Origin of the sequence: Saccharothrix sp. NRRL B-16348, from assembly GCF_001280085.1 — a bacterium.
In the GTDB taxonomy this organism is placed as follows: Bacteria; Actinomycetota; Actinomycetes; order Mycobacteriales; family Pseudonocardiaceae; genus Actinosynnema.
In genome coordinates this window covers 57525-111729 of record NZ_LGED01000231.1, presented here as the reverse complement: position 1 = coordinate 111729, position 54205 = coordinate 57525, and the positions used below count along the sequence as shown (strand labels likewise).

At 72.1% G+C, this 54205-nt stretch carries 60 protein-coding genes, 2 pseudogenes and 1 riboswitch (1 of these 63 running past the window's edge); of the genes and pseudogenes, 26 read left to right on the top strand and 36 right to left on the bottom strand.

Features of this window, described 5'->3' with window-relative positions:
* Both ADK67_RS35320 and ADK67_RS35315 read right to left on the bottom strand, forming a co-directional pair.
* Positions 1-1163, bottom strand: the 5' portion of a protein-coding gene (locus ADK67_RS35320; RefSeq protein ID WP_053720898.1) for a beta-ketoacyl-[acyl-carrier-protein] synthase family protein. 49 nt of this gene lie to the left of the window's left edge; 1163 of the gene's 1212 nt are visible here — the first part of the coding sequence; the start codon lies at positions 1161-1163; its stop codon lies beyond the left edge, outside the window.
* The gene (locus ADK67_RS35315; protein ID WP_053720897.1) at positions 1150-1383 is read right to left on the bottom strand and encodes an acyl carrier protein; all 234 of its coding nucleotides are present in this window, start codon (positions 1381-1383) and stop codon (positions 1150-1152) included. The genes ADK67_RS35320 and ADK67_RS35315 overlap by 14 nt, the downstream gene beginning before the upstream one ends.
* 110 nt (positions 1384-1493) lie before the next feature.
* Between ADK67_RS35315 and ADK67_RS35310 the strand changes: the two genes are divergently transcribed.
* The gene (locus tag ADK67_RS35310; protein WP_053720896.1) at positions 1494-2174 is read left to right on the top strand and encodes an SDR family NAD(P)-dependent oxidoreductase; all 681 of its coding nucleotides are present in this window, start codon (positions 1494-1496) and stop codon (positions 2172-2174) included.
* Positions 2175-2196: 22 nt separating this feature from the next.
* Entirely contained in the window at positions 2197-2820 is a 624-nt protein-coding gene (locus ADK67_RS35305) for a DUF4230 domain-containing protein (RefSeq protein WP_053720895.1), read from the top strand.
* On the opposite strand, the gene ADK67_RS35300 is transcribed toward ADK67_RS35305, so the two are convergent.
* Entirely contained in the window at positions 2804-3469 is a 666-nt protein-coding gene (locus ADK67_RS35300; protein WP_053720894.1) for a TetR/AcrR family transcriptional regulator, read from the bottom strand. The two genes, ADK67_RS35305 and ADK67_RS35300, sit on opposite strands and share 17 nt — an antisense overlap.
* A gap of 89 nt (positions 3470-3558) precedes the next feature.
* Between ADK67_RS35300 and ADK67_RS35295 the strand changes: the two genes are divergently transcribed.
* Positions 3559-4137 carry a DUF4386 domain-containing protein gene (locus ADK67_RS35295; protein ID WP_063797838.1) on the top strand — a complete coding sequence of 193 codons (579 nt, stop codon included), beginning with the start codon at positions 3559-3561 and terminating at the stop codon, positions 4135-4137.
* Between the two features lie 2 nt (positions 4138-4139).
* Positions 4140-5042 carry a pseudouridine synthase gene (locus ADK67_RS35290; protein ID WP_053720892.1) on the top strand — a complete coding sequence of 301 codons (903 nt, stop codon included), beginning with the start codon at positions 4140-4142 and terminating at the stop codon, positions 5040-5042.
* Here ADK67_RS35290 and ADK67_RS35285 read toward each other — a convergent pair.
* The gene (locus ADK67_RS35285) at positions 5039-5605 is read right to left on the bottom strand and encodes a DUF305 domain-containing protein (RefSeq protein ID WP_053720891.1); all 567 of its coding nucleotides are present in this window, start codon (positions 5603-5605) and stop codon (positions 5039-5041) included. The genes ADK67_RS35290 and ADK67_RS35285 overlap by 4 nt on opposite strands.
* 88 nt (positions 5606-5693) lie before the next feature.
* Positions 5694-6434, bottom strand: coding sequence for a lytic polysaccharide monooxygenase (locus tag ADK67_RS35280; RefSeq protein ID WP_053720890.1), 741 nt, complete (start codon positions 6432-6434; stop codon positions 5694-5696).
* A 134-nt stretch (positions 6435-6568) separates the two neighbouring features.
* Here ADK67_RS35280 and ADK67_RS35275 point away from each other — a divergent pair, with 134 nt between their 5' ends.
* A complete protein-coding gene (locus ADK67_RS35275) occupies positions 6569-7645 on the top strand; it encodes a C40 family peptidase (RefSeq protein ID WP_082404269.1) in 1077 nt (358 codons plus the stop codon).
* A 101-nt stretch (positions 7646-7746) separates the two neighbouring features.
* Positions 7747-7902 (top strand): hypothetical protein, encoded by a 156-nt coding sequence (locus ADK67_RS51555; RefSeq protein WP_157621145.1) that lies wholly within the window; start codon positions 7747-7749, stop codon positions 7900-7902.
* 33 nt (positions 7903-7935) lie between these two features.
* On the opposite strand, the gene ADK67_RS35270 is transcribed toward ADK67_RS51555, so the two are convergent.
* Positions 7936-9003, bottom strand: a complete 1068-nt coding sequence (locus tag ADK67_RS35270; protein WP_053720889.1) for a glycoside hydrolase family 19 protein — start codon at positions 9001-9003, stop codon at positions 7936-7938.
* A gap of 277 nt (positions 9004-9280) precedes the next feature.
* On the opposite strand from ADK67_RS35270, the gene ADK67_RS35265 reads away from it, so the two are divergent.
* Positions 9281-9790: a carboxymuconolactone decarboxylase family protein gene (locus ADK67_RS35265; protein WP_053720888.1), complete on the top strand. Its 510-nt coding sequence runs from the start codon at positions 9281-9283 to the stop codon at positions 9788-9790.
* Here ADK67_RS35265 and ADK67_RS48370 read toward each other — a convergent pair.
* The 4 genes and pseudogenes from ADK67_RS48370 to ADK67_RS54860 all read right to left on the bottom strand — a co-directional run bounded on the left by ADK67_RS48370 (position 9763) and on the right by ADK67_RS54860 (position 12598).
* Positions 9763-11262 (bottom strand): alpha/beta fold hydrolase, encoded by a 1500-nt coding sequence (locus ADK67_RS48370; protein ID WP_063797837.1) that lies wholly within the window; start codon positions 11260-11262, stop codon positions 9763-9765. The genes ADK67_RS35265 and ADK67_RS48370 overlap by 28 nt on opposite strands.
* The gene (locus ADK67_RS54870; RefSeq protein WP_269436102.1) at positions 11259-11666 is read right to left on the bottom strand and encodes an LLM class flavin-dependent oxidoreductase; all 408 of its coding nucleotides are present in this window, start codon (positions 11664-11666) and stop codon (positions 11259-11261) included. The genes ADK67_RS48370 and ADK67_RS54870 overlap by 4 nt, the downstream gene beginning before the upstream one ends.
* Positions 11667-11743: 77 nt before the next feature.
* Positions 11744-12124: pseudogene (locus ADK67_RS54865) on the bottom strand (LLM class flavin-dependent oxidoreductase); the annotation flags it as partial.
* Positions 12125-12472: 348 nt separating this feature from the next.
* Entirely contained in the window at positions 12473-12598 is a 126-nt protein-coding gene (locus ADK67_RS54860) for a hypothetical protein (RefSeq protein WP_269436104.1), read from the bottom strand.
* Here ADK67_RS54860 and ADK67_RS54100 point away from each other — a divergent pair.
* Positions 12540-13364, top strand: a pseudogene (locus ADK67_RS54100) (cellulase N-terminal Ig-like domain-containing protein); the annotation flags it as partial. The gene ADK67_RS54860 and the pseudogene ADK67_RS54100 sit on opposite strands and share 59 nt — an antisense overlap.
* On the top strand, positions 13345-15276 hold the full coding sequence (locus tag ADK67_RS35250) for a glycoside hydrolase family 9 protein (RefSeq protein WP_231648498.1): 1932 nt from the start codon (positions 13345-13347) through the stop codon (positions 15274-15276). The pseudogene ADK67_RS54100 and the gene ADK67_RS35250, both read left to right, overlap by 20 nt.
* A gap of 241 nt (positions 15277-15517) precedes the next feature.
* Here the strand turns inward: ADK67_RS35250 and ADK67_RS35245 are convergent, their stop codons facing one another.
* Positions 15518-16249 (bottom strand): maleylpyruvate isomerase family mycothiol-dependent enzyme, encoded by a 732-nt coding sequence (locus tag ADK67_RS35245; protein WP_053720887.1) that lies wholly within the window; start codon positions 16247-16249, stop codon positions 15518-15520.
* A gap of 9 nt (positions 16250-16258) precedes the next feature.
* Positions 16259-16927, bottom strand: coding sequence for an alpha/beta fold hydrolase (locus ADK67_RS35240; RefSeq protein ID WP_053720886.1), 669 nt, complete (start codon positions 16925-16927; stop codon positions 16259-16261).
* Positions 16928-16969: 42 nt separating this feature from the next.
* Here ADK67_RS35240 and ADK67_RS35235 point away from each other — a divergent pair, with 42 nt between their 5' ends.
* Positions 16970-17926 carry a helix-turn-helix transcriptional regulator gene (locus tag ADK67_RS35235; RefSeq protein WP_053720939.1) on the top strand — a complete coding sequence of 319 codons (957 nt, stop codon included), beginning with the start codon at positions 16970-16972 and terminating at the stop codon, positions 17924-17926.
* Here the strand turns inward: ADK67_RS35235 and ADK67_RS35230 are convergent.
* Positions 17880-18587 carry an SDR family oxidoreductase gene (locus tag ADK67_RS35230; RefSeq protein WP_053720885.1) on the bottom strand — a complete coding sequence of 236 codons (708 nt, stop codon included), beginning with the start codon at positions 18585-18587 and terminating at the stop codon, positions 17880-17882. The genes ADK67_RS35235 and ADK67_RS35230 overlap by 47 nt on opposite strands.
* Positions 18588-18686: 99 nt before the next feature.
* On the opposite strand from ADK67_RS35230, the gene ADK67_RS35225 reads away from it, so the two are divergent.
* The gene (locus tag ADK67_RS35225) at positions 18687-19727 is read left to right on the top strand and encodes a serine hydrolase (RefSeq protein WP_157621142.1); all 1041 of its coding nucleotides are present in this window, start codon (positions 18687-18689) and stop codon (positions 19725-19727) included.
* Positions 19728-19784: 57 nt separating this feature from the next.
* Here the strand turns inward: ADK67_RS35225 and ADK67_RS35220 are convergent, their stop codons facing one another.
* Positions 19785-20207, bottom strand: a complete 423-nt coding sequence (locus tag ADK67_RS35220) for a hypothetical protein (RefSeq protein WP_053720884.1) — start codon at positions 20205-20207, stop codon at positions 19785-19787.
* 120 nt (positions 20208-20327) lie between these two features.
* On the opposite strand from ADK67_RS35220, the gene ADK67_RS35215 reads away from it, so the two are divergent.
* Positions 20328-21032: a helix-turn-helix transcriptional regulator gene (locus ADK67_RS35215; RefSeq protein ID WP_053720883.1), complete on the top strand. Its 705-nt coding sequence runs from the start codon at positions 20328-20330 to the stop codon at positions 21030-21032.
* 9 nt (positions 21033-21041) lie between these two features.
* Here ADK67_RS35215 and ADK67_RS35210 read toward each other — a convergent pair whose 3' ends face one another.
* Positions 21042-21233, bottom strand: coding sequence for a DUF397 domain-containing protein (locus ADK67_RS35210; RefSeq protein WP_053720882.1), 192 nt, complete (start codon positions 21231-21233; stop codon positions 21042-21044).
* Positions 21234-21256: 23 nt separating this feature from the next.
* Positions 21257-22111 carry a helix-turn-helix domain-containing protein gene (locus ADK67_RS35205; RefSeq protein WP_063797835.1) on the bottom strand — a complete coding sequence of 285 codons (855 nt, stop codon included), beginning with the start codon at positions 22109-22111 and terminating at the stop codon, positions 21257-21259.
* A gap of 168 nt (positions 22112-22279) precedes the next feature.
* Here ADK67_RS35205 and ADK67_RS35200 point away from each other — a divergent pair, with 168 nt between their 5' ends.
* Entirely contained in the window at positions 22280-22570 is a 291-nt protein-coding gene (locus tag ADK67_RS35200; RefSeq protein ID WP_053720881.1) for a hypothetical protein, read from the top strand.
* Between the two features lie 36 nt (positions 22571-22606).
* On the opposite strand, the gene ADK67_RS35195 is transcribed toward ADK67_RS35200, so the two are convergent.
* Complete coding sequence (locus ADK67_RS35195; RefSeq protein WP_053720880.1) at positions 22607-23455, bottom strand: PP2C family protein-serine/threonine phosphatase; 849 nt, start codon at positions 23453-23455, stop codon at positions 22607-22609.
* Between the two features lie 302 nt (positions 23456-23757).
* Here ADK67_RS35195 and ADK67_RS35190 point away from each other — a divergent pair, with 302 nt between their 5' ends.
* Positions 23758-24270, top strand: a complete 513-nt coding sequence (locus tag ADK67_RS35190) for an SRPBCC family protein (protein WP_053720879.1) — start codon at positions 23758-23760, stop codon at positions 24268-24270.
* Between the two features lie 85 nt (positions 24271-24355).
* Positions 24356-25687: a Dyp-type peroxidase gene (locus ADK67_RS35185; protein ID WP_053720878.1), complete on the top strand. Its 1332-nt coding sequence runs from the start codon at positions 24356-24358 to the stop codon at positions 25685-25687.
* On the opposite strand, the gene ADK67_RS35180 is transcribed toward ADK67_RS35185, so the two are convergent.
* From ADK67_RS35180 to ADK67_RS35165, 4 genes are all read right to left on the bottom strand, one after another.
* Complete coding sequence (locus tag ADK67_RS35180; protein ID WP_231648497.1) at positions 25684-26517, bottom strand: sugar phosphate isomerase/epimerase family protein; 834 nt, start codon at positions 26515-26517, stop codon at positions 25684-25686. The genes ADK67_RS35185 and ADK67_RS35180 overlap by 4 nt on opposite strands.
* Positions 26514-27632, bottom strand: a complete 1119-nt coding sequence (locus tag ADK67_RS35175; RefSeq protein ID WP_053720877.1) for a dihydrodipicolinate synthase family protein — start codon at positions 27630-27632, stop codon at positions 26514-26516. Before ADK67_RS35175 ends, ADK67_RS35180 begins: the two co-directional genes overlap by 4 nt.
* Positions 27629-28768, bottom strand: coding sequence for a Gfo/Idh/MocA family protein (locus tag ADK67_RS35170; protein ID WP_053720876.1), 1140 nt, complete (start codon positions 28766-28768; stop codon positions 27629-27631). Before ADK67_RS35170 ends, ADK67_RS35175 begins: the two co-directional genes overlap by 4 nt.
* A 114-nt stretch (positions 28769-28882) precedes the next feature.
* On the bottom strand, positions 28883-29641 hold the full coding sequence (locus ADK67_RS35165; protein ID WP_053720875.1) for an SDR family NAD(P)-dependent oxidoreductase: 759 nt from the start codon (positions 29639-29641) through the stop codon (positions 28883-28885).
* A gap of 88 nt (positions 29642-29729) precedes the next feature.
* On the opposite strand from ADK67_RS35165, the gene ADK67_RS35160 reads away from it, so the two are divergent.
* The 5 genes from ADK67_RS35160 to ADK67_RS35140 all read left to right on the top strand — a co-directional run bounded on the left by ADK67_RS35160 (position 29730) and on the right by ADK67_RS35140 (position 34524).
* Positions 29730-30341 carry a TetR/AcrR family transcriptional regulator gene (locus tag ADK67_RS35160; protein WP_053720874.1) on the top strand — a complete coding sequence of 204 codons (612 nt, stop codon included), beginning with the start codon at positions 29730-29732 and terminating at the stop codon, positions 30339-30341.
* 89 nt (positions 30342-30430) lie between these two features.
* The gene (locus ADK67_RS35155) at positions 30431-31471 is read left to right on the top strand and encodes a LacI family DNA-binding transcriptional regulator (protein WP_053720873.1); all 1041 of its coding nucleotides are present in this window, start codon (positions 30431-30433) and stop codon (positions 31469-31471) included.
* A gap of 151 nt (positions 31472-31622) precedes the next feature.
* Positions 31623-32975 (top strand): hemolysin family protein, encoded by a 1353-nt coding sequence (locus ADK67_RS35150; RefSeq protein ID WP_053720872.1) that lies wholly within the window; start codon positions 31623-31625, stop codon positions 32973-32975.
* Positions 32972-34006, top strand: coding sequence for a hemolysin family protein (locus tag ADK67_RS35145; RefSeq protein ID WP_053720871.1), 1035 nt, complete (start codon positions 32972-32974; stop codon positions 34004-34006). The genes ADK67_RS35150 and ADK67_RS35145 overlap by 4 nt, the downstream gene beginning before the upstream one ends.
* Positions 34007-34071: 65 nt before the next feature.
* Positions 34072-34524: a nuclear transport factor 2 family protein gene (locus ADK67_RS35140; RefSeq protein ID WP_197289766.1), complete on the top strand. Its 453-nt coding sequence runs from the start codon at positions 34072-34074 to the stop codon at positions 34522-34524.
* Here the strand turns inward: ADK67_RS35140 and ADK67_RS35135 are convergent.
* A complete protein-coding gene (locus ADK67_RS35135; protein ID WP_231648496.1) occupies positions 34493-35149 on the bottom strand; it encodes an LmbU family transcriptional regulator in 657 nt (218 codons plus the stop codon). The two genes, ADK67_RS35140 and ADK67_RS35135, sit on opposite strands and share 32 nt — an antisense overlap.
* A gap of 166 nt (positions 35150-35315) precedes the next feature.
* Here ADK67_RS35135 and ADK67_RS52900 point away from each other — a divergent pair, with 166 nt between their 5' ends.
* Positions 35316-36473, top strand: coding sequence for a CU044_5270 family protein (locus ADK67_RS52900; protein WP_197289764.1), 1158 nt, complete (start codon positions 35316-35318; stop codon positions 36471-36473).
* Positions 36474-36533: 60 nt separating this feature from the next.
* Entirely contained in the window at positions 36534-36806 is a 273-nt protein-coding gene (locus tag ADK67_RS35125; protein ID WP_053720870.1) for a hypothetical protein, read from the top strand.
* A gap of 30 nt (positions 36807-36836) precedes the next feature.
* On the opposite strand, the gene ADK67_RS35120 is transcribed toward ADK67_RS35125, so the two are convergent.
* A complete protein-coding gene (locus ADK67_RS35120; protein WP_053720869.1) occupies positions 36837-38042 on the bottom strand; it encodes an MFS transporter in 1206 nt (401 codons plus the stop codon).
* 59 nt (positions 38043-38101) lie between these two features.
* Here ADK67_RS35120 and ADK67_RS35115 point away from each other — a divergent pair, with 59 nt between their 5' ends.
* The 3 genes from ADK67_RS35115 to ADK67_RS35105 all read left to right on the top strand — a co-directional run bounded on the left by ADK67_RS35115 (position 38102) and on the right by ADK67_RS35105 (position 41772).
* Positions 38102-39001 (top strand): ArsR/SmtB family transcription factor, encoded by a 900-nt coding sequence (locus ADK67_RS35115; protein WP_053720868.1) that lies wholly within the window; start codon positions 38102-38104, stop codon positions 38999-39001.
* Positions 39002-39067: 66 nt separating this feature from the next.
* Positions 39068-39892 (top strand): 3-methyladenine DNA glycosylase, encoded by an 825-nt coding sequence (locus ADK67_RS35110; protein WP_231648503.1) that lies wholly within the window; start codon positions 39068-39070, stop codon positions 39890-39892.
* A 98-nt stretch (positions 39893-39990) separates the two neighbouring features.
* Positions 39991-41772: a substrate-binding domain-containing protein gene (locus ADK67_RS35105; protein ID WP_053720866.1), complete on the top strand. Its 1782-nt coding sequence runs from the start codon at positions 39991-39993 to the stop codon at positions 41770-41772.
* Positions 41773-41807: 35 nt separating this feature from the next.
* On the opposite strand, the gene ADK67_RS35100 is transcribed toward ADK67_RS35105, so the two are convergent.
* Genes ADK67_RS35100 through ADK67_RS35085 form a run of 4 tightly spaced genes read right to left on the bottom strand, consistent with a single transcriptional unit; the run spans position 41808 to position 44429 of the window.
* Entirely contained in the window at positions 41808-42785 is a 978-nt protein-coding gene (locus ADK67_RS35100) for an NAD(P)-dependent alcohol dehydrogenase (protein ID WP_053720865.1), read from the bottom strand.
* A gap of 2 nt (positions 42786-42787) precedes the next feature.
* A complete protein-coding gene (locus ADK67_RS35095) occupies positions 42788-43063 on the bottom strand; it encodes a hypothetical protein (protein ID WP_197289763.1) in 276 nt (91 codons plus the stop codon).
* On the bottom strand, positions 43060-43419 hold the full coding sequence (locus ADK67_RS35090; RefSeq protein WP_053720864.1) for an ArsR/SmtB family transcription factor: 360 nt from the start codon (positions 43417-43419) through the stop codon (positions 43060-43062). Before ADK67_RS35090 ends, ADK67_RS35095 begins: the two co-directional genes overlap by 4 nt.
* 50 nt (positions 43420-43469) lie before the next feature.
* Positions 43470-44429 (bottom strand): helix-turn-helix transcriptional regulator, encoded by a 960-nt coding sequence (locus ADK67_RS35085; RefSeq protein WP_053720863.1) that lies wholly within the window; start codon positions 44427-44429, stop codon positions 43470-43472.
* A gap of 49 nt (positions 44430-44478) precedes the next feature.
* On the opposite strand from ADK67_RS35085, the gene ADK67_RS35080 reads away from it, so the two are divergent.
* A complete protein-coding gene (locus ADK67_RS35080) occupies positions 44479-44883 on the top strand; it encodes a DUF3224 domain-containing protein (protein WP_063797841.1) in 405 nt (134 codons plus the stop codon).
* Here the strand turns inward: ADK67_RS35080 and ADK67_RS35075 are convergent.
* The 9 genes from ADK67_RS35075 to ADK67_RS35035 all read right to left on the bottom strand — a co-directional run bounded on the left by ADK67_RS35075 (position 44868) and on the right by ADK67_RS35035 (position 53884).
* Positions 44868-45956, bottom strand: coding sequence for a hypothetical protein (locus ADK67_RS35075; protein WP_053720861.1), 1089 nt, complete (start codon positions 45954-45956; stop codon positions 44868-44870). The two genes, ADK67_RS35080 and ADK67_RS35075, sit on opposite strands and share 16 nt — an antisense overlap.
* A 116-nt stretch (positions 45957-46072) precedes the next feature.
* Complete coding sequence (gene gcvP / locus ADK67_RS35070) at positions 46073-48961, bottom strand: aminomethyl-transferring glycine dehydrogenase (RefSeq protein ID WP_053720860.1); 2889 nt, start codon at positions 48959-48961, stop codon at positions 46073-46075.
* Positions 48962-49116: 155 nt separating this feature from the next.
* Positions 49117-49207, bottom strand: a riboswitch (glycine riboswitch).
* 208 nt (positions 49208-49415) lie between these two features.
* Positions 49416-49982, bottom strand: a complete 567-nt coding sequence (locus ADK67_RS35065; RefSeq protein WP_053720859.1) for a MerR family transcriptional regulator — start codon at positions 49980-49982, stop codon at positions 49416-49418.
* Positions 49983-50657: 675 nt separating this feature from the next.
* On the bottom strand, positions 50658-51131 hold the full coding sequence (locus tag ADK67_RS35060; protein WP_053720858.1) for a bifunctional nuclease family protein: 474 nt from the start codon (positions 51129-51131) through the stop codon (positions 50658-50660).
* Positions 51132-51274: 143 nt separating this feature from the next.
* Positions 51275-51949: a transcriptional regulator FtsR gene (gene ftsR / locus ADK67_RS35055; RefSeq protein WP_053720857.1), complete on the bottom strand. Its 675-nt coding sequence runs from the start codon at positions 51947-51949 to the stop codon at positions 51275-51277.
* Positions 51950-51963: 14 nt separating this feature from the next.
* Complete coding sequence (garA, locus tag ADK67_RS35050; protein WP_033427969.1) at positions 51964-52425, bottom strand: glycogen accumulation regulator GarA; 462 nt, start codon at positions 52423-52425, stop codon at positions 51964-51966.
* A 113-nt stretch (positions 52426-52538) separates the two neighbouring features.
* Positions 52539-52922 carry a glycine cleavage system protein GcvH gene (gcvH, locus tag ADK67_RS35045; RefSeq protein ID WP_082404271.1) on the bottom strand — a complete coding sequence of 128 codons (384 nt, stop codon included), beginning with the start codon at positions 52920-52922 and terminating at the stop codon, positions 52539-52541.
* Between the two features lie 61 nt (positions 52923-52983).
* Complete coding sequence (locus ADK67_RS35040; RefSeq protein WP_231648495.1) at positions 52984-53571, bottom strand: CDP-alcohol phosphatidyltransferase family protein; 588 nt, start codon at positions 53569-53571, stop codon at positions 52984-52986.
* 70 nt (positions 53572-53641) lie between these two features.
* Positions 53642-53884, bottom strand: a complete 243-nt coding sequence (locus tag ADK67_RS35035) for a hypothetical protein (RefSeq protein WP_053720855.1) — start codon at positions 53882-53884, stop codon at positions 53642-53644.
* Between the last annotated feature and the right edge of the window lie 321 nt (positions 53885-54205).

Genomic DNA, 54205 nt, shown 5'->3' with positions numbered 1-54205 from the left:
GAGTTGCTCAACGCCAGGTCCACCTCCCGCGGCACGGCGGTGGTCGCCACGTCGAGGTCCAGCCGGGGGTCGAGGGTCGCGAGGTTCGCCGTCGGCGGCACGAGGCCCTGCTCGACCGCCAGCACGGTGAACACCGCCTCCGCCGCGCCGGCCGCGCCCAGCATGTGCCCGGTCACGCCCTTGGTCGACGTCACCAGCGGCCCCGACGGCAGCAGCTCCGCCAGCACCCGGCCCTCCACCAGGTCGTTGAGCTGCGTGGACGTGCCGTGCGCGTTGACGTGCCCGACGTCGGAAGCCGACGCGCCCGCGTCCGCCAACGCCGCCTTCGCCGCCGCGATCACGCCCCGCCCCTCGGGGTCGGGGTTGGTGATGTGGTGCGCGTCGGCGGTCGCGCCGTACCCGACGACCCGCGCCCGGACCCGCCGCCCGTCGGCCCGCGCGTCCTCCGCGCGCCGCAGCACCAGCACCGCCGCGCCCTCGCCCGCCACGAACCCGTCCCGGTCGACGTCGAACGGCCGCGACGCCGTCGCCGGGTCGTCCCGCCGCGACAGCGCTCCCATCCGGGCGAAACCCGCCATGGTCAACGGGTTGAGCAGCGCGTCGACCCCGCCCGCGAGCACCACGTCGCACCGCCGCGCGGCGAGCAGGTCGCACGCGACGCCGATCGCGGTCGCGCCGGACGCGCACGCGGTCGACACGACCAGGTTCGGCCCGCGGAAGCCGAACTCGATCGCGACCTGGCCGGCGACCATGTTCGGCAGGTGCATCGGCAGCACCAGTGGCGACACCCCGGTCGGGCCGTCGGCGAGCAGCACGCCGTGCTGCCGTTCGAACGTCTCACCGCCGCCCGCGGACGTGCCGATCACCACGCCGACCCGTGCCGCGTCCCAGGCGTCGACGTCTTCCCCGGCGACCGCCTCCCGTGCCGCGACCAGCGCCAACCTGGTGAACCGGTCGAGCCGGACGGCCCGCCGCGCGCCGAGCAGCGCGTCGGCGTCGAAGTCGGGCACGCGGCAGGAGATCGTCACCTCGTGGCTCGCGAGCACCGGGTCGTGCGCGGCGGTCGACCGGCCCGCGAGCACCGCCGCCCAGCCCGCCGCCACGCCCACACCGCCCGGCGTGACCAGGCCGAGCCCGGTCACCGCGATGTCAAGACCGCTCACCGGCGCGCTCCTCCATCAGCGCCACGATGTCGCCGACGGTCTCCATGTCGAACAGCTCGTCGTCGCTGATGTGCAGGCCGTGCTCCTTGCCGAGCACCATCGACAGCTCGACGAACGCGAGCGAGTCCAGGTCGAGGTCGTCCTTGGTCGCCTCCGGGGTGACCTGCTCCGGCGCGACCTTCAACGTGTCGACGAGGATGTTCTTCAGCGTCTCGTACACGGCGATCTCTCCTCGTTCACCAGGCTCCTCCCCGCCATCGAACCTCATCGCCCGGACCAGTGGCCAACCAGGGAGAATCTCCGGGGAGCGGACTCGGGGGGTGCACGGGCATGGCGGACGCGCCGGTGGCGGTCGTGACGGGTGGGAACCGGGGCATCGGGCTGGAGGTGTGCCGTCAGCTGGCCGCGCTCGGCCACGTCGTGGTGCTGACCGCGCGTGACGCGGACAAGGCCAGGGCGGCGGCCGAACGGCTGGGCGTCGACCACCACCGGCTGGACGTGACCGACGACGCGTCGGTGGCCGCGCTGGTGGAGCACCTGACCGCGCGGCACGGGCGGCTGGACGTGCTGGTGAACAACGCGGCCATCCACTACGACACTTGGCAGCGGGCGTCGTCGGCCGACCTGGGGGTCGTCCGGGAGGCCATGGAGACCAACTTCTACGGGCCGTGGCGGATGGTGCTCGGCCTGCTGCCGCTGCTGCGGGCGGCACGGCGGGCACGCGTGGTGAACGTGTCGAGCGAGGCCGCGTCGTTGGCGTCGATGGGCGGCGGCACGCCCGCTTACGGCACGTCGAAGGCGGCGTTGAACGCGCTGACCTTGATGTTGGCGGCCGAACTGCCCGGCATGAAGGTCAACGCGGTGTGCCCCGGCTGGGTCGCCACGGACATGGGCGGCGCGGGCGGGCGGCCGGTGGCGCAGGGCGCGGCGAGCGTGGTGTGGGCGGCGACGTTGCCCGACGACGGGCCGACGGGCGGGTTCTTCCGCGACGGGAAGCGGGTTCCCTGGTAGTGCGCCTGGGTATCCCGCCGGCATGAAGTGGCGCATCGGTGTGGCGGCGGCGGTGCTGGTGGCGGTCGGGGTGCTCGTGGCGGCGGTGTTGGTGGTGCCCCGGTTCCTGACGGGCACGGACACGATCGACCGCAGCCAGCCGGCGTTGCTCCAGTCGTTGCGGGACTTGAGCCAGTACCACGCTTCGGCGGGCGAGTTCCAGGTGGTGCTCGACATCGAGCGCGACGTCCGGTACGTGCCGTCGGCGTTGGCCGGGCAGCGGACGCTGTTCGTGGCGGCCGGGACGGTGAACGCCTACGTCGACTTCGGCGGGTTGGCCGAGGACGCGTTGCGGGTGGCGCCGACGACCGCGTCCGGCGAGGCGCGGAAGGTGCGGCTCGCGCTGCCCGGCGCGGTGCTGGACAAGCCGAACCTGGACCAGGAGCGGTGTTACGTGTTCGCGCAGGAGCGCGGGCTGTTCGACCGGCTGGCGTCGCTGGTGGAGACGCAGGACCAGCAGCCGTTCTACGTGGCGGCGGAGCGGAAGATCGCGGACGCGGCGCGCGAGTCGGGGCTGGTGCGGCGGGCCGACGACAACACGCGCAAGATGCTGACCGGCATGTTCGGCGCGCTCGGGTACGAGGTCGAGTTCACGAACCTGGACTGACGTCGGGCAACCAGGCCGCCAGGGCGTCGAGGATCACGTCGAGCCCGAACGCGAACTCGCCGGCGAAGTCGTTGCCCGGTCGCAGGACGTGCTCGGTCGCCAGCTCCACGAGGTGCGGGTAGTCGTCCTTCGACAGGTGCTCCAGGATGTCCTCGGTCACCGCGGCGGCGGACTCGGGGCTGTTGAACGGGAGCGCGGCCTCTTGGAGCGCGAACCCGTACACGTAGCTGTCCAGCAGGGCGTAGGCGTGGGCGGTCATCGCGACGGAGAAGCCCGCGCGGCGCAACGTGCCGATGGTCGCGTCGTGGTGGCGCAGCGTCGCCGGGCCGGGCGCCGTCCTCGACTCCAGCAGGCCGAGCGCCCACGGGTGGCGCCGGAGCACGTCCCGCGCGGAGTTCGCCCGCTTCACCATCTCGGGCCGCCAGTCGGCGCCGGGCGTCGGCAGTGCGATCCGGCTGAAGACCAGGTCCACGATGCCGTCGAGGATCTCGTCCTTGTTCGCGACGTGGTGGTAGACGGACATCGGCTTGACCCCGAGCGCGTCGGCGAGCGACCGCATGGTCAACCCCGCGATCCCGCCCGCGTCGGCGATGGCGACGGCGGCGCGCAGGACGCGTTCCCGGCTCAGTGGTGCGCCCGACTTCGACATCCGACCTCCGGTGGTGACAGTTCCTTACTTAGTACGGTACCGTCCGCCTTACTAAGTAAGGCCGGGCAGTGCCGCGGAAGGGAAACCCCATGTCATCGAGAGCCACCGGCCGGGCCGTGGGGACGCTGTTCCTCGTGGCGTTCGTCGTGTACGGCGGCGGCAGCGCCCTGGTCGACGCGGGGTCGAGCGCGGTCGGAGGCCTGCTCATGCTGGTGAACTGCGCCGTCGTGGCCGCCATCGGCGTGCTGGCGTTCCCGGTGCTGCGCCCGCACAGCGAGCTCACCGCGCACGCGTACCTGGTCGGCCGGGGTGTGGAGGCGGCGCTGCTGGCGGTCGGCGTCGTCTTCGTGCTCCTGCCGGAGCCGGTGCCCGCGGGCAACCACTACAGCTACCAGTTGGCGATGATGTCCGTGGGAGCCGTGGGAATCCTGTTCTGCCGGGTCCTGTTCCGCGCCCGCCTGGTCCCCCGCGCCATCGCGGCGTGGGGCGTCGTCGGCTACGCCGTCTTCCTGCTGGGCGCGGCCCTGGAAGTCCTCGGCTACGGCGTCGGCGTGGCGCTGTCGGTCCCGGGCGGCCTGTTCGAGCTCGCGCTCGGAGTCCTGTTGATCGCCAAGGGCTTCGCCGCGCCCGCGGCCTCGACGCCGAAGGTCCCGGCGTACGCTGCGTGACGATGAGGCGCAAGCTCCGGCCGCCGCTCGACCAGCGCCACGGCCTCGACCCGGCACGTCTGCGGTTGCCCGACGAAGGGCCGTGGGCGACCGTTCGCGACCACCTGGTCGAACGGCTGCACCGGGTCGCGCCCGAGCGGATCGACCTGATGCTCGCCGAGGGCCGCGTGTACGACCTCGCCGGGCCCATCGCCCCGGACGCCGCGTTCACGCCCGGCGGCTCGGTGTGGTTCCACCGCGACCTGCCCGACGAGGTGGCGGTGCCGTTCGAGATCCGGGTCGTGCACCGGGACGACGCCATCGTCGTGGTCGACAAGCCGCACTTCCTGGCCACCATCCCGCGCGGCAAGCACGTGGTCGAGACGGCGCTCGTCCGGCTGCGCCGCGACCTCGGCCTGCCGCACCTGAGCCCGGCGCACCGGCTGGACCGGGTGACCGCCGGGCTGGTCATGTTCGTGGCCGAACCGACCCTGCGCGGCAAGTACCAGACGCTGTTCGCCGACCGCGCGGTGCACAAGGAGTACGAGGCGATCGCGCCGCACGACCCCGCGTTGACCCTGCCGACCCGGGTGAGCAGCCGGATCGTCAAGGTCAAGGGCGTCATCACCGCGCAGGAGGTGCCCGGCCCGCCGAACGCCGAGACGTTCGTCGAGCTGGTCGAGCACCGCGACGGCTGGGGCCGGTACCGGCTCGTGCCGCTCACCGGCCGCACGCACCAGCTCCGCCTGCACATGGCGTCGCTGGGCGTGCCCATCCGCCACGACGACTTCTACCCCGTGCTGCGCGAGAAGCCGTTGGACGACTTCACCGACCCGCTCCAGCTGCTGGCGAAGGTGCTCGAGTTCACCGATCCGGTGACGGGCGAGCACCGCCGCTTCACCAGCGGGCTCCGGCTCGACCTCTAACCGAGGTAGCCGAGCATCTGCGCGATCTGCGCGGTGCGGGACTGGAAGATCCGCTCCGCCAGGTCCTTCGCCTGCGGGTTGACGCCGCCCTCCTTCTCCAGCTTCGCCATCGCCACCGCGTTGTGCTGGTGGCCGATGAGCAGGTTCAGGAACGCCTTCTCGAACTCGCCGGCGCCGGTCGCGGCCACTTCCGCGATGGCCTCCGGGCTGGTCGAGTGGTCGCCGCCGTGGCCGGCGTGCAGCTGCGGGTTGTCGCCCGCCGTCTCCGGCCGCTCCCAGTCCGCCAGCCACTTCGTCATCGAGTCCACTTCGGACAGCTGGGTGACCTCGATGGCCGCGGCCAGGGTCTTCACCTCCGCGCGCACGGGGCGGTCCTTGGCCAGGCGCACGATCTCCAGCCCGGCCTTGTGGTGCGGCACGGACATCTGGAGGAACATCACGTCGGTTTCGTTGAACTCGTCGCTCTCCACCACGGTCGTCACCGGCGGCGGGGCCGCCGTGGGGGTGGAGCCGCAACCGGCCAGCACGAGCACACCGGCCACCAGGGCTGCGAGACGTCGCAAGGTCGTCCTCCTTCGCCGGACGGCCCGCCCGCGCCGTCACAGGGTCGGCGCGGGCGGGCTGCGGTCACATCGGCTCCGCGTCAGGGAGTCAGAGCCGCTGCCACAGGGACGCGGTGTTCGGCGGCTCCCAGCCCACGAGGGACGTGTGGGCCTGGATGCAGCGGTAGCTGACGCCGCCGTACGTCACCTGCGAGCCGACCGAGTACGCGGTGTTCGCCGCCCACGTGCCGCCCACCGGGGGTTGCGTCGTGGTCGTCGTCGGCCGCGTGGTCGTCGTCGGCGTGGTCGTGGTGGTCGGCGTGCCGCCACCGGAGCCGACCTGGAGGTCGACGCACGAGTAGAACGCCATGGGCGTGTCGGCGATGTTCCAGATCGCCAGCAGCTTGATCCGGCCGGTGCGACCGCCCAGGCCCACGTTGTGCGTCACGGTGGCCGCGGGCTGCCTGCCGCCGTCGTTGAACTCGGCGATCCGCGTGCCGCCGACGTAGTACTCCCACGTGCTGGTGGCGTGCCGCGCGGTGAGCGTCCAGTTGAACGTCACGCTGTTGCCCACCTGGGTGGTGGGCCACGCCCGGCTGTCGTCGTTGAGCTGGGCGAACTGGCTCAGCCCCGCGTGGCAGTTGCGCTGGCCCTTCGGGCCTTCCACGCTCTGCGGCTCGTAGACGATGGGGCCGCAGTTGGAGATCCGGCCCTGCGCGCACATCGCTTGCCTGCTGGGCGGCGACGAGATGTAGCCGTGCGCGCTCGCCGTTCCCGCCGACATCACGACGAAGAACGGGGTGATGCCCACGGCCGCCAGTGCCACCGCGAGCTTGCGTTTCAGGCTCATGTGTCCAGCTCCTTCGGAGGAAACCCGGGAGGGGTCTCCAAGGCAGGGTCCATTTCCGCGGCGGCCGGAACACGCGACGCGTGACGAACCGGGGACGGTGCGTCACACCACGCGATGTGGTCTAGACCATAATCGTGAACGTCATCCGGGTCAAGGATCTGAACCGACCGGTCCAGCCGCCCGTAGCCCTCACCGTGAACGCACATCCCGGTAGGCGCGCCACCGCGTTGGCCGCGGCCGTCGTCGCGGCGCTGACCGTGCCGGCGCCCGCCGTCGCGCAGCCGAACGCGTCGGACGCGTTGGCGACGTACGAAGAGCTGTCGCGCGAAGCCGAACGGCTGCACGAGGAACACCTCAAGGCGCAGGACGACCTCAAGGCCAAGCAGGGCGAGCTTGACCGCGCCAACGCCGACCTCGCCGACTCGACCCGGCTCGGTGAACGGGCGAGAGCCGACCAGGAGGCGTTCCGCGGGCAGGTCGACCTGCTCACCGAGGCGTCGTTCGAGGGCGCGCGGTTCACCCGGTTGTCGGCGCTGCTGGTCAGCGATTCGCAGCAGGACTTCCTGAACCGGATGAGCGCGCTCGGCGTGCTCGCCGCGGACAACGAGGAGGCGTTGGGCCGGCTGTCGGCCGCCGTCGACGACGCCGAACGGGCCACGGTCGGCGCACAGGACGCGCAACAGCGCGCGGCCACCGCCGCCGGCGAGGCAGCCCGGATCGTCACCGACCTCGCCGGCCGCAAGACCGCGATGGACGAGCAGGTCGCGGACGCGCGGGCGCAGTACCGGTCGCTCAGCGCGGCCGACAAGGCGGTGCTCGCGGCTCCCGGCGACACGTCGAACGTCGCCGTGCCGCCGGGGGCAGCCGGCGTGGCGTTGAACTTCGCCCTCGCCCAGCGCGGCGAGCAGTACGTGTTCGGCGCCAACGGCCCGGACACGTGGGACTGCTCCAGCCTCACCCAGGCCGCCTACCGCGAGGCGGGCGTGACGATCGGGCGGACCACGTACGTGCAGGCCACGGCGGGTCGGGCGGTGACGAGGGCGCAGGTCCAGGCCGGTGACCTGATCATCTACTACGCCGGCCAGTCGCACGTGGCCATGGCCGTGGACGGCGTGCGCGCGGTGCACGCGTCGACCGAGGGCGTTCCGGTGAAGATCGCCGACATCGACTCGATCGGCCCGATCAGCGCCATCCGGCGGCTGGTCGGCTGACACTGGGCCGGAGGACGTGTTCGACAGTCTGGACGGGGCGCGGGTGATCCGCCGGGACCGGCCCGAGCGCGACGGTCCGCGCACTCGCCGACCTCGGCGCCGTGAGAGTCCACTTCGGACTGGCGGAGATGGCGCTGCTGGGCCGTTCCCGGGGCGCGGAAGTGGCGCGGGTCGTGCTGCCCGGTGCGGGTGACGTGCCGCGGGTCGAGTCGCCGGGGTCGTTCGGGTGGGCCGTGCTCGCGCACCCGGGGCGGTGACGGGGGCCGGCGCGCGACCCCCGTCACCCCATGTCAGCAGTACAGGTTGGCGCCCGCGGGCACGCCGAGGATGCCGACGAACCGCTGGTAGGCGTCGACCCGGCTCTGGACCTGCGCCGGATTGCGCCCGCCGCACTCCAGCGACCCGTTGATGCTGCGGATCGTCTCGCCGAAGCCGTGCCCGTTGACCATCGCGTTGTGCGGGGTCATCGTGCCCGGACCGGACTGGGTGTTCCAGTACCAGAGGGCGGTCTTCCAGGCCACCGAGGCGTCGTTCTGCACCAGCCACGGGTTGGTCAGCAGCGGCAGGCCGAGCGCGTCGCCCGCCGCCTTGTAGTTGAAGTTCCAGCTGAGCTGGATGGGACCGCGGCCGTAGTAGGCCGCCTGACCGGCCGGGCACCCGTAGGGCTGCCCCGCGTCGCAGTAGTGCGGGTAGTTCGCCTGGTTCTGCTCGACGACGTGCACCAGGCCGCCGGTCTCGTGGTTGGCGTTGGCCAGGAACGCCGCCGCCTCCTGCTTGCGGACGGTGTCCGTGCCGGTCTTGGCGAAACCGGGGTACGCGCCGAGCGCCGCCGTGAGCCCGGCGTAGGTGTAGAAGGGGTTCCGGTTCGGGAACATCTGCTGGAACTGCGCCTGGCTCACCACGAAGCCGCCCGGCGCAGGCGTGCTCGTCGTGGTGGTCGGAGTCGAGCCGCAGTCGTGGGGGTTCCAGTACCAGGTGCTGATGATCGGGTCGTAGCCCGGGTTGTCGTGCTCGGCGATGTAGTACTTGCCGTCGGTGTAGCGCACGATGCTGCCGGCGGTGTACCACTGGCCCTGCACCCACGCCGGGTAGTCGCAGGCGGACGGCGGAGGCGTCGTGCCGCCGCACGCGCCCTGGTCGGCCCAGACCGCGGCCGAGCCGGGGGTCTCGTTCTGGGTCCACCACTTGGCCTGCCAGTTGTGCCCGGCGTGCGACGCCGTCGTGCCGCCGGTGTAGACGGCCGACGGTGTCCACGCGGACGCACAGGCGGCCGCGGCGGCGGTGTTGGCCACCGCGACGGTCAGCGCCGCCCCGACCACGAAAGCGGCTATCGCCGCCAGTGCGCGGAATCTCGACACAAGATCACTCTTTTCCGTTCGAGCGCCCTCGGACGTGTGACGGGGGCCACTCAACCGGAAATGGTCTACACCAGTCAAGGCCGAAGGCGAATCATGTCCACATTTGGCCGGATTCCATGGGAGCGCTCACACGACCGTGGACGCGCGGCCGGACGCAGCGCGCGCCCGCCGTGCGGGCGAACGGGTGCGGCGACCTGGGCGACCGCGTTGCATAACTGTGTTGTGGTTCGCCCGTTCGCCGCTCGACCAGGCCTTTCCCGCTCGGGACACTGATCACATGCCGCACATCGAGTTGGACAACACCCTGCCCGGGATAGCGGGCCTGATGAACTACCGCCCCGAGACGGGCCGACCGCTCACCGAGCTCACCGAGGTGCTGTTGCGGGGCCCGAGCGACCTGACCCGCGGCGAGCGCGAGCTGATCGCCACGCACGTCTCCGAGTTGAACAAGTGCAAGTTCTGCGCGGGCTCCCACGCCGCCTTCGCCGCCGCGCAGCTGCCCGAGGACTACGAGCACACGCCCAAGATGATCGCGTTGCTCGACATCGCCACGGCGGTCACCGACAGCGGGCGCGCGGTGACGTCCGAGCTGATCGCGAAGGCGAAGGAGAACGGCGCGACGGACATCGAGGTGCACGACACCGTGCTGATCGCCGCGATGTTCTGCGCGGCCAACCGCTACGTCGACGGGCTGGCCACGTGGGCACCCGACGAGCCCGAGGCCTACCAGCGGATGGCCGACAAGATCGTGCCCAACGGCTACATCTCCATCATCGGCATCAGCTGATCGCGGCGGAACTCCGCCCACCACCGGTTGCCAGTGCGGTCGACCAGCACCGCGCGGAGGTCGTCGTCGGCATACGACTCGACCTCCGCGCGCACCAACGGCCACGGCGGGCCGGCGGGTGACGGCTCGTCGTCGTCACGGGCGTGGGAGAGCAGGACGAACGTGCCGCCGGGCGCGACGAACCGGCGCATGTTCGCGATGGCCGCCGGCCGCACGTCGGCCGGCAGCGCCTGGGCGATCAGCACCTCCACCACCACGTCGAACGCGCCCGACCACTCGACGGGCGGGTCGAGCAGGTCTGCCACCACGAACCGCGCGGCCGGGAACCGCTCCGCCGCCACGCCCACGGCGGTGGGCGAGATGTCGAACCCGACGGTGTCGAAGCCCAACCCGGCGAGGAACCCGGCGTCCTGCCCGTAGCCCGAGCCGACGACGAGCGCGCGCTTTCCCGTGCCGTCCACGCCCTTGAAGCGGTCGAGGATCAGCTGGTGCGGTTCCTCCCGCTGCCACGGCACGTCCACCTCGCCGCGGGCAGCGGCGGCGTAGAGCCGTTCGAACGCCGTGCCCGCGTCCACCGAGCCGAGCCGCCGGATCCGCGCCATCGTCTCGTCGCGCCCCGGCTTGGCCAGGTCGGTGTGCGCCACGATCGCCGGGACCACCACGTCCCAGACGCCCGGCGGCAGCTCGTGACCGCAGTCCTCCAGCAGCAGCAACCGCGCGCCGGGCACCTCCCGCGCCATCGCCTCGCCGTGCCCCGGCGGGGTCAGCGGGTCCACGTCGCCGTGCAGGACCAGCGTCGGCGCCGCGATCGTGCCCAACCGGGGCCGCCACGACTCGATGCGACCGACCTCGAAGTGGTTGGCGCTGGACGCGATGTTCCGCGCCCGGTCGAACACCCGCCCCGCCTCCGCGCGCGCCGCTTCCTCGTCCACCGGCCGCGGCCCGGCGTAGGGCCGTTGCGCCGCCGCCAGGTGCTCGACCACGGCGTCGCGGTCGGTCCAGTCGGGCGCGGCCGGCGCGCCGGCGGCGAAGTGCGCCAGCAGCGCGGGCGACATGGGCGGCAGGTCCGGCGCGTTCGGGCCGGCCGGGCTGGTGGCGATCAGCGTCAGCGACGCCACCCGGTCGGCGAAGTCGAGCGCGAGGAGCTGCGCGAGGCCGCCGCCCATGGAGATGCCGACGACGTTCGCCCGCTCCACCGCCAAGGCGTCCAGCACGCCCACCGCGTCCGCCGCGAGGTCCGTGAACCCGTAGCCCGGCTCGCCCGGCGGGTAGGTCACCGACCGGCCGGTGTCGCGGTGGTCGTACCGGATGACGTAACGCCCGCCGTCCGCCAGCCGCGCGCAGAACCCGTCGGCCCACGACAGCATCGACCCGGTCGCGCCGGCGATGAGCAGCACCGCCGGATCGGCAGGCGTGCCAAACGTTTCCACGCACAGGTCGACGCCGTTGGCCGTCAAGGTCCGCTCGGTCATCCCGCCACCGTAGCGCGGGCGACGAGTTCGGCCTGGCGGAACCGGTCCTCGGTGAACGGCATCGCGACCACCCGGTCCGCGCCCGCCTCGGCCAGCCGTCCGAAGTGGTCCCGCGCCCGCTCTACCGACCCGGTCACGAGCACCTCCCGCGCCTGCTCCTCGGTCAGCCCGTAGTCGGTCATCGACCGGACCCGGTGCTCCACCACGGACTCGGGCACGTCGCCCAGCGCCACGCTCACCCCGACCGTCACCCCGCACACCGGCCGCCCGTGCTCCTGCGCCAACTCCCGCAACCGCGCCAGCCCCGACGACACCGCCCGGAACGGCACGAACGCCGGGTACCAGTGGTCACCGAACCTCGCCGCCCGCCGCAACGCGACCCCGCCGCCACCGCCGACGAGCACCGCGGCATCGCCGCACCCGGCGACAGCACGACGTCCTGCCCGTGCACCGACGCCGCCTCGCCCCGCACCAGGTCGGGCAGCACGGCCAGCGACGCGTCCGTCCGCCGCCCCCGTTCCGCGAACGGCACGTCGACCGCGCGCCACGCCGCCTCACCGTGCGCGTCGCCCCCGCTGCCGACGCCGAGCAGCACCCGTTCCCCGGACAGGTGCTGCAAGGTGGCGACCTGCTTGGCGGCCCACGCGACCGGCCGCAGCGGCAGGACCATCACGCCGAACCCGAGCTTGATCCGATTGGTGGACGCGGCGACCGTCGCGAGCACCAGCGCGGCGTCCAGGAACGGGTTCACCGGAATCAGGTGGTCGCCGTGCCACACCGACTCCAGCCCCAGCCCCTCGGCGTGCTGCGCGTGCTCCACCGCGTCGGAACCGAAGCCCGGCAACGTGATCCCGACGTCCATCACCGCACCTCCCCGAAGGCGGCGCCCAACTCGTCGAACCCTGTCGAACGCACTGGCGGCGCCGCATCCCCTGGTGATCCACCCGAGTTCATGCTCACAGCCTGTGACCTCAAGTTAACTGGAGGTCAAATCCAGGGTTGTGAATGTGCGGCGAGTCACTCTAGAGTCCCTGGGAGCGCTCCCAGGGAGCGCTCCCAGAAGCGTCGTCGTCAACCGTCAGAGCAGACGGAGGAGACCCAAGTCCATGAGATCGCTTCCTTCTCCCCGGTGGCGCCGCCAGGCCACCGCAGCCCTCGCACTAGTGGCGGTGAGCGGCGCGCTAGCGTCCGGAACGGCCTACGCGGCCGACTACGAACGGCTGGTCAACGGCGCGTTCAGCAGCGGCTCGGCCGACCCGTGGTGGGCCAGCGCGGGCGTGTCGAACCGAGTCGTGAACGGCGAGCTGTGCGCCACGGTCACCGGCGGCACGGTCAACCCGTGGGACTCCCTGATCGGCCAGAACGGCGTGCCGTTCGAGGCGGGCCAGTCCTACACGATGTCGTTCGACGCGTACGCCTCGGTCGCCCGGCCGGCGGCGGCGGTGGCCGGTGAGGGCGTCAGCCCGTACCGGCAGATCGCCAAGCACGACGTCGCGCTGACCACGACGAAGCAGCGGTTCACCTTCACGTTCACCTCGGAGCTGGACTTCCCGGACGCGGGCCCCGGCCAGGTCACCTTCCACCTGGGCGCGCAGGCGGCCGACACGACGGTCTGCGTCGACAACGTCTCGCTGATCGGTGGCGTGAAGCCGCCGGGCGGCGACCCGGCCAACCCGCCGAAGAAGATCAACGTCAACCAGGTCTCCTACGTGCCGGGCCTGCCCAAGCACGCGACCCTGACCTCGGACGCGACCACGCCGCAGCCGTGGGCGTTGAAGAACTCCGCGGGCGCCACGGTGGCCTCGGGCCAGACGGCGCCGAAGGGCGCGGACGCCGAATCGGGCGACTCCACGCACCTGATCGACTTCTCGTCGTTCGACACCGCGGGCACCGGCTACACGCTGACCGTCGGCACGGAGACGAGCTTCCCGTTCGACATCGCCACGGACCAGATCAAGAAGCTGCGGTACGACTCGCTGGCGTACTTCTACCACAACCGCAGCGGCATCGAGATCGACGCGCAGTACGTGGGCGCGGAGTACGCGCGCCCCGCCGGCCACCTCAACGTCGCGCCCAACCAGGGTGACAACAACGTCCCCTGCCTCGCGACCATCACGTGCGGCTACACGCTGGACGTGCGCGGCGGCTGGTACGACGCGGGCGTGGTACGACGCGGGCGACCACGGCAAGTACGTCGTCAACGGCGGCATCTCGGCGTGGCAGGTGCTCAACACCTACGAGCGCGCGAAGCTGATCGGCGACGCCGCGGCGCTGGGCGACGGCAAGCTGAACATCCCGGAGAAGGCCAACGGCGTCCCGGACATCCTGGACGAGGCGCGCTGGGAGGTCGAGTTCCTGCTGAAGATGCAGGCGCCCGACGGCATGGTCCACCACAAGATCCACGACCAGAACTGGACCGGCCTGCCGCTGCTGCCCCACCTGGACCCGCAGGCCCGCAGGCTGTCCGCGACCAGCACGGCCGCGACGCTGAACACGGCCGCCGTGGCCGCGCAGGCGGCGCGCATCTGGAAGACGATCGACCCGGCGTTCTCGGCGAAGGCGCTCGCGGCGGCCACCAAGGCGTACGCGGCGGCGAAGGCCAACCCGAACAAGATCGCCGACCCGAACGACGGCACCGGCGGCGGCTCCTACAGCGACGCCACGCTGACCGACGAGTTCTACTGGGCCGCGGCGGAGATGTTCACCACCACCGGTGAGGCCTCCTACCGCAGCGACCTCACGGCGTCGACGCACTTCAAGGGCAAGAGCCTGACCGCCCGCGGCTTCGACTGGGGCTCCACCGGCCCGCTGGGCGACATCACGCTCGCCCTCGTGCCGAACGGCCTGCCGGCCGCCGACGTCACCGCGATCAAGTCGGCGTTCACCACCGTGGCGGACGCCCACCTGTCGCAGATGTCGACCCAGGGCTACCCCGCGCCGTACCGCCCGCTGGAGGGCTACGACTGGGGTTCCAACGGCCTGGTCGCGAACAACATCTCGGTGCTCGCGCTGGCGCACGACTTCACCGGCGCGGCCAAGTACCGCGAGGGCGTGTTCCAGGGCCTGAACTACCTGCTGGGCCGCAACCCGATGTCGTACTCGTACGTCTCGGGCTACGGCGACCAGCCGGTGAAGAACGTCCACCACCGGCACTGGGCGAACCAGCTCGACCCGACCCTCCCGACCGCGCCGCCCGGCGCGCTCTCGGGTGGTCCGAACAGCGCGCTGCAGGACCCGATCGCCGCGCGCCTGCTCGCCGGCTGCAAGGCGCAGAAGTGCTTCGTGGACCACATCGAGGCGTACTCGGTGAACGAGGTCACGGTCAACTGGAACTCCGCGTTCGCGTGGATCGCCAGCTGGGCGGCGGAGAAGGTCACGTCCGCGCCGCCGGTCGACACCACCGCGCCGTCGACCCCGGGCACCCCGGTGGCCTCGGACATCACCACGACGGGCACGAAGCTGACGTGGACCGCGTCGACCGACCCGGAGAGCGGCGTCAAGGAGTACGACGTCATCTCGATCGAGGGTGACGCGCTGCGCGTCGTCGCCACGGTCACCTCGCCGACAGCCACGGTGACGGGGCTGCGGCCGGACACGGCCTACAAGTTCACCGTGGTGGCGAAGAACGGCGCGAACCTGCGTTCGGCCATGTCGCCCCAGGTGAACGTGCGGACCAAGCCGGACGTGGTGGCGGGCTACTGCAAGGTGGTCTGGCAGGCCTCGACCTGGCCCACCGGCATGTCGGTCAACATCACGGTGACCAACACCAGCGCCCAGACCTGGAACGGCTGGAAGCTGGAGTTCACCATGCCGGGCCAGCAGAAGATCTCGCAGGGCTGGTCGGCGGAGTGGTCCCAGTCGGGTCAGGCGGCGTCCGCGACGAACCTGTCGTGGAACCGCACGCTGGCGCCCGGCGCTTCGGCGGGCATCGGCTTCAACTCCTGGGGGTCGGGTTCGACGACGACCAAGCCGACCGACTTCCGGGTGAACGGGAACCCCTGCACCGTGGGGTAGTCCCACAAGAACGGACGGTCCGGCACCACGGACCGACCGCATGACCGGTGGCGGGCTCCCCACGGAGCCCGCCACCGGTTCGTTTCCACAACCTCGCGTGTCGAACGCTCAGGTCCCGCGTGTCGAACCTTCAGGACCCCCGAGTTCAACACTCGGAACGACCGACGCCCAACTTGAATGTTGAATTCAGAGGACGTGAGCGTTCGACACGCGGGCGCTGAAGGTTCGACACGCGAGTGGTTCACGAACCGCCGATGGCGTCCCGGGAACGGCGCTCCACCGGCGGCGGGTCGACCACGACCTTGACCACGGTCTTCAGCCGTTCCAGCGGTCCGCGCGGCGGCGGCGCGGCGACACGTTCCCGCAGCAGCGGCAGGCCTTCGCCCTCCAGCGCGTCGAGCCCGACCGCACGGCCGCTCATCGCCAGCACGAGCGACTCGGCGTCGCCGCGCACCACCGCCCCGCTGCCGGACACCCAGCCGGTGTCCTCCGCTTCCAGCCGCAGCCCCGCCAACCGGGAGCCCACCGCGTAACCCGGTGACGGTTTGGCCGCCAGGTGCTGGAACGCCACCCACAGCCGGTCCTCCGGCATGTCCCGCCCGATGCCGAGCGGCACGCGGATGTCGTAGTCGTGCAGCAGGATGTCGGCCAGCACGGGGTCGTAGCCCGAGCGCGGGATGGTGGTCTTCGACGTCGCCCACCGGCGCAGCCTGGCGGCGATCTCCGAGGTGGGCATCCGGGCCGCCCGGGCGGTGAGCTCACGGTTGAGCCGGTCGAAGTCGGCGGCCATCGTGACGATGCCGTAGTAGATCTTGAGCTGGCCGAACCTGAGGTAGGTGATCAGGTGCGCGCCGACGTCGTGCACGGTCCACCCCGTGGACAGGCTGGGCGTGGCCAGTTGGCCCGGGTCCAACCCGTCGAGGAGGTCCGCCATCCGCCGACGCTCTTCAACGAGCATGTCGTGGACCTTCATCCGTCCACGCTAGGGGGTGCGGTCGAGCACCCTCTTATCCGGACTTGCGGACTTCAACGCCGCCAGCAAGCGTTCCGGCGCGTCACGCAGCACGTTGTGCCCGGAGGCCCACGCCTCGACCTGCCAGCCGGGGTCGTCGCGCAGGCGTTCGTAGGTGGTGGCCAGCGGGCTGTCCGGGAAGTCCGCCATGAACAGGTACCGGCGGTCGGTCACCCGGTCGACGGCGCCGGTGATCGACGCCCGTTGCAGCAGCGTGGCCAGCGGGTGGGGCGTGGCGCGTTCGTCGAAGATCGGCAGCGGCGCCATGGCGAACCCGTCGCCCGCCGCGCCTTCGACGTACCACTTGCGCCAGTCGCCGTGCACGATGTCGTACGCGGACTCGCCGTCCCGCGGCACGAACGCGTCCACGTACAAGAGGGTCCCGACCCGCTCGGGCACGCGGTCCGCCACGCCGGTGATCACCATGCCGCCGTAGCTGTGCCCGACGAGCACGACGTCGCGCAGGTCGTGCCGCTCGAACAGGTCCAGCACCTCGGCCACGTGGTCGTCCAGGTTGACCCGCCCGGTGCTCAACGTGACGGCGTGCACCTCGTGGCCCTCGGCACGCAGCCGTTCGGAGATCGGGTCGTAGTACCAGCCGCCGTGGCAGGCGCCGGGGATGAGCACGTAAGTCGTCATGGACACCACGCTAGAAGCCCTTTAGGACATAGGATGTCCGTGATGACGATGCCGGGGAGGATGCTGCGCCTGCTGTCGCTGATGCAGGGCAGGCGTGACTGGACGGGGCCGGAACTGGCCGAGCGGCTCGGCGTGACGGACCGGACGGTGCGCCGCGACATCGGGCGGCTGCGCGAGCTGGGCTACCCGGTGGACGGCACGACGGGCACCGCGGGCGGCTACCGGCTCGCGTCGGGCCGCAACCTGCCGCCGTTGCTGCTGGACGACGACGAGGCGGTGGCGGTGGCCGTCGGCCTGCGCACGGCGGCGGGCGTGCACGGCATCGAGGAGTCGTCCACCAGGGCGTTGGCGAAGCTGGAACAGGTGCTGCCCGCCCGGCTGCGGCAGCGGATCGGGGCGGTGCGGGACGCGATCGCGGTGATGGCGGTGAACGGCCCGGTGTCCGACCCGGCGGCGCTCGGCGTGCTGGCGTCGGCGTGCCGTGACCACGAGGTGGTCGCGTTCACGCACCGCGGGCAGGAGCGGCGGGTGGAGCCGCGCAGCCTGGTGACCGCCTACCGGCGCTGGTACCTGCTGGCGTACGACCCGGCGCGGGAGGACTGGCGGACGTTCCGGGTGGACCGGATGGACGCGCCGCGCGCCACAGGCCGTCGCTTCACGCCCCGTGAGCTGCCGGAGGACCCGGCCGCGTACGTGGCGCGTTCGCTGACCACCGCCCCGTACCGGTACACCTGCACGGCGGTGGTCGACGCGCCGGCGGCCGCGGTGCGATCACGGCTGGTGGTGGCGTTGCCGGGCCGGGTGGAGCCGGTCGACGACCAGACGTGCCGGGTGCGCTTGGGCGCGAACGAGATCGAGCACGTGGCCGCGGACCTGCTGCTGCTCGGCGCTCCCTACGCGCTCGACGCGACGCCCGAGGTGCTGGACGCGTTGCGCGCGGTCGGCGCGGGGCTCACCGGTAGGCGTCCTGGCCGACCGGGCGCACCAGGATCTCGTTGACGTCCACGTTCGGCGGCTGGCTCACCGCGTACAGCACGGCGCGGGCCACGTCCTCCGGCGCGAGCTTCGGGTCGCCGGCGCGCGACGGCGGGATGCCGCCGGTGTCGGTCAGGCCGGGCTGCACCAGCGTGACGCGGACGCCCGTGCCGACGCACTCGGCGCGGATCGCCTGCGCGAGCCCCGTCACCGCCCACTTGGTGGCCGAGTAGAGGTTCCCGGGCCGCACCCCGCGCCCGGCCGCCGACCCGGTCAGCACCAGGTGGCCGGCGTGGCGCATCAACGCGGGCATCGCCGCCCGTGCCGTGAACGCGGGTCCGCACACGTTGGTCAGCACCATGTCGCTCCACTCGGCGGGCGGCGCGCCGTCGGTCGAGGTGAACGAGGTGGTCACGCTCGCGCCCGCGTTGGCGAACACCACGTCGAGGCTCCCCCACTCCTCCTCGACCTGCCCCATCAGGGCCGCGAGCTGCTCGTACACCCGCACGTCGCACGAGGCCACCCACACCCGGTCGGGCCCCCCGAGCCGGGCCGCCAGTTCGGCCAGGCTCGCCGTGTCGCGGGCCGTCAGCACCAGCCGGTACCCCGCCTCGGCGGCCAGCCGCGCGGTGGCCGCGCCGATGCCCCGGCCGGCCCCCGTGACCAGGAATACCCCTTGTCCCATGACCGGAGGTTACCGCTGGTTAGATCAGATTCACCGGTTCGGAGCAACATTTGAGCCACTCGGGGCGTCGTAAGAGGCGTATCCACTGATTGGGGGCACATGAACATCAACCGCAGGTTCGCGCTGGGGCTGGGCTCGGTCGCGGCGGCGAGCGCCGTGATCGGCTCGACCGCCGGCACGGCACAGGCGCAGACCACCGAGGCGGAGTGGGACGCGTTGATCCCGACGACGGCCGACCAGGCGCGGCGCAAGATCGCGTGGAAGTACTCGGCGCTGGTGTCGCGCGCGCGTGGCACGTGGTCGTCCTACATCGGCGTGGCCGACCCGGACGGCACGGTGAAGCCCGCCGTCGAGGCCGAGGCCGACCGCGTGGTCGAGGCGTACAGCGTGAACAAGATCGCCGTCGCGGTGGCCGTGCTGGACAAGGTCGACCGCGGCCTGATCACGCTGGACCAGCGGGTCGACGTCACGCAGGCCATCGTCATCCAGGACACCGACGGGATCTTCGGGCTGGACGGCGCGTACCCGAGCTCGGTGACGGTCGGGCACGCGCTGGCGGCGTTGCTGACGGTGTCGGACAACACGGCGGTGCGGCTGTGCGGCCTGGTCGTGCCCGCGTTGGAGCTGAACGAGATCCTGCGCTCGAAGGGTTTCGTGCACACGCAGGTCGTGCCGGTCGCCAACCCGAACCGGTTCTTCCTGGGCACCACCACGCCCCGGGAGACGTACACCCTGCTGCGCAGGCTCGCGGCCGGTGAGCTGCTGTCGGCGGCGTCGACCGAGCACCTGCTGAAGGTGCTGCGGTCGTTGACGTCGTTCACCGACGGGATCCGGCTCGACCTGTCGTCGGCCGAGCGGCTGAACGTGGCGACGAAGGCGGGCTGGTTCGAGGACGGCCGCAACGAGGCGGGCATCGTGTTCGACGCGGCGGGCAAGCCGATCATCACGTTCGCGCTGTTCGCGTCCGGCCAGTTCGCCGGTAACCAGGCCGCGAACGCCGACAACTACAGCGCGACCCACCCGGCGCTGCGGGCCCGCGCCGCCCTGGGCCGCACGCTGTACGACTCGGTCCTCCGCATCACCGCGAACACCCCGCGCACCTACCGCGCCCAGCCGTACCGCCCGAGCAACGGCGGCTGATCACGCACCGAAGCCCGCCCCCACGTGCTGCCGGGGGCGGGCTTCGTCGTGCACGGGTCAGCCGCCGTTGCCCCGCGCCGAGCCGACGGACGCCTCCGTCCGATCACCGACCCGCTGCCGGTCATCGGCGAGCAGACCGCCGTCGAGCGCCACGAGGTCGAGCGGGTGCTCGTGGAGGAACGTCATGAAGTCCGGCAGGTCGTACGCGTCGCCGACCGCCGCACTGACCTTCCGCAGCATCGTCCGCTTGGCGTCGATCTCCGCGCCCGGCGGGACGTGCACCACGAACACCGGCCTGGCCGGCTCCGACCCGAGGAGACCGTTCCGGCTCACCGCGTCGGGCAACCACTCCCGCACGAAGATCCGCGTGTCGTCGGGAAACGGGTAGACCTCGTGCACGGCTTCGTAGATGGCACGCACCATGGCGCTCTTCCGGTCCAGGTCGGCGCCGGTGGGCACGTCGAGGTATCCGACAGGCATGTCGTACTCCGTTCGGTTGGGTGAACACCACGATCGACGGCCGGTGAGACACCCTTATGTCACCGTTTCCGGAGTCCTTCACACGGGTTCTGTCGGTGGGCCCGGCTAGCGTCCGGGAGCATGAACCGCACGGATCGGCTGTACGCCATCGTGGAGGACCTGCGCGCGGTCTCGCCGCGCCGGCGCACCGCCCGCGAGCTGGCCGCCCGCTACGAGGTGAGCGTGCGCACCATCGCCCGGGACATCGGCGCGCTGACCCAGGCAGGCGTGCCGATCTACGCCGACACCGGGCGGCGCGGCGGCTACGCGGTCGACAAGGCCATGACCCTGCCGCCGCTGAACTTCACGCCCGCCGAGGCGACCGCCGTCGCCGTGGCCCTCGACCGCGCCGAGGGCACGCCGTTCGCCCACGCGGCGCGCAGCGCGATCCACAAGATCGTCACCGCGATGTCGTCGCGTGACGCCGCCGGCGCCCGCGCCCTGGCCGACCGGGTCCAGCTGCTCGACCGGCCGGCGGCCGAGCCGTCGTCGGTCCCCTCGGTGATCCAGGACGCCGTCGTCGACCGCCGCGTGCTGCGGCTCACCTACCTCGACCGCGACGGCGGCCGCACGGAGCGCGAGGTCGAGCCGGTGCGGTTCGCCACCGTGCGCGGGCGGTACTGGTACCTCGTCGGCTGGTGCCGGCTGCGCCAGGCCGAGCGGGCGTTCCGCGTCGACCGGATCGTGAACGCCGGAACGACCGGCGAACCCTCGCCCGCGCACCGCCACGAGGACTTCGCGCTCCGGACGTGCGACCTCGTCGACCGCACCCCGGCGCTCCCGTGAGTCGGGCGGTCAGCCGTTCTCGAGCCCGGCGAGGAACCTCCGCCACGGCCCGAGCTCGAACGACAGCGTCGGCCCGGCCGGGTTCTTGGAGTCGCGCGCGGCGAAGCCCTCACCCACCGGCGCCACTTCGACGCAGGATTGCCCCTCGTCGCTGAAGCTGCTCGTACGCCAAGCCGCGCCCGACAGATCCCCTTGCTGCATGGTTGCCCGAACCTCCTTGGTTCCTAGCCGGCGGCGATCTCGGCGATCAGCGCCACCGAGTCGTCAGGACTCTTGGCCACCGCCACCAGGTGATCGAACCGGTCCCGGAAGCGCTTGATGTCGGCGTCCGACTCCAAGAATGTCTCACCTGCCTGGCTGTCGATGTAGATCAGGTCGGTGTCCATGGGATCTCCGAAGTCCATGACGAGCATCTCGCCCGCCATCCCGGGGTGGGCACCCGAGCCGAACGGGATCACCTGGATCGTGATGTTCCGGGCTTTGGCCGCGTCGAGCAGGTGCTCGAGCTGGCCGCGCATGACGGCGGGACCGCCGACCGCGCGGCGCAGCGCGGCCTCGTCGATGACCGCCCAGAACTCGAGCGGCTGGTCCTTGGTGAGGAGCGCCTGTCGCTCCAGCCGAGTGCGAACGCGGTCCTCGACCCACTCCTCGGTCATCTCGTGGACGATCCCGCGGATCACCGCACGGGCGTAGTCCTCGGTCTGGAGCAGGCCCGGGACGAACATCCCCGCGAAGTTGCGGACGCGCTGCGCCTCGGCTTCGAAGCTGATGTAGGCGGTGTAGCCCTCGCGGAGCGTCTCGTGCCACGGGCGCATCCACCCCTCGCCCGCCGACTGCTTGTAGAGCGCCTTGAAGCGAAGCTGTTCGTCCGCCGGGACTCCGTACAGCTTGAGCAGCATGTCGAACGTCCGGTACTGGGGTCGGGACCGGGCCGTCTCGATGCGGTAGAGGGTGGTGGCGTGGAGTCCGGTCCGCTCCTCCACGTCCTCCCGGCGCAGGCCGGTGCTCTCGCGAAGTCTTCTGAGCTGACCGGCCAACCTGCGCAACCGGATGGTCGGCGTGCTCTTCTTCGCGGCCACGATGTCCAGTCCTCCTCAATGCTGCACGGCAATGCTGCACGGCGAATGCAAGGCCCTCTTTGCGTTTTTTGCGTTCCACGTCGGATGTGGGCAGCCTTGCGGGCAGTCACGGTATCGGCGACGGAGCGTAATCACCACCGCCTGGACCGGTGGGGCGAGAGGAGCGACATGACCGAGCAGGAGTTCGCCATGCTGGTGCACGAAGTGGCGCACGAGGAAGCGCCGCGGCTGTTCGCCATCGTGGAGGAGTACGGCGAGCAGGAAAGCGTCCGCGTGGCGGGCTACGGCGTCGCCTTCGAGGATCGGGCCGAGGTCAGCTCGGTGGAAGGCGGCTTCCACCTCAGCTCGCAGAGCGCGGAGAACGCACGCACCCTGTTCGAACTCAGCTCACGCTCGGCCGGCACGCGCCGCGCCCACGTCGTGTGGCTGGACGGGGCGGGGTCGGGTGTCGCCGGGTGACGTCGGATGGCGTGGTGCGACACGCCATCCGCCCGGTCAGGCGACTACTTCGACGGGACCTTCGGTATTTCCTGCGTCGGGCTCTCGTCCGGCGGCGGGTTCCGCGGGTCCTGGGGGTTCTTCTGGTCCGCGTTCGCCATGGCTGTTCCTCTCGTCGGTGACATGAGTGGTCGCAGGGCGGTCGGGGTGGGGGATGACCAGGACCGTGACGTCGTCACGGCTGCCGCGCGCGCGTGCCGCGGCGTGCAGCTCCTCGGCGCACCGCTGCGGGTCGTCGCCGTGGTCGAGGAGCAGGTCTCGCAGCTCCTCGTGGGGCAGTTTGAGGCCGTCGGACGCGAGGACCAGCAGTCGGGCCGTCGCCTCGAAGCCCTCGACGCCGTAGAGCGGGACGCGGCCCAGGTTGTGGCGCAGTTTGTGGTCGTGGGCCGAGGCTTCGGCGTCGGGCACGCCTTGTTGCCGCAACTCCTCGCCAAGGGTGTGCGGTGTCGTGAAGCGGTGCAGGGTGCCGTCGTCCTTGAGGCCGTACGCGGAGCTGTCGCCGGCGTGGGCGACGCGCCAGTACCCGCCCGCCCGCACCGAGGCCACGACGATCGCGCCGTTGGGCTGGACGTGGTCGGCCTCGTGGTCGGCATAGGGGATCGCGGCCGCGACGACGCCGAGCACGGGGGTCTCGCGGGCGGCCGTGCGGGCGGCGACGGAGGCGGCGACGCGGGCGAAGTCGGCGACCTCCGGGGTCGAGCCGGTGCCGTCCACCACCGCCGCCGCGAACGTGCCGCGGTACCAGTGCTGGGCGTGGGCATCGGCGTTGAGCGGGCGGTTCGGTCCCCGGGAGGTCGCCACGCCCACCTGGACGTGCACCACCGGGAGGCCGGCTGAGGTGGTCATGGGCGGATCCTCTCGCGGCGACGACCGCTCGGGCGTGACCGTAGAGCGGAAACCCCCGCCACCGCGCCGGAACCACCTGTCAGGGCCATCCGCACCACACGGCCGGGTGATCGAACCGGGCGCGAGCACCCATCGGCCCCGCCGGTCCAACAAACGCAACTTCCGAGTTGCACCTCAACTCGGGGCGGTGCGACCATTGGGTGCACGGCGGGGTTCCTCGCGGTCGACGGCGACCGGTCCCGGCTCCGCCGCCGAGGAAGCCCTCTTCGCGCCCGTCGACCACCGCGCACCCGGGAGAGATCATGGCCGGCCAGGACTTCAGCACCACCATCTCGACGGACCGGACGCCGCAGGAGGCGTTCGCCGCCGTCGTCGACCCCCGCGGCTGGTGGTCGGAGCACATCGACGGCGCCACGGCCGAGGTCGGCGACCAGTTCACCTACTACTACATGAACGACCACCGCTGCACGGTCGAGCTGACCGAGGTCGTGCCGGGCAGGCGGGTCGTCTGGCGGGTGCTGGACAACTTCTTCAGCTTCACCGCGGACCGCACCGAGTGGACCGGCACGGACATCGTCTTCGACATCTCGGAGACGCCCGAAGGGTCGCGGCTCCGGTTCACGCACGTCGGCCTGGTGCCCGAGTACGAGTGCTTCGACCTCTGCACGAAGTCGTGGGGCTTCTACGTCGCGGTCAGCCTGCGCGAGCTGATCACCACCGGCAAGGGACGCCCCAACATCAGGACGGCGGACGCCGACCTGAACCAGGCGCCGGTGAAGTCCGTCCTCGGCACGCGCGGAGCGGCGCGCTCCTGACCCGCCGGCGGCCGAACCGCTGACGATCCGTTCCCGGGTGTATCCGGAGGGCGACGCGAGCCTCCTGTAAGTCAGGGGGTGAACGATGACCGACCTGCTGCACCCGCGTGCGGACCGGCGGGAAGCGCGTCCTCCGTTGCGCCGGTCCCACGAGGTACAAGGGAACGTGCTGGCCGCGTTCAACAAAGACCACCAGTTGTTCCGGTTCGTCCGGTTCACCGACGACCAGCTGGGGCGCACCTGGCTCGCCGCCATGCTCGGGCACCTGAGCACCACCGCCGACGTGGAGGACTTCAACGAGGTCTTCTCCCTCGGCCGCACGATGTTCGGCAGCGACCCGGCGGGGCTCAACGCCACCTGGGCGAACGTGTCCCTCACGCCCGAGGGCCTGGTCGAGCTGAGCATCAACCCCGACGCGACGCGGGAAGACCTCCGGGAGCACTTCCCGCACACCGCCGAAGAAGCGGCGCGGGCCAACGGCGACACCGGCGACTCGGCGCCCGCGCACTGGCTCTTCGGCCGTGCGGACCAACGGGTCCACGCCGTGGTCACGGTCGCGTCCGACGACCCGACCCGCCTGGCCGGGACCGCGCGCGACCTGGACGTGCTCGACACCCTGCTCGGCGTGGCGATGGTCCACGAGCAGCGCGCCGCCACGCTCCCGGGTGACCGGCGCGGGCGCGAGCACTTCGGCTACAAGGACGGCATCTCGCAGCCCGGCGTGCGCGGCTTCCACCACGAGGACGCCGAACGGCCGGGTCACCGCTCGGGCCGGGCGGGCACGCTGCTGGTCAACGCGGGCGAGTTCGTCTTCGGCCACCCGGCCGAGTCCGCCCGCCCGCACGCCGCGGCGTGGCTGACGGACGGCTCCATCCAGGTGGTCCGCCGCCTCACCCAGGACGTCGACGGCTGGCAGGACGCCGTGGAGCGGCATGGCCGGGGGCCGGAGCTGATCGGCAGGCACCCGGACGGCCGCCCGCTGGCCACGAGCCTCGGCCACAACGACTTCGACTACTCCGACGACCCGGCGGGCACGGCGACGCCGTGCCCGGCCCACATCCGCAAGACGAACCCGAGGTCGTTCACCCACCGGACGCCCCGGGAGCACCGGATCCTGCGCCGGGGCATCCCGTTCGGCCCCGCCGGAACCGGTCCTGCCGAATCCGGTCCGACCGACGACGGCGAGCGCGGCCTGATGTTCGTGGCCCACTGCACGTCGTTGGCGGAGCAGTTCGAGCACATCCAGCGAACGTGGGCGCGCAACCCGGACTTCGCGCCGGGCGAGCGCGGCGCGCCCACCGGGGTGGACGCCGTGATCGGCGGCCACTTCGTGCGGACCACCGGCGCGCTGTACGCGCTGACGCCGTCGGTCAGCACCCTCAGACTGCTCGCCGCGGGTCGCGAGCTGCCCCGTTAAGGGGTGACGGGGAGTCGGTCGTGGCCGCCGTCCACGACCGGCTCCCAGCCCGATCCGTGCCGCCGCACCAGGTCCGCCGCGACCGCGTCGAACGGCCGCGCCCACACCTCCTCGTTGAACACCTCGACCTCCACGAACCCGTCGTACCCGGCCTCGGCGACGAGCGCGGTCAGCCCGACCAGGTCGATGTGCCCGTCACCGGGCAGGCCGCGGCCCAGCAGCACGTCGGCGGGCAGCGGCGTCACCCAGTCGCACACCTGGTAGGAGTGGATGCGCGGGCCGGCCCGCCGCACGTCGGCCGCCAACGCCGGGTCCCACCACACGTGCAGGGCGTCCACGACCACGCCGACCACCGACGACGGGTACGGCGCGGCCAGGTCCAGCGCCTGGCCCAACGTCGACACCACGCCGCGGTCGGCGCAGAACATCGGGTGCATCGCCTCCACGGCCAGCCGCACACCGGCCGCTTCCGCGTACGGCGCCAGCACCTCCAGCGCCGACGCGACGCGTCCCCGTGCCGCGACGAGGTCCCGGTCCGGCACGCCGCCGGGCACCAGCACCAGGCACTGCGCGCCCAGCGCGGCGGTCTCGTCGATGGCCCGCCGGTTGTCGTCCAGCCGCTGGTCGAGCCCGGTGAAGAACCCGCCGCGGCACAGCGACGACACCTCCAGCCCGGCCGACGCGACCAGCGCGGCCGTCCGCTCCAGCCCGTACTCGGCCACCGGGTCGCGCCACAGCCCGACCGCCGGGATCCCGTTGCGCACGCACACGTCGACCACCTCGGGCACGGACGCCCGCTTCACCGTGGCCTGGTTCAGCGAAAGCCTCACGTCAGCACGTCCAGGAGTCGTCCCCACCGCCGGGCGGCCAGGTCCGGGTCGGGCAGCAGCCCGGCCAGGTCCGCCAACCGCAGCGCCTCACCGAGGTGCACCACGTCCCGGGCCGACTGGAGCCCGCCGACCATGCCGAACGCGTCCTGGAACCCGCCGAGCCAGGCCAGGAACACCACACCGGTCTTGTAGTAGTACGTCGGCGCGCCGAAGATGTGCCGCGACAGCGCGACCGTCGGCGCCAGCACCTCGTCGTACCGGGCGCGATCGCCCGCGTCCAACGCCCGCAACGCGGTGGACGCGGCCGGCGCGATGGCGTCGAAGATGCCCAGCAACGCCTCGCTGTGCCCGTGCGTGTCGCCCGCGATCAGCTCCGGGTAGTTGAAGTCGTCGCCGGTGTAGCACCGCACGCCTTCGGGCAGCGCCCGCCGCAACCCGACCTCGTGCGAGGCGTCCAGCAGCGACACCTTCACCCCGTCGACCTTGTCCCGGTAGGTGTGGACCAGGTCCAGGAAGTGCCCGGTGGCCGTCGGGACGTCCGCCGAGCCCCAGTAGCCCTCCAGCGCCGGGTCGAACGCCGTGCCGAGCCAGTGCAGGATCACCGGCTGGTCGACTTCCTCCAGCAGCGTCCCGTAGACCTTCTGGTAGTCCTCGGGCCCGCGCGCGGCGGCGGCCAGCTTGCGGCTGCACATCAGGATCGGCTGCGCGCCCGCCTCCACGACGGCGGCCAACTGCTCTTGGTACGCCGTCAACGGGTCCGCGGTGTCGTGGTCGGTGCCGACGCCCGCCGCGAGCCTCCCGGACGCGATCGACGCGCTGCGCCGGATCAGCTCCAGCGCCGTGTCCCAGTCGAGGCCCATGCCGCGCTGCGCGGTGTCCATGGCCTCGGCGACGCCGAAACCGTGCTCCCACAAGCGCACCCGGTACGCCAGCGTGGCGTCCCAGTCGAGCACGGCGGGCGCGCCGGGGCCGTTGCCGCCGAACGGGTCCGCCACCACGTGCGCCGCCGCGAACGCGACCCGCGACTCGAACGGCCCGGTCTCCCAGGTCCGCGGAGGGCTCAGCCGGTGCTCGCGGAACGTGCCGTCCCGGCCGGGCAGCTGAACGGACGTCACGCCGGCACCTCGATCCGACGACCGGTGGCGGAGGACTCCAGGCCCAGCGCGGCCAGCCGCACCGTGCGCACCCCGGAGTGGAAGTCGTGCGCGAACGGCGCGTCGACGGCGACGTGCTTCAGGAACTCCTCCCACTGCACCATGAAGCCGTTCTCGAACACCTCGTTGTCCGGGACCTCCTGCCACAGCGAGCGGAAGTCGATGGACTGCGGCACGTCCGGGTCCCACACCGGCTTCGGCGTGATCGCCCGCGGCTGCACCTTGCAGTTGCGCAGCCCGGCCACCGCGCTGCCGTGCGTGCCGTCCACGTGGAACTCGACCAGCTCGTCGCGGTTCACCCGCGTCGTCCACGACGAGTTCACCTGCGCCACCACGCCGCCGGCCATCTCGAAGATCGCGTACGCCGCGTCGTCGGCCGTCGCCGCGTACGGCTCGCCGTTCTCGTCCCACCTCGTCGGCACGTGCGTGACGGCCCGCGCGGTCACCGCCTCGACCGGGCCGAGCAGCCCCTCCAGCAGGTAGCTCCAGTGGCAGAACATGTCCACCACGATCCCGCCGCCGTCCTCGGCGCGGTAGTTCCACGACGGGCGCTGCGCGGCCTGCCAGTCGCCCTCGAACACCCAGTAGCCGAACTCGCCGCGCACGGACAGCACGCGGCCGAAGAAGCCGCCGTCCAGCAGGCGCTTGAGCTTGCGGATGCCCGGCAGGTAGAGCTTGTCGGCCACCACGCCGTGCTTCACGCCCGCGGCGTCGGCGTGCCGGGCCAGCTCCAGCACCTCGTCGGGCGTGGCCGCGACCGGCTTCTCGCTGTAGACGTGCTTGCCCGCGTCGATCGCCGCGGTCAGCGCGGACACGTGCGCCGACGTCACCTGCGCGTCGAAGTAGACCGACACGTCCGGGTCGCCGAGGGCCGCGTCGAGGTCGGTGGTCCAGCGCGGCAGGTCGTGCCGCTCGGCGATCTCCTTCAGCTTGGCGGGGTTGCGGCCGACCAGCAGCGGCTCGGGGACCAGCACGTCGTCACCGATCCGGATCCCGCCGCGCTCGCGGAGGGCCAGGATCGACCGGACGAGGTGCTGTCGGTACCCCATCCGCCCCGTGACCCCGTTCAACGCGACGCCGATCGTGCGCACCGCCATGCGTACACCCCGCTCAAGTTCGTGGAAAGCGCTTTCCAACACGCTACGGTCGGCTCCTCGCGGACGTCAACCTCCGTGTGGGGTCGGCGACAGTCCGCGAGGAGCCTCCCGACCTCAGGCCCGGAGGCCGAGGTGGAGGCCGCCGCTGGCGTCGAGGACCTGGCCGGTGATCCACCGCGCGTCGTCGGAGGCGAGGAACGCGACGACGTCGGCCACGTCGTCGGCCCGGCCGAGGCGGTCGAGGGCGGTCTGGCCGGTGATGAACTCGGCCAGGCCCGGCGCCTCGAAGACGGCCGCGTTGTCGGTGGTCCTGGTGGCGCCGGGAGCGACCGCGTTGACCGTGATGCCGCGGCGGCCGAGGGCACTGGCCAGGGTGAACGTCATCGTCTCCAGCGCGGCTTTGCCCATGGCGAAGGACGTCTGGCCGGGGTTGGCCACCCTCGTGGCGACCGACGACACGTTGATGATCCGGCCGCCTTCGCGCATCAGCGGCAGCACCCGCTGAATGAGGAAGTACGGCGCCTTGACGTTGACCGCGAAGAGGTGGTCGAACCGCTCCGGGGTGTCCGTCCCGATCGGACCGGCCGGCGGCGCGGCGGCGTTGTTGACCAGGATGTCCAGCCCAGCCGACCCGTGCTCCAGGCCGGCCATCAGGGTGTCGACGTCACCGGCCACGCCCAGTTCGGCCCGGACCGCGAAGGCACGGCCGCCGGCCGCCCGGATCGCGGCGACCGTCTCGTCCGCCGCCGCCTCGCCGGTGCTGTAGTGCACGGCGACCTCCGCGCCGTCGGCGGCGAGGCGTTGGGCGATGGTCCGCCCGATGCCACGCGAAGCCCCGGTCACCACGGCCGCCTTGCCCGTCAGCTTGCCCATCTCGACTCTCCCCGGATGCGTTAGACACTCTCAACTTGTTAGAGAGTAGCTGAATGGTAGTCACTACCACCACGGTATCGTCTAACGCATGAGTGGAGCGCCGAACCTGCGCGAACGCCGGCGCGCGGAGACCCGGCGCCTGATCCAGTCGCGGGCGCTGCGGCTCTTCGTCGAGCACGGCTACGACGCGACCACCGTCAACGACGTCGCGCGTGCGTCCGAGGTCTCGCCGATGACCGTCTACCGGCACTTCCCGACCAAGGAAGACCTCGTCCTGCACGACCGGTACGACGACCTCCTCGCCGAACGGGTCGCGGCCCGGCCCGCCGACGAGCCCGTGGTGCTCAGGATCGGGCGGACGCTGGTCGACACGACCCGCGCCCTCGTCGGCACCGCCGGGGACGGCACGTCGCCGGAACGGGACCTGCTCCTCGCCCGCCTGCGGCTGATGGTCGACACGCCCGCCCTGCGCGCACGCCACCTGGACAGCCAGTACGCCACCCGGAAGGCCGTGGTCGACGCGCTGCTCGGCGACGCGCCGGACCCGGAGGCGGAGTTCCGCGCCCAGGTCGCGGCGGGCGCCTGCCTGGCCGCGATGCACGTCGCCCTGGTGCGCTGGGCCAGGGAGGACGGGCGTCCGGACCTGCCCGGCCTGGTCGCCGCCGCGCTCGGCGCCGCCTTCGACGACGACTTCGGCTGACCGCCGGCCGCCCGGCCTGGTGAACTCGCGTCCACCGGGCGGGGCGCAACGGCTAGTCTCGCCCGACCAGGAACGCGAAGGAGGCGGCGTTGACGTCGCGGCAGGTCACGCTGGCGGAAGTGGCGAAGCACGCGGGTGTGTCGCTCGCGACCGCGTCACGCGTCCTCAACGGCAGCACCCGGCAGGTCAGCGAGGAGCTGCGCGAACGGGTCCTCGGCACCGCGCGCAAGCTCGGCTACCTGCCCAACGCCTCGGCGCAGGCGCTGGCGCGCAACTCCAGCGTGCTGGTGGGCCTGGTGGTGCACGACATCGCCGACCCCTACTTCTCCAGCATCGCCGCCGGCGTGACGCGGATCGCGGAGGACGCCGGGCTGGTCGTGGTGCTCGGCACCACGGGCCGCGACCCGCGCCGCGAGGTCGAGCTGGTGAACACGCTGCGCGCGCACCGGGCCCGTGCCCTGGTGATCGCGGGCAGCCGCACCACCGACCGGTCGGCGTCACGGCTGCTGGCCGAGGAGATCACCGCGTTCACCGCGCAGGGCGGCCGGGTGGCGTGCGTCTCCCAGGCCAAGCTCGGCACGGACACCGTCGTGCCCGCGAACCGCTCCGGCGCGCGGGCGCTGGCCCGCAGGCTCGCCGGGCTCGGCCACCGCAAGTTCGCCGTGCTGGCCGGTCCGCCGGACCTGCTGGTGGCCCGTGACCGGCTGGCCGGGTTCAAGGCGGGCCTCGCCGACGAGGGGCTGGAGCTGCCCGACTCGAACGTCATCGCCAGCGGCTTCACCCGCGACGGCGGGCACGCGGCCGTGGCCGACCTGATCGCCGCCCGCACCGGCGCGACCTGCGTGTTCGCCGCGAACGACGTGATGGCGCTCGGCGCGATGGCGGGCTTGCGCGACCACGGCCTGCGGGTGCCGGAGGACGTCTCGGTCGCCGGGTTCGACGACATCCCCACCCTGCGCGACCTGGTGCCCGCGCTGAGCACCGTGCGGCTGCCGTTGGAGGAGATGGGCGAGCGCGCGGCACGGCTCGTGCTGGACGACGTGGTGGCCTCACCCCGCACGGTCCGGGTGGCGGGCGAGGTCGTGCTGCGGGCGTCCACGTCACCTCCCAGCGGTATCGGACTGCGCTGACCGGTGATTACGCTCTATTCTGGACACCGTTCGACCACCCCTCACGAGGAGTGATCCCTTCCGTGCGCGACGCGCAGTCCCCGGGCTGCAGTACCGAGCCGGGTCCGATACCCGGCTGCCAGCCCCGCCCGGCCCACCCCCGGTGGGCCCGATGACCATCCTGTTCAGCGTGCTCGGCCTCGCCGCCGTGGTGGTCCTCACCATCGGCACGTTCATCGCGGTCGCCGCCGAGTTCTCCCTCACCGCGCTGGAACGCAGCACCATCGAGGCGCACGTCGCCCAGGTGGGCGACGCCAAGGCGCACACCGTGGAGAAGGCGCACCGGTCCCTGTCGTTCCAGCTCTCCGGCTCGCAGCTGGCGATCACCATCACCACGCTGATCACCGGTTACATCGCCGAGCCCACCATCGCCCAGCTCATCTCCCCCGCGTTGACCGGTGTCGGCGTGCCCGCGTCGGCGGCCGGTCCGATCGCGCTGACGCTGGCGCTGGCCGTGGCCACGTCGCTGTCGATGGTGTTCGGCGAGCTGGTGCCGAAGAACCTGGCCATCGCCAAGCCGCTGGAGACGGCACGTGCCGTCGCGGGCGTGCAGGCCGGGTTCTCCGCGGTGTTCAAGTGGCTGATCACCCTGCTCAACGGCACCGCGAACTGGCTGGTGCGCAGGCTCGGCGTGGAGCCCGCGGAGGAGCTGGCGTCGGCCCGCTCGCCGCAGGAGCTGGGCGCGCTGATCCGCTCCAGTGCCGAGCAGGGCACCCTCGACCCGAGCACGGCGACCCTGCTGGACCGCTCGCTGCGGTTCGGCGACCGCACGGCGGAGGAGCTGATGACGCCGCGCGTGCGGGTCGAGTCGCTGCGCGCGGACGCGACCGTGCTCGACCTGGTGGCGAAGGCGCGGGAGACCGGGTTCTCCCGGTTCCCGGTCTACACCGGCGACCTGGACGAGGTGCGCGGCATCGTGCACGTCAAGCAGGCGTTCGGGGTGCCCCGGTCGCAGCGGGCGACCACGCCGGTGTCGGCGCTGACCAGGCCGGTGCAGACGGTGCCCGGCACGTTGGAGGGCGACGCGCTGCTCGACCGGCTGCGCGCCTCGGGCCTGCAGACGGCGCTGGTCGTCGACGAGTACGGCGGCACGGCGGGCCTCGTCACGCTGGAGGACCTGGTCGAGGAGATCGTCGGCGACGTGCGCGACGAGCACGACCGTCGGGAGACCTCCCCGGTGCGGCAGCTCGGCGGTGAAGCGTGGCTGGTGTCGGGGCTGCTGCGCGACGACGAGATCGCCGAGGCCACCGGGTTCCGGATGCCCGAGGGCGACTACGAGACCGTGGCGGGCCTGGTGCTGTCCCGGCTGGGCCGCATCCCCGACGCGGGTGACGAGATCCGGGTGGACGACTGGCGGATCACCGTGGTGCAGATGGACCGGCACCGGGTGGCCGAGCTGCGGGTCGCCCGGGTCGACCCCGCGGCGGACCCGGCGCCTTCCGACCACTTGGGGATGTCGCGATGATCGTGCTGGTGATCGTGCTGCTGCTGGCCGGCAACGCGTTCTTCGTGGGCGCCGAGTTCGCCATCATCACCGCCCGCCGCGACCGGCTGGAGGCGTTGGCCGAGCAGGGCAGCAGCCGGGCCCGCACGGTGATCAAGGCGGGCCGCGAGCTGCCGCTGCTCATCGCGGGCGCGCAGCTCGGCATCACGCTGTGCTCGCTCGGCCTCGGCGCGCTGGGCGAGCCCGCGGTGGCGGCGATGCTGGAGGCGCCGTTCCACGGCGTCGGCATCCCGGACGCGGTGCGGCACGGCGTGGCGTTCGCGCTGGCGCTGATCATCGTGGTGGCGCTGCACACCGTGCTGGGCGAGATGGTGCCGAAGAACCTGGCCATCGCCGGTCCGGAGCGCACCGCGCTGCTGCTGGTGCCCGCGCACTACTGGTTCTGCCGGCTGGTCGCGCCGCTGCTGCGCGGGTTCACCGTGGTGTCGACGGCGGTGCTGAAGCTCGTCGGCGTGACGCCGAGGGACGAGATGGAGTCCGCCTACACCCGCGACGAGCTGGCCCTGCTGATCGGGCAGTCGCGGCAGGAGGGCCTGCTGGAGGACTCCGAGCACCGGCGGCTGACGCAGACCCTGTCGTCGGCCGAGCGGACCGTCGCCGACGTGCTGGTGCCGTTGGACCGGATCACGTCGGTGCCGTCGCGGCCGACCATGGAGGAGGTGGAGGCCGCCGTGTCGGCCACCGGCTTCTCCCGGTTCCCGGTGCGCGAGGACGACCGGCTGATCGGCTACCTGCACGTGAAGGACGTGCTGGACCTGGCGGGCGCCGACCCGTCGACGCGGGTGCCGCCGAGCCGGGTGCGCGGCCTGCCGCGGGTGCCGGTGGACGCGAGCCTGGACGACGCGGTGGCGTCGCTGCGGCGCTCGCAGAGCCACCTGGCGCAGGCCGTGTCGGCCGACGGCGTCGTGCGCGGTCTGGTGGCGTTGGAGGACCTGGTCGAGGAGTACGTCGGCACCGTCCGCGACGGCACGCACGTCCGCCGCGAGCTGTGAACGGGGTGGCGCGGGTGTCGTAATTCCGGCACCCGCGCCACCGTCGTCCGCCTAGGGTCTTCGTCGTGATCAACGACCGCTTCGAGATCGTCGAGGCGACCACCCGCATGGCGTGGTTCGCCGACCGCCGGGACTGGGACGCCCTGCTCACCGTGTTCGCCGACGAGGTGGACCTCGACTACACCAGCCTCACCGGCGGCGAGCCCGCCCGGCTCAAGGCCACCGACATCGTCGCCGGGTGGCGCGCCGGGCTCGGCGGCCTCGACGCGACGCAGCACCTCGTGTCCAACCACCTGGTCGACGTCGACGGCGACCGGGCCGTGGCCACCGCCCAGTTCCAGGCCGTGCACGTGCTGGCGAACCCGCACGGCGAGCCGACCTGGACCCTGGGCGGCCACTACCGCTTCGGCCTCGTGCGCGCCGAGGGCGGCTGGCTCATCGACGCGGTCACCATGACCACGACGTGGGCCGCCGGCAACCAGCACATCATGACGCCGGCCGCACAGCGGGCAGGCTGAGGAACTCCCGCTCGGCGGGCAGTTCCGCCAGCGGCGGCACGCTGACCAGCTCGAGGTCCCGGTCGGCGGCGCGGTCGAGGGCCGCCACGATCCACGCCTCGAAGTCGGCGTTGGCGGCCATCGCGGCCCGCCGCCACCGGTCCACCGCGTCGCCGTCCGCGTTGACCCGCGGCATCACCACCCGCGCCGACGACCGCGAGCCGGGGTCGCGGCTCTCCCGCAACGCCCGCCGCAGCGCCGTGCGCGACCAGCCCTCCCGCTGCGCCCGGTCGAGCCACTCGTCCTGCTCGGCGGGCGGCAGCGCGGCCACCTCCGCGTGGTGCTGGAACGGCAGCCCCTGGCGGCGGCGCGACGCCTCGAACTTGCGCGCGATCCACGCGTAGTTGCGCAACGTCTGGTAGTCGAGCCCCACAGCTTCGACCGCCCGACGGTACCTGTCGGTGTACCTGTCCTGCCCGAAGACCAGCCAGTCGCCCAAGTACCACGCCGACGAGCTGGCGATGCGGGAGATCCGCTGCCCCGCCTGCTCCCACGACTCGAACGTGACGTCCCGCGGGAACGCCAGCCCCACCGGCGTGGTGAGGATCCGGCCTTCGACCGCGCCGCCGGGACGATGGCGCGGCACTGCGTTCACCTTGTCCACTTGCTCCCCCTGATCCGCTTGTGGGTCCTTGCTACTCCAGGGGGCCTCACACACCGGTCAACTTCCGCTCACACCCGCGAACCCGATCCGGCCCGACGGCGGATAACAGGTGACCGCCCTTCACCGGGAACCAGCCGGAAAGGCCACCATGACACCCACCGACGCCGAGATCATCGACCGGTCGCGGCACGAGCCGGACGCCTTCGCGGCGATCTTCGACCGGCACGCGCCGCACATCCGGCGGTACCTCGAGCGCAGGCTCGGCGCCCAGGTCGCGGACGACCTCGTGGCCGAGACGTTCCTCGCCGCGTTCGACAAGCGGCAGCGCTACGACCGGGCCAGACCGGACGCCCGGCCGTGGCTGTACGGCATCGCGACGAACCTCGTCGGACAGCACCGCAGGCACGAGGCACACCGCTACCGGGACCGCGCGGCGGACACCGACGAGCACGACCACGCGGACCGCGTCGCCGCCGAGGTGACCGCGTGGGCCGTGCGGTCGCGGCTGGCGGGCGCGCTCGACGGGCTGTCCGCCGAGGACCGCGACGTGCTGCTGCTCGTGGCGGCCGTCGCCGTGACGATCAGCCTGATCGCGTTCGGCCAGGTGCCGTCCGACGGGCGGGCCGCGGCCACGCCGCCGGCTTCGGCACAGCCGGTGACCGACGCGGTGCGGCTGCTCAACCACGCCGCCCGGATCGCCCGCGCCGACCCCACCTCCCCGCCCCGGCCCGACCAGTTCGTGTACCAGCGGATCGAGCAGGCGGACGGGAACTGGAGGGAGTCCTGGCTGTCGGTCGACGGCACCCGCGACGGGGTGTACGTCGACCACGACGGCCGCGAGCGGGACGTCCCGGGGTGCCGGGACGGGCAGGCGGCGGTGCTCGAGGACTTCAAGATCGTGTCCGGCGCCACGCAGCCGTGCATGCCGAACCCGGCGTACCTGTCCCGCCTGCCGACCGACGTGGATGCCATGGTCGCCTACATGAACGCGGCCGAGGAAGGCACGCCGATCAGCTACTCGCCCAGGATGCTCGTGTGGAGCCACGGCATGTACGTACCGCCGCTCTCCAGGGCCGCGCTGTACGAGGCACTCGCCCGGGAGCCTCGGCTCCAGGTGGTGCCGGACGCCCGGGACGGCGCCGGACGTCGAGGGCTCGGCATCACCCTCTCCACGCCCAGGTCGGGGAGCGATGATCTACGGGACAGGGCGCTCGTGTTCGACCCGGACACCTTCGAACTGCTCGGTTTCGGCTCGTACGCGATTACCGCGCAGAGCTTCGTGGACCAGCCGAGGCAGCGGCCGTGACCGCGGGGTGGGACCGGTCCGCCGGCGCGCGGCCGGTCCCACCCGACTACGGTTGGTCACGTGGATCCGCGTGAGGATGACGACGACGAGGACGACTTCGACCCGGAAGAGGACGAGGACGGGTTCGACGACGATGACGTCGAGGACGAGGACGACCTGTTCGGCGTGACCTCCGAACCCCGCACCATCTGCCACCTGTGCGGCGGGGCGGGGTTCATCGCCAACCCGACGTCCGCGGTGATCGGGGGCGCTCCGCGAACCGTCGACAACGGCCGCGAGTGCCCGCACTGCGTCGGCGCGCGCAAGTTCCCGGGCCTGATCCCCCCACTCTGACACCACCCCGCGCGGCGCGGCCCGTGGGCGTCACCGGGTGGCCGCCGCCAGTTCCGCCTCCCGGAACGCCCGCGGTGAGAGGCCGAGCCACGCGGTGGTCAGGGCGCCGAGCTGGATCAGCGCGGCCATCACCCACACCGCGCGCAGCCCGAACCCCGCCGCCACGAACCCGCCCGCCAGAGCGCCCAGCGGCGTCAGCCCCCAAGCCAGCGCACGGTGGCTGGTGAGCACCCGGCCGAGCAGCGCGGGCGGTGTGAAGCGCTGCCGGCTGGACTGCGAGCAGACGTTCCACACCATCACGGTCGCCGACTGGGCGAACATCACCACCCCGACCGCCCACGCCCACGGCGGCAGCACGGCGAACAACGCGATGGTCACCACCATCCCGACCTGGGCCAGCCGCATCGACCACGCGTACCCGAGCCGGTCGACCACCCGGCCGACCACGAACGACGACACCACCCACCCGGCCGCCAGCACCGCCTGCATCACGCCGTAGCCGACCGCGCCCAGCCCCAGCAGCTCCTTCACGTACAGCACGAACATCGCCATCGTCGCGGCCGCCGCGAACGACCCGAGCCCCACCGCCACCGTGATCGACAGCAGCAGCCGCGTGGCGACCAGGAACCTCAGCCCGTCCCCGATGTCGCGCAACGGGTGCTTGGTCGACGGCGTCACCGGAGCCGACGTCAGCCCCCGGACCAGCGCCAACGCCACCAGCGCGGCCACGAAGGCCACCCATGCGGGCGTGCCGAGGCCGAACGCCACGAGGAAGCCCGCCACCGGCGGCACCACGAACTGCACCACGCCCCGGTCGAGCACCATCAGCCGCGTGTTCGCCGCCGGCAGCCGGCCCGGCTCCACCACCTCCGGCACCAGCGCGCCCGTCGTGCCGTCGCCGAGCACCTGCGCCGACGTCACCACGAACGCCAGGACCACCAGCAGCGGCAGGCTCAACGCGTCGGTCACACCCGCCACGGCGAGCGCCAACGCCGCGCACCCCTGCACCGCGTACGCCGACGCCAGCACCACCCGCCGCCGCACCCGGTCGATCAACACGCCCGCGAACAGCGAGAACACCAGCCACGGCGACTGGCCGACCACGTTGACCAGCGACAGCTGCCGCGGGTCGGAGGTGATCGTCGCCGCGATCCACGGCAGCACCGACAACATCAGGCCTTCGGCCACCGAACCGGACACCACGACGGCCTGCAGCCGCACCCACCCCCTGGACATGGTCCACACCCTGCCAACTAGGGCCGGCGCCCCTGGACGTTTTAGCGTGGACTGAACTCATGGCTCTCCGCTTCGCCGTCTCACCGCTCTGGGAGACGATCGCCGGCCTGCGCGTGCTGGCCGCCCCCAGCCTCTCCCCGGTGCACCAGCGCTGGATCGCGTGGGCCGAACGACGCCTGCTCGGCCTGGGCGAGGACCGGTCCCTGCTGCACGTCCTGGTGACCAGACCGGTGGTGCCGGAGTTCCTGATCCCGACGCCGGGCGTGCGGTCCGAGCGCGTCGGGGTCGAGATCGACGCCGTGGCCAAGGCGGGCCCGGAGCGGATCGCGGCGGCCGTCGACGACCCCCGCCTGCTCGCCGACCCGCCCCGGGCCATCGCCGCCATGCAGGAACGGCTGCACGCCGTGCACGACGCGATCATCGCGCCGATCTGGCCACGGCTGGAGGGCGTCCTCCAGGGCGACGTGGAGCGGCGCGGACGGCGGATGGTCGAAGCGGGCGGGCCGACGGTGCTGGCCGAACTGCACCCGGACGTGTCGTACCGGAACCCGCACCTCACCGTGGCCGACCGGACCGTCGACATCGGCGAGCGGGACCTCGTGCTGGTGCCGTCAGCGTTCACCTGGCCACACTCCTACCTCCGCGACAGCCCGGTCCGCCTCGCGCTGTGCTACCCGGCGCACGGCTTCGGCTCCCTGTGGGAGCGGTCGGACGCGCCGACGCACGACGCGCTGGCCCGCCTGGTCGGCCAGACCCGTGCCCGACTGCTGTGCGAGCTGGAACGCCCCAGCACGGTCACCGAGCTGGCGACCCGGCTCGGCGTGACGGTGGGCGCGGTGTCGCAGCACCTCGGCGTGCTGCGGGCGGCCGGTCTCGCGGTCAGCCGCCGTGAAGGGCGTGAGGTGGTGTCGCTGCGCACCGGGCTCGGACTGGCCCTCGTCCAGGGCGAAGTACCCTGATGTCTTGTGGGGGTCGTTTTGTCGCAATCCGAGTGGACCGCGCGCCGTGACGCGCACGCGGCCCGGATGCGACGGTGGACGGCGCCGCACCACGAGCGCAAGGCCACCGGCCGCAAGCACCCGGTGCTGGACTTCATGTTCTCCTACTACTCGCACCGCCCGTCACGGCTGGAGCGCTGGCACCCCGGCCCCGGCGTGGTCCTCGAAGGCGACGCCGCGCTCGCCTACCTGAAGTGGCCCGTCTACCGGCGCACCCCCGACGGCGTGACGCTGGACGTCGAGGCGTTCGCGCGGGAACGGGCCAACACGATCGAGTTCGCCGGACGGCTGCTGACCGCGACCGCGGGCCGCGCGCCCCGGCTCGGCTGCTTCGGGCTGCACGAGTGGGCGATGGTCTACCGGCAGCGGCCGGAGCAGGTGCGGCACGACGCGTGGCCGTTGCGGCTGGGCAGCGAGGGCACCGACCGGGTGGTGGAGTCGCAGCGGGTGCAGTGCGGGCACTTCGACGCGTTCCGCTTCTTCACCCCCGAGGCACGGCCGCGCAACGCCGTGCAGCCGACCCGCGAGACCCAGGTCGAGCTGGAGCAGCCGGGCTGCCTGCACGCGAACATGGACCTGTTCAAGTGGGCCTACAAGCTGGACCCGGCGACACCGTCGGAGCTGGTCGCGGACTGCTTCGAGCTGGCCGTGGCGATCCGCGAGCTGGACATGCGGGCCAGCCCGTACGACCTGGCCGACCTCGGCTACGAGCCGGTGCCGATCGAGACCGCCGAGGGCCGCGCCGAGTACGTCCGGCGGCAGAGCGCGTTCGCCGAGGCCGCCACGCCGCTGAGAGCCAGGCTGATCGAGCTGAGCCGGGTGCTCGCCGCGGCGCCCGTCGCCGCTCGATGACCTGGAGTGACTTCACCCGATCCGCCGTCGCCACCTGTTAGCGTGGCGCCGGTCGGGATTCGCCAGCCGTATCCGGTCGGACGCTGAGAGGGAAGACGATGTCTCGACACCGCGCGCTGCGGACGAAGGTGCGGCGCGGCATCGCGACGTGGCCCGTGGCCATCGTCGGCTTGGTGGTCCTCATCGTGCTCGGGTGGCTCGGCTGGAGCTGGGTCGGCGGGCTCGTGGAACGCCGTGCCGCGGCGCAGGCGGGCGACTGCAACGAGGGCGAGGCGCTGCTCAGGGTCGCTTCGACGCCGAGCGTCGCCGAGGCGGTCAAGCAGGTCGCCGAGGCGTGGAGCAGGCAGCGGCCCGTCGTCTACGACCACTGCATCCAGGTCGAGGTGCAGGCGATCGACTCCGAGGTCGTGCTCCAGGGCCTCACCCAGGGCTGGGACACCGCCAAGATCGGCGAGCGCCCGCACGCGTGGGTCACCGACTCGATGCTGTGGGCCAACCGGCTCGGCGCGCAGAACGCCGCCCTGCTCGGCGCCGTGCCCGAGTCGATCGCGGCCAGCCCGGTGCTGCTCGCCCTGCACCAGGACGCGGCGCAGGCGGTGCAGTCGGGCGCCGGGTTCCGCTGGACCGACCTGCCCGACCTGACGGGCGCGGCGGAGGGCTGGGGCCGGTTCGGCCACGCCGAGTGGGGCCGGTTCACCGTGGCCATGCCCGACCCGACGGCGAACACGGCCACCGCGATGGCGGTGCAGTCGGCGCTGGCCGGGGCGAGCCCCGAGGGCAAGGGCCCGGTCACCACCGAGATGCTGGCGCTGGAACCGGTGAAGAGCACGATGAGCCGGCTGTCGTCGTCCAAGCCCGAGCAGACGCCCGCGAGCACGTGGGAGGCGTTGAAGCTGCTGTCCGACGGCACGGCGGTGAACGCGGCCGGGTTCAGCGCGGTGCCGGTGTTCGAGGTGGACCTGTACCGGCACAACACCGGCAAGGACAGCGGCACGCCGCCGTCACAGCCCCTGTACGGGGTGGCGGCGGGCGGGCCGACGCCGATCGCGGACTTCCCGTTCGTGCCCCTGGCGGGTGACTGGGTCGGCGAGGCCCAGGTGCGCGCGGCGCAGGCGTTCCGGGAGTTCCTGCGCGAGCCGGACCAGCAGAAGATCCTGGCCGGCGCGGGACTGCGGGTCGAGGCGACGACCGAGCGGCCCAAGCCGTCGCCCGGCATCCGCTGGGCCGCCGTCACGGACACGCTCACGCCCGCCGACGCCAACACCACGCAGCAGATCTCGGCCGCGTGGGCGACCGCGGACGGCGGCCAGGTGGTCACCGTGCTGGTGGACACGTCGAAGTCGATGGAGGAGCCCGGCGGCGAGGGCCGCAGCCGGATGGAGTGGGTGAAGCAGGCGCTGTCCGGGCAGGTCAACCGGTCGGTGTCCGGGTCGCTCGGGCTGTGGGAGTTCTCCCGGCAGCTCGACGGCGACAAGCCGTACCGGCAGCTCGTGGCCACCGGCCCGGTCGCCACCCAGCGGCAGGCGCTGCTGGACGGCGTGGCCGCGCTGGAGCCGCGGAGCGCGACCCAGCTCTACAGCAGCGTGCTCGCGCTGTACGAGCGGATGCTGGCCGACTACCAGGACGGCAAGCGCAACCGGATCGTGGTGCTGACGGACGGCGTGAACGACGGCGGGCTGACGTTCGAGGAGCTGACGTCGCGGCTCGCGTCGGCCAAGCAGCCGGGCAAGGACATCGCGATCAGCGTCATCGCGCTCGGCCCCGACCCGGAACGCGCGCCGCTGTCGGAGCTGGCCCGGTCCACCGGCGGCACGCTGTCGGTGGTCGAGGACGGCCGCGGCGTGGACGCCGCCCTCGGCCAGCTGCTGTCCGCGGACTAGCAACCCGTCACTCCTGAACCGTCACGCGTGGACGGTCACGCCTGGACGGTCACGACGACCTTGCCGCGGGCGTGGCCGTCGCCGACGTGCCGGACGGCCCGCGCGGCGTCGTTCAGCGGCCAGGTGCGGCCGACCACGGTCCTGAGCTGCCCGGACTCCGCCAGGCCCGCCAGCACTTCCAGGTCGGCGCGCGTGGTCCGGGCGAGCAGCGGCGCCAGGCGACGGCGGGTGAACGGCCGGATCACCTCGGCCTTGACCCGGTGCCGGGCCCCGCCGAGCCACTTGCCGCCCGTCCCGCTGTTCGGCATGAGCACGCCGGTGGGCGTGAGCAGGCGCAGCAGCGCGGAGAACGGGTGGTTCATCACGTGGTCGAGGATCGCGTCGTACCGCTCGTCGGTGCGGGTGAAGTCCTCGCGCGAGTAGTCCACCACGTGGTCCGCGCCCAGTTCCCGCACCAGGTCGACGTTGTTCGGGCCGCACACCGCGGTCACCTCCGCGCCCATCGCCTTCGCGATCTGCACGGCGTACGTGCCGATGCCGCCGGACGAGCCGTTGACCAGCAGCCGCTGCCCCGCGGCGAGCCGTCCGGCGTCCCGCAGCATCATCACCGCGGTGACCCCGGCCAGCGGCACGCCCGCGGCCTCCTCGAACGTCATGCCCGCGGGTTTCGCGGCGAGCCGGTCCTCGTCGGCGCACGCGTACTCGGCGAACGTGCCCGTGCCCTCGCCGAACACCTCGTCGCCCGGCTTGAACCGGGTGACGGCCGCGCCGACGGCCTCCACGACGCCGGCGACGTCCGTGCCGGGAACGCTCCGCTTGGGCGTGCGCACCCCGTAGCCCGCCAGCCGGATGACGTACGGGATGCCGGTCATGATGAACCAGTCGGCGATGTTCACCCCCGCCGCGTGCACGCGCACCAGCACCTGCCGCTCGCCCGGCTCGGGCCGGTCGACCTCCCGGAACTCCAGCACGTCGTCCGGCTCGCCGTACCTGTCCTGCACGATCGCCTTCATGGTCACTCCACCGTTCTGAGGATGTGCTCGACGGACGCGGTGCGGGTGCGCAGGTCGGCCAGGTCGGCCGCGGTGCGCTGCTGCACGTCGAGGGTGTTCTCGGCCAGCTGCTCGTAGCGGCGCACGAGTTGGCGCAGCCCTTCGGCCTGCGCGGCGTCGATCTTCGACTTGCGGGTCTCGACGAAGTTGTTGATCAGGAACATCACGAACACGAGCGTCAGGAACAGCACGCCGACCGCGAACACGGCGGAGGGCCAGGTCATCTGGTCGAGGGTCATCGCGAAGGCTCCTCTCGGGCCGGACCGCGTGGCGAGTCCGTGGTGGTCAGGGTGGCGGCGGCCGCGGCGAGCAGCGCCGGGGTCAGCCGCAGGTCGAAGTCCGCGACCTCGAAGTACTTCATGGCCTTGCCGTCCTCGGACAGTTCGAGGCTGCCGACGACCAGCCCGGCCGCCTCCAGCCGTTGCAGGTGCATGTGCAGCAGCGGCCGGCTGACCCCGATCACCCGGGCGAGGTTGCTCACGTAGTCGCGACCGCCCGCCAGGGTGGCCACGATGCGCAGCCGCAACGGGTTGGACAGCGCGGCCAGCACCTCGACCAGCTGGTCACCGGTCGGTGAGGTGCCGGGGCCTGTCATGGCACTCCTTCACGTGTAAGAACTTTCTTACACGTGTAACCGTAGCACGTTCACCGCTCGTAGACGGCGGCCATCGCGGCGATCCGGGCGATGACGCGGTCGCGCAGCTCCGCCGGCTCCAGCACCTCGACGTCGGGGCCGAGGCGGAGCAGGTCGACCACCGCGTGGTCCAGCGACTCGACCGGCACGCGGACCGTCGTCCACTCGCCTTCGGGCTCGATGTCCTCCAGTTCGCGCGCGGCCGGGAGGCCGAGCAGGACTCGGGCGCTTCGGAGCCCGTTCGGCGTCATCCGGACCGTGACCCGCATCGGGTACATGCGCTCCTCGAACCGCTCGGACCAGCCGGCCCAGTACTCGGCGAGGTCGAACCCCTCAGGTCGGTCGAACGACTCGTCCAGCGCGGTCAGCTCCAGCACCCGCGAGACCCGGTACGTGCGCAGGCCGTCCGTCCGGGCGACGAGGTACCAGGTGCCCGCCTTGAGCACGAGCCCGAGCGGCTCCACCGTCCGCTCCACCTCGACCTGCGCCCACCGCACGTACCGGATCCGCAGCCGCCGCTGCTGCCACACCGCCTCCGCGATCTCCGCCACGTGCGGCGTCCCCACGTTGCCGCGGAACCAGCCGGGCGCGTCCAGGTGGAACCTCTCCCGAACCCGCGCGGCCCGCGACCGGAGCTCCGGCGGCAGCGCCGCGAGCACCTTGAGCTGCGCCGCCGCCACCACCGCGCCCAACCCGAGTTCGGCCGCCGGTCCCGGCAGGCCCGCCAGGAACAGCGAGTCGGCCTCCTCGGTGGTCAGCCCGGTGAGCCGGGTGCGGTACCCGTCGACCAGCCGGTAGCCCCCCGCCGGCCCCCGGTCGGCGTACACGGGGACGCCGGACGCGCCGAGCGCCTCCACGTCGCGGTAGACCGTGCGGACCGAGACCTCCAACTCGTCCGCCAACTCCTGCGCCGTCATCCGGCCGCGCGACTGGAGCAGGAGGAGCAGGGACAGCAGTCGGCTGGCACGCATGGCGTCATCCTGACAGGAGCTGTCAGGTATGCCCGGCAAGCTCCACGGCATGACCACACACGTCACCGCCAGTGCGGACATGAAGAGCTGGGACGAGCACACGTGGGACGGCAAGCGCTACGACGAAGTCACCGGCCCGAAGCAGACGACCGGCGGCATGACCGTCGCGTACACCGGTGACCTGGAGGCGGTGGGCGACCTGCGTTTCGTCATGTCGTACCCGGACGACGACTCGTGCGTCTCGACGGGCTACGAGGTCGTCACCGGCACCCTGAAGGGTCGGACGGGCAGCTTCGTCCTGCACCACACGGGCGGCTTCCGCGACGGCGTGGCGGACGCGACGTTCACCGTCGTCTCGGCGACCGGCGACCTGGCCGGTTTGACCGGCACGGGCCGCATCACGTGGGCACAGGGCGAACCGGGCCGGTTCGAGCTGGACTACGAGCTGAGCTGACCGCCGAGCACGTCCCAGGGCTGCCCGGTCCTCCCGGTCGCCAGGGCCAGGACCAGCCGCTCGCGGATCAACACGGACAGACCGCTCCCGTCGTCGATCCCGCGGTCCGCGAGCACGGCGGCGGACTCCAGCCCTTCCTCCGGGCTGACCGGGCGCTCCAACACGCCGAGGAACAGCGCTCCGGGCTCCCCCGCGATGAGGTCGGCGGGCGTCCAACCACCGCGCAACGGCCGTTCGGCGATGCGGATGCCGGTCGGCGGCGCGCTGCTGTACAGCTGCTCTTCGACGCGCGCACGGGTGGCGAGCACGTGTTCGAAGAGGTACTCGGTCCCGACGTCGTCCGACTGCCGATCACGCAGCCACTCGCCGTCCCCCGCTTTCGCCGGGCCGTTTCGCCGGCCGGTGAAGTCGAGCGCGAGCCGCTCGCCCTGGCCGGCCTCGCGGTAGACGTCGACGGTCACGCCGGTGCCGGCGAGGTAGCACCAGGTCATCACCAGGGGGTGGTCGCCGTGGGCCGCCGCCCACGGCAGCAGCGCGTCCAGGCGCTTCCGGGGTTCCTTCGTCACCCGGACCGGCCGGCGTTCCGTCCGCCCTCGCGATTCACCTGCGAGCCAGTGCCGTTCCATGGCGAACAACAAGTCGGGCCGCACCCCGGGGCGGCGGAACCGCCCCGCCAGCGTGGCGGGCAGGGCGTCGAAGTCGTACAACGGTCCCATCCGGCCCCCGCCCGCCAGGTGCCGGACGAGTTCCGTCAGCATCCCCAGCCCCACCGCCTCGGACACGAACGACTTGATGCGGCGGGAGCTCGAACCGTAGTCGTCGGCGCGCAGCACGAACGCGTTCGCGGCCGTGATCCGCAGGTAAGAGGTGATCAGCGCCAACTCGTGCAGGCGAGTGCCGTGCTTGACCGCGTGCGGGGCAGCCGGAGCGAGGGCGTTGACCTCGAGAGCTCGCAACAGGTCGACGTCGACGGGACCGACGCCGTTCTGCCGGGCGATGTCGTCCACCACCGGCGCCCCGCGGGACGGACGGCTCACGGTGTAGAGGTGGTGACGAACGGTCACGAAGCTCATCCGGCGGACTTTAGCCAACGCCGGTCCGCCGGTGTCGTGCCGTGACGGCGGGCCGCCCGATCAGCCGGGTTGGCCCGCCGTGTCGCCTCGATCAGCTGGTGGATCAGCCGGTTGGATCAGCCGCCGTAAGCCGAGACCGGCGGGCACGAGCAGACCAGGTTGCGGTCGCCCTTGGCGCCGTCGATGCGACGCACCGGAGGCCAGACCTTCGGCGCCGAGGTGCCCGCCGGGAACACCGCAACCTCGCGGCTGTACGGGTGGTTCCACTCGGTCGCGATGGAGGCCGCCGTGTGCGGCGCGTTGCGCAGCGGGTTGTCGTCCGCCGGCCACTCCCCCGAGCCGACGCGGTCGATCTCGTGCCGGATCGCGATCATCGCGTCGATGAACCGGTCGATCTCGGCCAGGTCCTCGCTCTCCGTCGGCTCCACCATGAGCGTGCCCGCCACCGGGAACGACATGGTCGGCGCGTGCAGCCCGTAGTCCGCCAACCGCTTCGCCACGTCGTCCACCGTCACGCCGGTCGCCTTGGTGATCGGACGCAGGTCGAGGATGCACTCGTGGGCCACGAACCCGCCCTCGCCGGTGTAGAGCACGGGGAAGTGCTCGTCCAGGCGGCGGGCCACGTAGTTCGCGGCCGCGACGGCGGTGAGGGTGGCGCGGCGGAGACCGTCGGCGCCCATCATCCGCACGTACGCCCACGAGATCGGCAGGATCGACGCCGAGCCCCACGGCGCGGCGCTTATCGGGCCGACGCCGGTCGCCGGGCCCGCGGTGGGCTGCAACGGGTGGTTCGGCAGGAACGGCGCGAGGTGCGACCGCACGCCGATCGGGCCGACACCCGGGCCACCGCCGCCGTGCGGGATGCAGAACGTCTTGTGCAGGTTCAGGTGCGACACGTCCGACCCGAACTTGCCGTACTGCGCCAGGCCGATCAGCGCGTTGAGGTTCGCGCCGTCCACGTACACCTGGCCGCCGGCGTCGTGCACCAGCCCGCACACCTCGCGCACGGTGTCCTCGTACACGCCGTGCGTCGACGGGTACGTGATCATGATCGCGGCCAGGTCGTCGCGGTGCGCGTCGATCGTCGAACGCAGGTGGTCGACGTCCACGTTCCCGTGGTCGTCGCACTTGACGACCACGACCCGCATCCCGGCCATCACGGCGGACGCGGCGTTGGTGCCGTGCGCGCTGGACGGGATCAGGCACACGTCGCGGTGCGCGTCGCCGTTGGCCCGGTGGTAGGCGCGGATCGCCAGCAGGCCCGCGAACTCACCCTGGCTGCCCGCGTTGGGCTGCAACGACACCGCGTCGTACCCGGTGATCTCGGCCATCCAGCGCTCCAGGTCGCCGACGATGCTCAGCAGCCCCTCGGCGTCCGACGCGGGCGCGAACGGGTGCAGGTCGGCGAACTCCGGCCACGTGATGGGCTCCATCTCGGCCGTGGCGTTGAGCTTCATCGTGCACGAGCCCAGCGGGATCATGCTGCGGTCCAGCGCCACGTCCTTGTCCGACAACGCGCGCAGGTAGCGCAGCAGCGCGGTCTCGGAGCGGTGCGCGTGGAACACCGGGTGGGTCAGGTAGTCGCTGGTGCGGCGCAGGTCGGCGGGGATGCCGTCGGCGGTGTCGGCGTCCAGGCCGTCCACGTCGGCGACGGTCACGCCGAACGCCTGCCACACCGCGTCGAGGTGCTCGCGCGTGGTGGTCTCGTCGCACGCGACGGACACCACGTCGTCGTCGACCTGCCACAGGTTCACGCCGAGGTCACGTGCGGCGGAGACGACGGCGGCGGCGCGGCCCTCCACCCGGGCGCGCACGGTGTCGAAGAACTCGCCGTGCACGACCTCGACACCGCCCTCCAGCAGGCCGGCGGCCAGCACGGTCGCCATCCGGTGGGCGCGCGTCGCGATCGCCCTCAGCCCTTCCGGACCGTGGTACACCGCGTACATCGACGCGATCACCGCGAGCAGGACCTGCGCGGTGCAGATGTTGCTGGTCGCCTTCTCCCGGCGGATGTGCTGCTCACGCGTCTGCAGCGCGAGGCGGTACGCGAGCGAGCCGTCCGCGTCCACGGACACGCCGACGAGCCGTCCGGGCAGCTGCCGCTCCAAGCCCTGGCGCACGGCCATGTAACCCGCGTGCGGCCCGCCGAACCCGATCGGCACGCCGAACCGCTGCGTGGTGCCGATGACGACGTCCGCGCCGATCTCGCCGGGCGGGCGCAGCAGCGTCAACGCCAGCAGGTCGGCGGCGACCACGGCGTGCGCACCCGCCTTGTGGACCTCCTCGACGACCGCCGAGTGGTCGCGCACCACGCCGGACGCGCCGGGGTACGACAGCAGCACGCCGAAGAAGTCGCCGCCGAGGCCGAGGCCTTCGATGCCCTGCGACAGGTCGGCCGTGACGATCTCGATGCCCAGCGGCTCGGCGCGCGTCTCGATGACGGCCAGCGTCTGCGGCAACGTGTCGGCGTCCACCACGAACTTGTTCGACTTCGACCGTCCCGCGCGGCGGACCAGCGTCATCGCCTCGGCGGCGGCGGTGGACTCGTCCAGCATCGACGCGTTGGACAGCGGCAGACCGGTCAGGTCGGCGACCATCGTCTGGAAGTTCAGCAGGGCTTCGAGACGGCCCTGGGAGATCTCGGGCTGGTACGGCGTGTACGCGGTGTACCAGGCGGGGCTTTCCAGCACGTTGCGGCGGATCACCGGCGGCGTGGTCGTGCCGTAGTAGCCGAGCCCGATCATCTGCGTCATCGGGCGGTTGCGGGAGGCGAGGGCGCGCAGCTCGGCCAGCGCCTCGGTCTCGGTGGCGGGCGCGGGCAGGTCCAGCACCAGGTCGCGCTCGCGGATCGACTCGGGGACGGCGTGCTGCGCCAGTTCCTCCAGGGAGCCGACGCCGATCACGTCGAGGATGCGGGCCAGCTCGGCGGGCCGCGGGCCCACGTGCCGGTCGGCGAACGGGGTGCCGTGCTCGAGTGCGGCGAGGGGGATGCGGTCCTGCGTCATCGGTGCTGGCCTCCAGGGCTCCGGACAGACTTCTGCCGTTGCCCTCCCCCTCTGTCTTCTGCCCGTCGTCGGGCGCCTGAGAGCTTCACCCGGCTGTCGGGCTTGCACCGTCGGCGGGGTCGGTCGGTGCTGCCCGACCCGCTTTCCAGAGGCGTCTCACCCGCACGGTCCTTGCGCCTGAGAGGTTCCGGGGAGGATTTGCTCCTTCGGCGCCGAGGCTGGCTCGGACTCTCCCGCACGGGATAAAGCGACTACGCGCGGAATCGTACCCGGCGGGTGGGTGAGCGGTATCGCCGGCGCGACGTGGATCTCACCAGGTTGCGCCGGGTGGATCCCAGTGCGTTGCGCCGGTCGTGCCGGTCGGTCGGCTTCACCGCGTTGCGCCGGGTGGATCCCGGTGCGTCGCGCCGGTCGGGCAGCTCACCGCGTTGCGCCGGGTCGGCACCGCTCAGCTTCAGCCGATGGCCCTCGTGCGGCGGCGGCGGGACAGTTCGTCGTCGGCCGCCTCCACGATCTCGGCGCCGTCCGCGCGTTCGGCGGGGAAGTCGTGGATCGTGCCGCTGATCTCCCGCATCGCGCCGGAGACCGCGATGCCGAACACCCCTTGGCCGCCCTGGAGCAGGTCGACCACCTCCTCGGGCGACGTGCACTCGTAGACGGTGGTGCCGTCGCTGAACAACGTGATCCGGGCCAGGTCCTGCACGCCGCGGCGACGCAGGTGGTCGACCGCGACCCGGATGTTCTGCAGCGAGACACCGGTGTCCAGCAGCCGCTTGACGACCTTGAGGACCAGGATGTCCTTGAACGAGTAGAGCCGTTGACTGCCGGAGCCGTGGGCACTCCTTATCGTCGGGTTGACCAACCCCGTGCGCGCCCAGTAGTCCAGCTGGCGGTAGGTGATGCCCGCGATCTGGCACGCGGCGGGGCCGCGGTACCCGACCAGTTCGTCCGGCAGCGAGGAGTCCGGGAACAGCTCACCCTGTTCGCCGGATCCGGCCCGGATGGGCGCTTCCTCGACCACGCCTGCCTCCCCTCGGTCCGGTCACGACGACCGGCGACCAACGTGAAGCCGCCGCGGTGTCCGAATCACACCGTGGCAATTCACCTGAGTTCGACGGTAAGACCGCCTAGGGGGCAGGTCAACGCGACGCGCGGGGCGTGTCTGACCTCAACGTGAGGTTGAGGTTGAGAGAGTCGGCTGGCGTAAGCCATTCGGGTGACGTTTAGTGATCGTTTAGCTGGGGGAGGTTGACGGTGTGTAACTCGGGGGTGTGACACCCGGAGGTGGGGTGTGGGGTTGGTCGATGACGCTGCGCGCACGGCGTGGGGGTGTTCGCGGTGGGAGAACGTGAATGGGGCCGGGGCTTGAGTACAAGCTTTAAAGCATGTCCTCGCCGGACGGGCAGATCAGCAGGATGACGCCTGGTTTGGTGGTTATGCGCCGGGTCCGTTGTGGTGCGGGTTTCGTGTCATCCCACCGACCTCCCTACGGGCTACCACACGTATCAAGGGGGCGCGCGACATCAGTGCAAGCCGCGGGCAGAGGTGAACCCGCGCCCCCTTGACACGCGCGGTAGGGCACAGCCAGGTCGGCGGGATGACACGAAGCCCTCCCTTTGGGAAGGAAGGGCGTGGTGTGGAGCCTCGTGTGTGGGGCTGTGGCCGGGCCCGGTCGGTCAGGGGCCAGGGGTGTTGGTCAGGTGTCCGCGCCGCGGAAGTCTTCCGGGGAGACCGAGTCGAGGAACTCGCGGAACTTCTCGACCTCGTCCTCCTGCTCGTCCGGGATGATCAGGCCTGCCTCGGCCAGCACGGACTCCTCCGCGTGGATCGGCACGCCGATCCGCAGGGCCAGGGCCACCGAGTCGCTCGGGCGCGCGGAGACGCGGATGTCGCCGTCGAAGACGAGTTCCGCGAAGTACGTGCCTTCCTGCAGGTCCGTGATCCGCACTTGTTCCAGCTGCCGGCCGAGGGCTCCGATGACGTCCTTGAGCAGGTCGTGCGTCAACGGTCGGGCAGGACGGACACCTTGCTGCTCCAACGCGATCGCCGTGGCCTCGACCGATCCGATCCAGATCGGCAGGTACCGTTCGCCCTCGGTTTCGCGCAGCAGCAGGATCGGCTGGTTGGCGGGCAGTTCCACCCGCACGCCGACGACGCGCATTTCGCTCATCGGGTCTCGCCTCCCTCAGCGCGCTGAAATTCTGGCGTCCCCGCTACCAACGAGGATCCCCCACGTACTCTTTCGACGCTACCCGCCAAGCGGGCCCTGTGCGCAACCGCCCGGCCGCTTCGGATCACGATGCGGACACGCGTTCACCTCGGCGAAACAGGGCGGGCGACGACTTCGCGCAGGCCCACCTTCACGAGGAGTGTGTGCAACGTTACGGAGAGCGCCGCCAATTCCCGCACGACCTCTTCACGGTCGCGTTGCCGGTGCGCGGCGCCGACGACCTGTTCCACCAAGCCGATCTCGCGGTCGGCGGCGACGCGGAACGGGCGCAGGTGGCGTGCTTCCAACCCGTGCTCGGCCATGGCCCGCACGGTCGAGGCGATCTGCACGGCCTCGTGGTCGTAGAAACCGCCCGCGCCAGGCCTGATCAGACCGTGCTGCTCCAGGTCCACCAGCACGGCCGGCTCGATGCCCGCCCGCGCCAGCAGGTCGTCGCGGGTGACCCGGTGCCCGGCGGCCGGTGAGAGGTCGACCGCGCGCATCGCCTTCGACGCGCCCTGGTCGGCCGCGTCCAGCTGCTCCTTGATGACCTTCAGCGGCAGGTACCTGTCGCGTTGCGCGGACAGGATGTACCGCAGGCGGTCCACGTCGGCGGACGTGAACTGCCGGTAGCCCGAGGCCGTGCGCGCCGGGCGGACCAGCCCCTCCGATTCCAGGAACCGGATCTTGGAGATGGTGACGTCGGGGAAGTCGGGTCGCAGCTGCGCCAGCACCGCCCCGATGCTCAACCCCCCGCGTGGCCGCCCGGCCGCCGTCACCGGAGCCCCATCGCTCAGGCCCCCTGGCCCCCGGCGCCCGGACCGGTCAGGAACACCAGGCGGAACTTGCCGATCTGCACCTCGTCGCCGTTCGCCAGCACCGCCTGGTCGACGGGCTCGCGGTTGACGTAGGTGCCGTTGAGGCTGCCCACGTCGATGACCACGAACTCGCCGCCCTCGCGGCGGAACTCGGCGTGGCGGCGGGAGACCGTCACGTCGTCGAGGAAGATGTCGCTGTCGGGGTGCCGCCCCGCGCTCGTCGTGTCGCGGTCCAGCAGGAACCTCGACCCCGCGTTGGGGCCGCGCTTGACCACGAGCAGCGCCGAACCGGCGGGCAGTGCGTCGACACCCGCGACGGCCGGCTCCTGGGCGGGCGCCTCGGCGCCCTCGACCTCGGCGAGGAAGTCGGCCCGGAAAACGGAGGTCCGCTCCGGGGACTGCTCGGGCGGAACGCCTGGCCCGTCGTTCGTGCTCACCTGAGCTCTCCTCCTGCTGCTGGAACCGTCAAGACCGCTAGAACCTATCGTGCCCGAACCCTTGTCTGAGGAGCGGCTCCCCCACCGACCGAAGAGCCGCCGGAAGATCGACGTCACTCCGATGCCGCCAGCTCCTGGTACGCGGCGGCGTCGAGCAGGTCGTCGACCGCGGTCGGGTCCTCCAGCCGCAATTCCACCATCCACCCCTCGCCGTACGGGTCGGAGTTCACCAGGTCGGGCTGTTGGTCGAGCGAGTCGTTGCGGGCGACGACCTCACCGGCGAGCGGCGCGTAGATGTCCGACACGCTCTTGGTCGACTCCACCTCGCCCAGCGTCTGGCCGGCCGCGACCTGCTCGCCGAGTTCCGGGAGCTGGACGAACACGACGTCGCCGAGCTGTTCCTGGGCGTAGTCGGTGATGCCCACGCGCACGGTGTCCTCACCAGTGCGCAGCACCCACTCATGTTCCTCGGTGTACTTGAGCTCCTCGGGAATCACCGCGGTGTGCTCCTTCAATGACGGTGGATCAACGCTCCGCCGGATCTTCCCACGTCGGCGTTCAGGCCGACGCGACACCCGGCGATCGCCGCATCGCGAGGGTGAACTGGTAGACGTACAGCACGCCCGACCACAGGTACAAGGCTCCTCCCCAGACCATGAACGCGTAGGCCACCGGACGGGCGATCTGCGCGGCGGTCGACGTGCCCTGGGCGAGCAGGAGCATGGGGAACGCGTAGAGCAGGTTGAACGTGGCCGCCTTGCCGAGGTAGTTGACCTCGAACGGGCCGTAGCCGCGGGCCCGGAGCACGGGCAGGCAGACGCCGACGACGAGTTCGCGGCCGACCAGCACCGCCGCCACCCACCAGGGCACGATGCCGCGCACGACGAACGCCACCAGCGTGGCGAGGATGTAGAGGCGGTCGGCGGCCGGGTCGAGCAGGGCGCCGAGCCTGCTGGCCTGGTCGAGCCACCGGGCGATCTTGCCGTCGAGCCAGTCGGACAGGCCCGCCGCGACCAGCACGACCAGCGCCCAGCCGTCCGCGTGCGGTCCGAGCAGCAGGTACAGGAACAGGGGCACGCCGAGCAGCCGCAACACGCTCAGCGCGTTCGGGATGGTCAGCAGCCGGTCGGCTGGATCGTGCGACACGTCCGCACTGTAGATGGCCGCCCGGCGTGCACCGGTGGTCGACTCGCGGTGCGAGGCCCGCGCGCCTCGCTCAGTTGTTCGAACGGGTGCGGCTCCAGCCGCGGCGTTGCAGTTCGTCACCGCTGAGCGCCTGCGGACGACCGCGGTCGTCGACGCCCACCCAGCGGGCCCGGAAACCTTCGAGCACGTAGGCGTGGCCCTTGCTCCAGACCACGCTGCAGGGGGCTGTGGGCAGCGCCGCCGCGCCTGTGGTGCCGGCACGCGCCGCCCCGCGCTTCGCGGGCTCGGTCTCGGTTTCCGTTCTGGTGCTCATGTGAAATCCCTCCACCAGGGTTGTCGCTCACGGCTCTCGCGGCGTTATCCCCGTCACCCGATTCTGCGCGACTGTGGTCGAGACCACCTCCTCATTCGTGCCCGGTCTCGGCCGGCGGGCCGTTGCGTCGCCAAGTTGCGCACGACGGGTGGGAACGCTTCCCTCGAGGTGTAACCGGCCCCGGAGGTACCAAACCGCTCACCGTCCGTCGCCCACCGCACACCGAGCTGCGCACTACACTTGCGCCTATCGGGTCGCCGCCCGTGCGCTTGTGGTGTCGCCACGGGCTACGTACGGTGGGTGGCGCAGCGGTTGAGCCAA

Excerpts from the sequence above, each read along its gene's own strand:
- ADK67_RS35100 (WP_053720865.1), bottom strand. The coding sequence starts at position 42,785 with ATGAAGGCGATCGTGCAGGACAGGTACGGCGAGCCGGACGACGTGCTG.
- ADK67_RS35185 (WP_053720878.1), top strand. The coding sequence starts at position 24,356 with ATGACCGACCTGCTGCACCCGCGTGCGGACCGGCGGGAAGCGCGTCCT.
- ADK67_RS35245 (WP_053720887.1), bottom strand. The coding sequence starts at position 16,249 with ATGAAGGTCCACGACATGCTCGTTGAAGAGCGTCGGCGGATGGCGGAC.
- ADK67_RS35170 (WP_053720876.1), bottom strand. The coding sequence starts at position 28,768 with ATGGCGGTGCGCACGATCGGCGTCGCGTTGAACGGGGTCACGGGGCGG.
- ADK67_RS35035 (WP_053720855.1), bottom strand. The coding sequence starts at position 53,884 with ATGAGCACCAGAACGGAAACCGAGACCGAGCCCGCGAAGCGCGGGGCG.
- ADK67_RS35105 (WP_053720866.1), top strand. The coding sequence starts at position 39,991 with ATGTCTCGACACCGCGCGCTGCGGACGAAGGTGCGGCGCGGCATCGCG.
- ADK67_RS35215 (WP_053720883.1), top strand. The coding sequence starts at position 20,328 with ATGAACCGCACGGATCGGCTGTACGCCATCGTGGAGGACCTGCGCGCG.
- ADK67_RS35150 (WP_053720872.1), top strand. The coding sequence starts at position 31,623 with ATGACCATCCTGTTCAGCGTGCTCGGCCTCGCCGCCGTGGTGGTCCTC.
- ADK67_RS35230 (WP_053720885.1), bottom strand. The coding sequence starts at position 18,587 with ATGGGACAAGGGGTATTCCTGGTCACGGGGGCCGGCCGGGGCATCGGC.
- gcvP (WP_053720860.1), bottom strand. The coding sequence starts at position 48,961 with ATGACGCAGGACCGCATCCCCCTCGCCGCACTCGAGCACGGCACCCCG.
- ADK67_RS35295 (WP_063797838.1), top strand. The coding sequence starts at position 3,559 with ATGTCATCGAGAGCCACCGGCCGGGCCGTGGGGACGCTGTTCCTCGTG.
- ADK67_RS35190 (WP_053720879.1), top strand. The coding sequence starts at position 23,758 with ATGGCCGGCCAGGACTTCAGCACCACCATCTCGACGGACCGGACGCCG.
- ADK67_RS35300 (WP_053720894.1), bottom strand. The coding sequence starts at position 3,469 with ATGTCGAAGTCGGGCGCACCACTGAGCCGGGAACGCGTCCTGCGCGCC.
- ADK67_RS35195 (WP_053720880.1), bottom strand. The coding sequence starts at position 23,455 with ATGACCACCTCAGCCGGCCTCCCGGTGGTGCACGTCCAGGTGGGCGTG.
- ADK67_RS35085 (WP_053720863.1), bottom strand. The coding sequence starts at position 44,429 with ATGCGTGCCAGCCGACTGCTGTCCCTGCTCCTCCTGCTCCAGTCGCGC.
- ADK67_RS35240 (WP_053720886.1), bottom strand. The coding sequence starts at position 16,927 with ATGACGACTTACGTGCTCATCCCCGGCGCCTGCCACGGCGGCTGGTAC.
- ADK67_RS35200 (WP_053720881.1), top strand. The coding sequence starts at position 22,280 with ATGACCGAGCAGGAGTTCGCCATGCTGGTGCACGAAGTGGCGCACGAG.
- ADK67_RS35225 (WP_157621142.1), top strand. The coding sequence starts at position 18,687 with ATGAACATCAACCGCAGGTTCGCGCTGGGGCTGGGCTCGGTCGCGGCG.
- ADK67_RS35280 (WP_053720890.1), bottom strand. The coding sequence starts at position 6,434 with ATGAGCCTGAAACGCAAGCTCGCGGTGGCACTGGCGGCCGTGGGCATC.
- ADK67_RS35290 (WP_053720892.1), top strand. The coding sequence starts at position 4,140 with ATGAGGCGCAAGCTCCGGCCGCCGCTCGACCAGCGCCACGGCCTCGAC.
- ADK67_RS35305 (WP_053720895.1), top strand. The coding sequence starts at position 2,197 with ATGAAGTGGCGCATCGGTGTGGCGGCGGCGGTGCTGGTGGCGGTCGGG.
- ADK67_RS35120 (WP_053720869.1), bottom strand. The coding sequence starts at position 38,042 with ATGTCCAGGGGGTGGGTGCGGCTGCAGGCCGTCGTGGTGTCCGGTTCG.
- ADK67_RS35165 (WP_053720875.1), bottom strand. The coding sequence starts at position 29,641 with ATGGGCAAGCTGACGGGCAAGGCGGCCGTGGTGACCGGGGCTTCGCGT.
- ADK67_RS35090 (WP_053720864.1), bottom strand. The coding sequence starts at position 43,419 with ATGACAGGCCCCGGCACCTCACCGACCGGTGACCAGCTGGTCGAGGTG.
- ADK67_RS52900 (WP_197289764.1), top strand. The coding sequence starts at position 35,316 with ATGACACCCACCGACGCCGAGATCATCGACCGGTCGCGGCACGAGCCG.
- ADK67_RS35160 (WP_053720874.1), top strand. The coding sequence starts at position 29,730 with ATGAGTGGAGCGCCGAACCTGCGCGAACGCCGGCGCGCGGAGACCCGG.
- ADK67_RS35095 (WP_197289763.1), bottom strand. The coding sequence starts at position 43,063 with ATGACCCTCGACCAGATGACCTGGCCCTCCGCCGTGTTCGCGGTCGGC.
- ADK67_RS35080 (WP_063797841.1), top strand. The coding sequence starts at position 44,479 with ATGACCACACACGTCACCGCCAGTGCGGACATGAAGAGCTGGGACGAG.
- ADK67_RS35060 (WP_053720858.1), bottom strand. The coding sequence starts at position 51,131 with ATGAGCGAAATGCGCGTCGTCGGCGTGCGGGTGGAACTGCCCGCCAAC.
- ADK67_RS35210 (WP_053720882.1), bottom strand. The coding sequence starts at position 21,233 with ATGCAGCAAGGGGATCTGTCGGGCGCGGCTTGGCGTACGAGCAGCTTC.
- ADK67_RS35220 (WP_053720884.1), bottom strand. The coding sequence starts at position 20,207 with ATGCCTGTCGGATACCTCGACGTGCCCACCGGCGCCGACCTGGACCGG.
- ADK67_RS48370 (WP_063797837.1), bottom strand. The coding sequence starts at position 11,262 with ATGACCGAGCGGACCTTGACGGCCAACGGCGTCGACCTGTGCGTGGAA.
- ADK67_RS35115 (WP_053720868.1), top strand. The coding sequence starts at position 38,102 with ATGGCTCTCCGCTTCGCCGTCTCACCGCTCTGGGAGACGATCGCCGGC.
- ADK67_RS35075 (WP_053720861.1), bottom strand. The coding sequence starts at position 45,956 with ATGAGCTTCGTGACCGTTCGTCACCACCTCTACACCGTGAGCCGTCCG.
- ADK67_RS35110 (WP_231648503.1), top strand. The coding sequence starts at position 39,068 with ATGCGACGGTGGACGGCGCCGCACCACGAGCGCAAGGCCACCGGCCGC.
- ADK67_RS35235 (WP_053720939.1), top strand. The coding sequence starts at position 16,970 with ATGACGATGCCGGGGAGGATGCTGCGCCTGCTGTCGCTGATGCAGGGC.
- ADK67_RS35145 (WP_053720871.1), top strand. The coding sequence starts at position 32,972 with ATGATCGTGCTGGTGATCGTGCTGCTGCTGGCCGGCAACGCGTTCTTC.
- ADK67_RS35265 (WP_053720888.1), top strand. The coding sequence starts at position 9,281 with ATGCCGCACATCGAGTTGGACAACACCCTGCCCGGGATAGCGGGCCTG.
- ADK67_RS35310 (WP_053720896.1), top strand. The coding sequence starts at position 1,494 with ATGGCGGACGCGCCGGTGGCGGTCGTGACGGGTGGGAACCGGGGCATC.